General features: G+C 44.3%; 57 protein-coding genes and 1 pseudogene (2 of these 58 cut by a window edge). 11 read left to right on the plus strand and 47 right to left on the minus strand.

Going from position 1 to position 57671, the window contains the following annotated elements; all coding sequences use genetic code 11:
- Both BSR11_RS07860 and znuA read right to left on the minus strand, forming a co-directional pair.
- Positions 1 to 1664: the 5' portion of an AraC family transcriptional regulator gene (locus BSR11_RS07860; RefSeq protein ID WP_240004054.1), read on the minus strand. 1657 nt of this gene lie to the left of the window's left edge; the window shows 1664 of its 3321 coding nt (coding positions 1-1664); its start codon is at positions 1662 to 1664; its stop codon lies beyond the left edge, outside the window.
- 460 nt (positions 1665 to 2124) lie between these two features.
- The gene (znuA, locus tag BSR11_RS07865) at positions 2125 to 3012 is read right to left on the minus strand and encodes a zinc ABC transporter substrate-binding protein ZnuA (RefSeq protein ID WP_072669864.1); all 888 of its coding nucleotides are present in this window, start codon (positions 3010 to 3012) and stop codon (positions 2125 to 2127) included.
- Between the two features lie 78 nt (positions 3013 to 3090).
- Between znuA and znuC the strand changes: the two genes are divergently transcribed.
- Positions 3091 to 3876 (plus strand): zinc ABC transporter ATP-binding protein ZnuC, encoded by a 786-nt coding sequence (gene znuC / locus BSR11_RS07870; protein WP_072669865.1) that lies wholly within the window; start codon positions 3091 to 3093, stop codon positions 3874 to 3876.
- Complete coding sequence (znuB, locus tag BSR11_RS07875; protein WP_072669866.1) at positions 3869 to 4657, plus strand: zinc ABC transporter permease subunit ZnuB; 789 nt, start codon at positions 3869 to 3871, stop codon at positions 4655 to 4657. Before znuC ends, znuB begins: the two co-directional genes overlap by 8 nt.
- 55 nt (positions 4658 to 4712) lie before the next feature.
- Here the strand turns inward: znuB and BSR11_RS07880 are convergent, their stop codons facing one another.
- The 10 genes from BSR11_RS07880 to sdhC form a co-directional block, all read right to left on the minus strand.
- A complete protein-coding gene (locus BSR11_RS07880) occupies positions 4713 to 6131 on the minus strand; it encodes a Na+/H+ antiporter NhaC family protein (protein WP_072669867.1) in 1419 nt (472 codons plus the stop codon).
- On the minus strand, positions 6128 to 7288 hold the full coding sequence (locus tag BSR11_RS07885) for a trans-sulfuration enzyme family protein (protein WP_072669868.1): 1161 nt from the start codon (positions 7286 to 7288) through the stop codon (positions 6128 to 6130). The genes BSR11_RS07880 and BSR11_RS07885 overlap by 4 nt, the downstream gene beginning before the upstream one ends.
- A 335-nt stretch (positions 7289 to 7623) precedes the next feature.
- A complete protein-coding gene (gene sucD, locus BSR11_RS07890; RefSeq protein WP_004394800.1) occupies positions 7624 to 8496 on the minus strand; it encodes a succinate--CoA ligase subunit alpha in 873 nt (290 codons plus the stop codon).
- A complete protein-coding gene (gene sucC, locus BSR11_RS07895) occupies positions 8496 to 9662 on the minus strand; it encodes an ADP-forming succinate--CoA ligase subunit beta (protein ID WP_072669869.1) in 1167 nt (388 codons plus the stop codon). The genes sucD and sucC overlap by 1 nt, the downstream gene beginning before the upstream one ends.
- Before the next feature lie 172 nt (positions 9663 to 9834).
- Complete coding sequence (gene odhB / locus BSR11_RS07900; protein ID WP_072669870.1) at positions 9835 to 11043, minus strand: 2-oxoglutarate dehydrogenase complex dihydrolipoyllysine-residue succinyltransferase; 1209 nt, start codon at positions 11041 to 11043, stop codon at positions 9835 to 9837.
- A 28-nt stretch (positions 11044 to 11071) separates the two neighbouring features.
- Complete coding sequence (gene sucA / locus BSR11_RS07905) at positions 11072 to 13882, minus strand: 2-oxoglutarate dehydrogenase E1 component (protein WP_072669871.1); 2811 nt, start codon at positions 13880 to 13882, stop codon at positions 11072 to 11074.
- 87 nt (positions 13883 to 13969) lie between these two features.
- The gene (locus tag BSR11_RS07910) at positions 13970 to 14680 is read right to left on the minus strand and encodes a succinate dehydrogenase iron-sulfur subunit (protein WP_072669872.1); all 711 of its coding nucleotides are present in this window, start codon (positions 14678 to 14680) and stop codon (positions 13970 to 13972) included.
- Positions 14681 to 14694: 14 nt separating this feature from the next.
- Positions 14695 to 16461, minus strand: coding sequence for a succinate dehydrogenase flavoprotein subunit (gene sdhA / locus BSR11_RS07915; protein ID WP_072669873.1), 1767 nt, complete (start codon positions 16459 to 16461; stop codon positions 14695 to 14697).
- Positions 16462 to 16806, minus strand: a complete 345-nt coding sequence (sdhD, locus tag BSR11_RS07920) for a succinate dehydrogenase, hydrophobic membrane anchor protein (protein ID WP_072669874.1) — start codon at positions 16804 to 16806, stop codon at positions 16462 to 16464. It lies immediately after the preceding gene.
- Positions 16800 to 17192, minus strand: a complete 393-nt coding sequence (sdhC, locus tag BSR11_RS07925; protein WP_072669875.1) for a succinate dehydrogenase cytochrome b556 subunit — start codon at positions 17190 to 17192, stop codon at positions 16800 to 16802. The genes sdhD and sdhC overlap by 7 nt, the downstream gene beginning before the upstream one ends.
- Before the next feature lie 397 nt (positions 17193 to 17589).
- On the opposite strand from sdhC, the gene BSR11_RS07930 reads away from it, so the two are divergent.
- Positions 17590 to 18879: a citrate synthase gene (locus BSR11_RS07930; RefSeq protein WP_072669876.1), complete on the plus strand. Its 1290-nt coding sequence runs from the start codon at positions 17590 to 17592 to the stop codon at positions 18877 to 18879.
- 94 nt (positions 18880 to 18973) lie between these two features.
- On the opposite strand, the gene BSR11_RS07935 is transcribed toward BSR11_RS07930, so the two are convergent.
- Positions 18974 to 19732, minus strand: coding sequence for a Nif3-like dinuclear metal center hexameric protein (locus BSR11_RS07935; RefSeq protein ID WP_072669877.1), 759 nt, complete (start codon positions 19730 to 19732; stop codon positions 18974 to 18976).
- Between the two features lie 93 nt (positions 19733 to 19825).
- Between BSR11_RS07935 and BSR11_RS07940 the strand changes: the two genes are divergently transcribed.
- Positions 19826 to 20578 (plus strand): DUF1853 family protein, encoded by a 753-nt coding sequence (locus tag BSR11_RS07940; RefSeq protein ID WP_072669878.1) that lies wholly within the window; start codon positions 19826 to 19828, stop codon positions 20576 to 20578.
- A 68-nt stretch (positions 20579 to 20646) separates the two neighbouring features.
- Here the strand turns inward: BSR11_RS07940 and pgm are convergent, their stop codons facing one another.
- Together pgm and seqA are read right to left on the minus strand one after the other, a co-directional pair.
- A complete protein-coding gene (gene pgm / locus BSR11_RS07945; protein WP_072669879.1) occupies positions 20647 to 22293 on the minus strand; it encodes a phosphoglucomutase (alpha-D-glucose-1,6-bisphosphate-dependent) in 1647 nt (548 codons plus the stop codon).
- Between the two features lie 107 nt (positions 22294 to 22400).
- On the minus strand, positions 22401 to 22937 hold the full coding sequence (gene seqA / locus BSR11_RS07950; protein ID WP_072669880.1) for a replication initiation negative regulator SeqA: 537 nt from the start codon (positions 22935 to 22937) through the stop codon (positions 22401 to 22403).
- Positions 22938 to 23029: 92 nt separating this feature from the next.
- On the opposite strand from seqA, the gene BSR11_RS07955 reads away from it, so the two are divergent.
- Together BSR11_RS07955 and fldA are read left to right on the plus strand one after the other, a co-directional pair.
- Positions 23030 to 23794: an alpha/beta fold hydrolase gene (locus BSR11_RS07955; RefSeq protein ID WP_072669881.1), complete on the plus strand. Its 765-nt coding sequence runs from the start codon at positions 23030 to 23032 to the stop codon at positions 23792 to 23794.
- A gap of 114 nt (positions 23795 to 23908) precedes the next feature.
- Positions 23909 to 24436, plus strand: coding sequence for a flavodoxin FldA (gene fldA, locus BSR11_RS07960; protein ID WP_072669882.1), 528 nt, complete (start codon positions 23909 to 23911; stop codon positions 24434 to 24436).
- A 64-nt stretch (positions 24437 to 24500) separates the two neighbouring features.
- Here the strand turns inward: fldA and BSR11_RS07965 are convergent, their stop codons facing one another.
- A complete protein-coding gene (locus tag BSR11_RS07965) occupies positions 24501 to 25196 on the minus strand; it encodes an LrgB family protein (protein WP_072669883.1) in 696 nt (231 codons plus the stop codon).
- A gap of 2 nt (positions 25197 to 25198) precedes the next feature.
- Positions 25199 to 25606 carry a CidA/LrgA family protein gene (locus tag BSR11_RS07970; RefSeq protein WP_072669884.1) on the minus strand — a complete coding sequence of 136 codons (408 nt, stop codon included), beginning with the start codon at positions 25604 to 25606 and terminating at the stop codon, positions 25199 to 25201.
- A gap of 123 nt (positions 25607 to 25729) precedes the next feature.
- Here BSR11_RS07970 and BSR11_RS07975 point away from each other — a divergent pair, with 123 nt between their 5' ends.
- Positions 25730 to 26614, plus strand: coding sequence for a LysR family transcriptional regulator (locus BSR11_RS07975; RefSeq protein ID WP_072669885.1), 885 nt, complete (start codon positions 25730 to 25732; stop codon positions 26612 to 26614).
- Between the two features lie 6 nt (positions 26615 to 26620).
- Here BSR11_RS07975 and BSR11_RS07980 read toward each other — a convergent pair whose 3' ends face one another.
- On the minus strand, positions 26621 to 27130 hold the full coding sequence (locus BSR11_RS07980; protein WP_072669886.1) for a DUF4442 domain-containing protein: 510 nt from the start codon (positions 27128 to 27130) through the stop codon (positions 26621 to 26623).
- 256 nt (positions 27131 to 27386) lie between these two features.
- Between BSR11_RS07980 and fcrX the strand changes: the two genes are divergently transcribed.
- The gene (gene fcrX / locus BSR11_RS07985; RefSeq protein ID WP_004394784.1) at positions 27387 to 27833 is read left to right on the plus strand and encodes a ferric iron uptake transcriptional regulator FcrX; all 447 of its coding nucleotides are present in this window, start codon (positions 27387 to 27389) and stop codon (positions 27831 to 27833) included.
- 87 nt (positions 27834 to 27920) lie between these two features.
- Here the strand turns inward: fcrX and BSR11_RS07990 are convergent, their stop codons facing one another.
- From BSR11_RS07990 to fabB, 3 genes are all read right to left on the minus strand, one after another.
- Complete coding sequence (locus BSR11_RS07990; protein ID WP_072669887.1) at positions 27921 to 28934, minus strand: aspartate-semialdehyde dehydrogenase; 1014 nt, start codon at positions 28932 to 28934, stop codon at positions 27921 to 27923.
- Positions 28918 to 30063: a 4-phosphoerythronate dehydrogenase gene (locus tag BSR11_RS07995; RefSeq protein WP_072669888.1), complete on the minus strand. Its 1146-nt coding sequence runs from the start codon at positions 30061 to 30063 to the stop codon at positions 28918 to 28920. Before BSR11_RS07995 ends, BSR11_RS07990 begins: the two co-directional genes overlap by 17 nt.
- Positions 30064 to 30334: 271 nt before the next feature.
- Positions 30335 to 31546: a beta-ketoacyl-ACP synthase I gene (gene fabB / locus BSR11_RS08000; protein ID WP_072669889.1), complete on the minus strand. Its 1212-nt coding sequence runs from the start codon at positions 31544 to 31546 to the stop codon at positions 30335 to 30337.
- Positions 31547 to 31672: 126 nt separating this feature from the next.
- On the opposite strand from fabB, the gene mnmC reads away from it, so the two are divergent.
- Positions 31673 to 33697 (plus strand): bifunctional tRNA (5-methylaminomethyl-2-thiouridine)(34)-methyltransferase MnmC2/FAD-dependent 5-carboxymethylaminomethyl-2-thiouridine(34) oxidoreductase MnmC1, encoded by a 2025-nt coding sequence (mnmC, locus tag BSR11_RS08005; protein WP_072669890.1) that lies wholly within the window; start codon positions 31673 to 31675, stop codon positions 33695 to 33697.
- 128 nt (positions 33698 to 33825) lie between these two features.
- Here mnmC and BSR11_RS08010 read toward each other — a convergent pair whose 3' ends face one another.
- From BSR11_RS08010 to BSR11_RS08020, 3 genes are all read right to left on the minus strand, one after another.
- Positions 33826 to 34350 carry an NADPH-dependent FMN reductase gene (locus BSR11_RS08010; protein WP_072669891.1) on the minus strand — a complete coding sequence of 175 codons (525 nt, stop codon included), beginning with the start codon at positions 34348 to 34350 and terminating at the stop codon, positions 33826 to 33828.
- Positions 34351 to 34468: 118 nt separating this feature from the next.
- Entirely contained in the window at positions 34469 to 34726 is a 258-nt protein-coding gene (locus tag BSR11_RS08015; RefSeq protein ID WP_072669892.1) for a YfcL family protein, read from the minus strand.
- 10 nt (positions 34727 to 34736) lie between these two features.
- On the minus strand, positions 34737 to 35267 hold the full coding sequence (locus BSR11_RS08020; RefSeq protein ID WP_072669893.1) for an elongation factor P hydroxylase: 531 nt from the start codon (positions 35265 to 35267) through the stop codon (positions 34737 to 34739).
- A 200-nt stretch (positions 35268 to 35467) separates the two neighbouring features.
- On the opposite strand from BSR11_RS08020, the gene BSR11_RS08025 reads away from it, so the two are divergent.
- A complete protein-coding gene (locus BSR11_RS08025) occupies positions 35468 to 36094 on the plus strand; it encodes a trimeric intracellular cation channel family protein (RefSeq protein WP_072669894.1) in 627 nt (208 codons plus the stop codon).
- Between the two features lie 89 nt (positions 36095 to 36183).
- Here BSR11_RS08025 and aroC read toward each other — a convergent pair whose 3' ends face one another.
- Positions 36184 to 37269 (minus strand): chorismate synthase, encoded by a 1086-nt coding sequence (gene aroC, locus BSR11_RS08030; RefSeq protein ID WP_072669895.1) that lies wholly within the window; start codon positions 37267 to 37269, stop codon positions 36184 to 36186.
- A gap of 331 nt (positions 37270 to 37600) precedes the next feature.
- Positions 37601 to 38533: a 50S ribosomal protein L3 N(5)-glutamine methyltransferase gene (gene prmB, locus BSR11_RS08035; protein ID WP_072669896.1), complete on the minus strand. Its 933-nt coding sequence runs from the start codon at positions 38531 to 38533 to the stop codon at positions 37601 to 37603.
- Between the two features lie 62 nt (positions 38534 to 38595).
- Between prmB and smrB the strand changes: the two genes are divergently transcribed.
- The gene (gene smrB, locus BSR11_RS08040; protein ID WP_072669897.1) at positions 38596 to 39150 is read left to right on the plus strand and encodes an endonuclease SmrB; all 555 of its coding nucleotides are present in this window, start codon (positions 38596 to 38598) and stop codon (positions 39148 to 39150) included.
- A 42-nt stretch (positions 39151 to 39192) separates the two neighbouring features.
- Here the strand turns inward: smrB and flhB are convergent, their stop codons facing one another.
- From flhB to fliD, 21 genes and pseudogenes are all read right to left on the minus strand, one after another.
- Entirely contained in the window at positions 39193 to 40323 is a 1131-nt protein-coding gene (flhB, locus tag BSR11_RS08045) for a flagellar biosynthesis protein FlhB (RefSeq protein WP_072669898.1), read from the minus strand.
- A 9-nt stretch (positions 40324 to 40332) separates the two neighbouring features.
- Complete coding sequence (gene fliR / locus BSR11_RS08050) at positions 40333 to 41115, minus strand: flagellar biosynthetic protein FliR (protein ID WP_072669899.1); 783 nt, start codon at positions 41113 to 41115, stop codon at positions 40333 to 40335.
- A gap of 8 nt (positions 41116 to 41123) precedes the next feature.
- Complete coding sequence (gene fliQ, locus BSR11_RS08055) at positions 41124 to 41393, minus strand: flagellar biosynthesis protein FliQ (RefSeq protein WP_072669900.1); 270 nt, start codon at positions 41391 to 41393, stop codon at positions 41124 to 41126.
- A gap of 12 nt (positions 41394 to 41405) precedes the next feature.
- Positions 41406 to 42251 (minus strand): flagellar type III secretion system pore protein FliP, encoded by an 846-nt coding sequence (gene fliP, locus BSR11_RS08060; RefSeq protein WP_372447542.1) that lies wholly within the window; start codon positions 42249 to 42251, stop codon positions 41406 to 41408.
- A 43-nt stretch (positions 42252 to 42294) separates the two neighbouring features.
- Positions 42295 to 42672 carry a flagellar biosynthetic protein FliO gene (gene fliO / locus BSR11_RS08065; protein WP_072669902.1) on the minus strand — a complete coding sequence of 126 codons (378 nt, stop codon included), beginning with the start codon at positions 42670 to 42672 and terminating at the stop codon, positions 42295 to 42297.
- 3 nt (positions 42673 to 42675) lie between these two features.
- On the minus strand, positions 42676 to 43086 hold the full coding sequence (gene fliN, locus BSR11_RS08070; RefSeq protein WP_004394768.1) for a flagellar motor switch protein FliN: 411 nt from the start codon (positions 43084 to 43086) through the stop codon (positions 42676 to 42678).
- 21 nt (positions 43087 to 43107) lie between these two features.
- A complete protein-coding gene (fliM, locus tag BSR11_RS08075; protein WP_072669903.1) occupies positions 43108 to 44157 on the minus strand; it encodes a flagellar motor switch protein FliM in 1050 nt (349 codons plus the stop codon).
- A gap of 8 nt (positions 44158 to 44165) precedes the next feature.
- Positions 44166 to 44663 (minus strand): flagellar basal body-associated protein FliL, encoded by a 498-nt coding sequence (fliL, locus tag BSR11_RS08080; RefSeq protein ID WP_072669904.1) that lies wholly within the window; start codon positions 44661 to 44663, stop codon positions 44166 to 44168.
- Between the two features lie 36 nt (positions 44664 to 44699).
- Positions 44700 to 45131 (minus strand): annotated as a pseudogene (locus BSR11_RS17640) (flagellar hook-length control protein FliK); the annotation flags it as partial.
- Positions 45132 to 46629: 1498 nt separating this feature from the next.
- Positions 46630 to 47076 (minus strand): flagellar export protein FliJ, encoded by a 447-nt coding sequence (fliJ, locus tag BSR11_RS08090; protein WP_072669906.1) that lies wholly within the window; start codon positions 47074 to 47076, stop codon positions 46630 to 46632.
- 7 nt (positions 47077 to 47083) lie between these two features.
- Complete coding sequence (fliI, locus tag BSR11_RS08095) at positions 47084 to 48406, minus strand: flagellar protein export ATPase FliI (protein WP_072669907.1); 1323 nt, start codon at positions 48404 to 48406, stop codon at positions 47084 to 47086.
- Positions 48406 to 49209, minus strand: a complete 804-nt coding sequence (fliH, locus tag BSR11_RS08100; RefSeq protein ID WP_072669908.1) for a flagellar assembly protein FliH — start codon at positions 49207 to 49209, stop codon at positions 48406 to 48408. Before fliH ends, fliI begins: the two co-directional genes overlap by 1 nt.
- Before the next feature lie 85 nt (positions 49210 to 49294).
- Positions 49295 to 50338: a flagellar motor switch protein FliG gene (fliG, locus tag BSR11_RS08105; RefSeq protein ID WP_072669909.1), complete on the minus strand. Its 1044-nt coding sequence runs from the start codon at positions 50336 to 50338 to the stop codon at positions 49295 to 49297.
- Positions 50331 to 52073 carry a flagellar basal-body MS-ring/collar protein FliF gene (gene fliF / locus BSR11_RS08110; RefSeq protein ID WP_072669910.1) on the minus strand — a complete coding sequence of 581 codons (1743 nt, stop codon included), beginning with the start codon at positions 52071 to 52073 and terminating at the stop codon, positions 50331 to 50333. Before fliF ends, fliG begins: the two co-directional genes overlap by 8 nt.
- A 16-nt stretch (positions 52074 to 52089) precedes the next feature.
- The gene (gene fliE / locus BSR11_RS08115) at positions 52090 to 52401 is read right to left on the minus strand and encodes a flagellar hook-basal body complex protein FliE (RefSeq protein ID WP_072669911.1); all 312 of its coding nucleotides are present in this window, start codon (positions 52399 to 52401) and stop codon (positions 52090 to 52092) included.
- 75 nt (positions 52402 to 52476) lie between these two features.
- A complete protein-coding gene (locus BSR11_RS08120; protein WP_072669912.1) occupies positions 52477 to 53886 on the minus strand; it encodes a sigma-54-dependent transcriptional regulator in 1410 nt (469 codons plus the stop codon).
- Positions 53887 to 53888: 2 nt separating this feature from the next.
- Positions 53889 to 54941, minus strand: coding sequence for a sensor histidine kinase (locus BSR11_RS08125; RefSeq protein ID WP_072669913.1), 1053 nt, complete (start codon positions 54939 to 54941; stop codon positions 53889 to 53891).
- A 121-nt stretch (positions 54942 to 55062) separates the two neighbouring features.
- On the minus strand, positions 55063 to 56529 hold the full coding sequence (locus tag BSR11_RS08130) for a sigma-54 dependent transcriptional regulator (RefSeq protein ID WP_072669914.1): 1467 nt from the start codon (positions 56527 to 56529) through the stop codon (positions 55063 to 55065).
- A 231-nt stretch (positions 56530 to 56760) separates the two neighbouring features.
- A complete protein-coding gene (fliS, locus tag BSR11_RS08135; protein WP_072669915.1) occupies positions 56761 to 57171 on the minus strand; it encodes a flagellar export chaperone FliS in 411 nt (136 codons plus the stop codon).
- An 11-nt stretch (positions 57172 to 57182) separates the two neighbouring features.
- On the minus strand, positions 57183 to 57488 hold the full coding sequence (locus BSR11_RS08140) for a flagellar protein FliT (RefSeq protein WP_072670064.1): 306 nt from the start codon (positions 57486 to 57488) through the stop codon (positions 57183 to 57185).
- A gap of 4 nt (positions 57489 to 57492) precedes the next feature.
- Positions 57493 to 57671, minus strand: partial view of a flagellar filament capping protein FliD gene (gene fliD, locus BSR11_RS08145; RefSeq protein WP_072669916.1) — the final stretch only. Its footprint extends 1786 nt past the window's final position; only the last 179 of its 1965 coding nucleotides appear in the window; its start codon lies beyond the right edge, outside the window — the gene reads right to left on this strand; its stop codon occupies positions 57493 to 57495.

Below are 57671 nucleotides of genomic sequence, written 5' to 3' on the forward strand. Positions count from 1 at the left end.
ATTCCTTGCGGGCTACTGACTATACATTTAAGACGAATATTCTCTTCAATCAACGGCACAGTGAATAACGATAGCTGATCAGCCAAACGTCGAAATACCCCTCGTTCGCTGACAAACCATACTTCCCCCGTTGCCGTTTCCGTTATAGCTAAATTGGTACCATAATCAGCCGTTCGTTTGTCATAAGTAATTTGACTGTTTTTTAAGACATAAACACCATGCCGAGTACCGATTAATAAGCCATGTTCACGACTACTATACAAAGCTGTGACGGCTAAGTCTTGCTTATTATCCAATAACCAATTGTGACCAAAATCCGTGTAATGCTGCGAATCGGGATGATAAGACCAAAGCTGATTGTTTGAGACCCCCCATAATCGCCCCTCATTATCGATCGTTAAATGTTGAATCGATGAATGGCGTAAAATAAAGGGGAGCATATTTGACAAGTCACGATGTTGTTTGAATGAACGTAATCTCAAGCCTTGTTCAGTGGCAATCCACAGTCGATCATCCAACAATAGGGCATCGTTCACCACTCCTGAGTAAACCCGTGATTTTTTACCCTGCTGTTCCCCATCAAATAGATACAAACCATCCTGAGTTATCATTAAATATTGGTTACTACTTGGTATGGGACGTAAGCGTTTCAGTTTGCTATTGAGACGTTCATGAGTAATATCATCGGCTAAATAACGCGTAAAATTTTGACTAAAAAGAGAAAAGTAGCGCACACCTTGATCTGTGGCAATCCAAATTCCGCCATGTTGATCATTGGCGAGTGCGTAGATTCGACCTTCAGGTAAGCCATAAGGCCCCTGCTCGTTACTGATCAATTGGGTCGTTTTCTCCGTCGCTAAAGAATAGACAAATAATCCTTTATCACTACCAATCCAATACTCACCTTCGGCTTCAATGATCGCAAATACTTGACCATCACCTATTTTTTTTAATGGGTATTCAGAGTGAAAAATATCAATCAATAGAGCTCCTTCATGAGTACCTACTAATAGATGATTTTTTTTGGGAGAAAAATAGAGCGTCTGGACTGGATTTTTTCCAGACGGACGAATATGTGAAAAGGCTTGAGCCTCAGAGATATACGTACCGACATTGGTGGCTAACACCCACTTATAATGCACCAATTCAGCGTCATTAATGTGCACTTGGCTAGCTTGATTAAGCTGATACAGTTTCGCTAATGAGTAAATTTTGAGTTGCTTGGTTTGTAAATGATAAGTATAAAAATGCGCCCCATCACTGAGCCAAATGTAACCATTTGAAGCACCAATTTTTTCTATTAATATTCCTGGAGTTAAGCTCAGCACTAATTCTGACTCAGCACCGGGCCGTGTTTGGTACAGTTCATTATCGATAAAAGTCCAAAAACGCCCTTGTGCGTAGGTGAGTTGCTGCTGCTTATCACGAAACAGAGAGCCTTGCTTAGGTAGCATCGTTTGCCCATCAAAAAACATGACTTTTCCGTGCACATCATGAATCCATAGCCCACCTTCATCACCAAGAAATAAATTTTGTGCAATGAAAGTTTTCCCTTGAGCAAGTGTTGGTAATGGATAAAACACCGCTGGTGCGCTATCTCGCGCGTAAGCAGGTAAAATACTCCAACTAAAAATAGAGAATATAAGCAGAATTATGTGCTGCAAAATGCGTCCTTTACTGAATCATAGGCTAGCAACCCAATACAACACGGTCAGGTTATTTCTCAAAGAAAATTAATTAACCAAGACGGCTAAACCACCGTTCAATTAATCACAACTGAACCACGACCTTGTCATTGTGGGATTGGTACTTTGGTGTGTTGATTTCGGCATATGTCGCGACAAAAATCATCAATACCAAGAAAAGTAATCGGCATTTTATACCTAACACATGGTAATAAACAGATTTCGACTACTGATATGAAGCGTAATTAACGCCCAACTTCGAAAAGTGCGAGATCAGTAAGCCTCTCTGAGTAAAATGGGAGGATATAAGTGTAAAAAAGAAGGAAGGTAACGAGGAACCCCACTCACCAAGGCGATTGAGTCCCGAAGTTAAAAACACATACAATAATAAGCAGAAGCTGCGAGGTAAACCTCAGCAGCCCCTCACCACCAGCCATCGCTATTGAGACAAACAACTATAAAAACTATTGGATAACTGGTCTAAAAACTTAAAGTAACTCCCTGACTGTACTGGTATATTCGAGCCGAGGGGGTCAAGTACGCCAATATGAACGTGACTACCACGGACAACGGTTTCAATTACCGCAGGTTGAAATTGTGGCTCTGAGAAAACACATTTAACTTGATTATCGGTTAATGAACGACGGATGCTTATCAAGGTTTTAGCGCCCGGTTTACGCTCAGGGCTTACGGTAAAATGACCAATATTATTTAAACCATAGCGCTGCTCAAAATAAGCGTACGCATCATGAAAAACATAATATGATTCAGCTTTGACCGCCGCTAACTGAGTAGCGATCGCTTGATCAGTACTATCAAGTTGCTTCAAAAAGCGAGCTAAATTAGCTTCATATTGTGGACGATGATCAGGATCCATCTCGCCTAAACGCTGCGTGATTGCCTGAGCCACTTGTTTGACTTGCACAACTCCAAGCCAAAAATGAGGGTCATGAGTGCCATGATTATGCCCATCATGATCGTGATGATGATGTTCATCTTCTCCATAGGCACGAAGCTCTAAATTAGGGATCTGGCTGAGGGTCAACACATTAGGATGTTGACTTAAAGAACGCGCTAAGAAAGGTTCAAGATCAGGACCAAACCAAATCACTAATGAAGCTTCACGAATCCGCTTTACATCTGAAGGACGCAGGGCATAATCGTGCGGCGACGCATTCGCAGACAACAATACATCCGGTTGACTGACATTTTCAGTGAGCTCATGAGTAATCATTTGAATCGGTTTAATACTGGTCAAAATGCCACTCGCCCATCCCGATAAGGGAAAAGCAATGAGTAAAGTGCACAATGTAAATCGAGAGAGCATGGTAATTTCCTGCTGGTAGCGTTGATAACTGCGAAATGTTACATTATAACATCACCCAATTGCAAACGAGTTTCTTTCATGTCAACACTCATTGAAATGCATGACATCTGTGTTGAGTTCAATCAGCGCCGAGTTCTGGATAAGATTAGCCTGTCTCTGTCCAGAGGTAAAATAACCACTTTAATTGGCCCGAATGGCGCGGGAAAATCGACGTTAGTTCGTGTGCTACTTGGTTTACATCAACAAAACTCTGGAACCCTTTCGCGAGATAAACATCTTAAGATTGGTTATGTTCCACAAAAATTAAAGTTAAACGATACCTTACCACTTAGCGTAAGTCGCTTTCTTCGTTTAGCCGGAAAATACAGTCAACAAGAACAATTAGACGCATTGCGCTTAGTCGGTGCTGAGCATCTTCTTCATCACGATATGCATAAATTATCTGGTGGCGAGAATCAGCGAGTGCTACTAGCACGAGCTTTATTACAGCGTCCTGATTTGCTTGTACTTGATGAACCCGCTCAAGGTGTCGATGTTCAAGGACAAATTGACTTGTATGATCTTATCGACACCATTCGCTTACGTTTCAACTGCGCTGTTTTTATGGTGTCACACGATTTGCATTTGGTCATGGCCAAAACCGATGAAGTGATCTGTTTACATCACCATATTTGTTGTTCTGGTTCCCCAGCCGATATTTCTCAGCATCCGAGTTATCTGGCACTGTTTGGCCATCGTAGTAAAGAAACTCTCGCTTTTTATCAACACAAACATCAGCATCATCATGACTTAGCTGGGCAACCCGTTAAAGGTGATGCTCAAGCCTGTTCACATCATTCACACGGTCATCATCACTATGATTGAGTTTTTACTTCCTTCTATCGCTGCCGGAATTGGCATCGCGATTATTGCCGGGCCGCTTGGCTCTTTTGTCGTTTGGCGACGTATGGCGTATTTTGGTGATACTCTCGCCCACGCGTCATTGCTTGGTTTGGCGCTCGGTTTTCTCCTCGATATCAACCTCTATTTTGCCCTGCTCGTCTGTAGCCTAAGTCTAGCGGTGATCTTAGTGACCATGCAACGCCAGCAATTGATTGCGACCGATACCTTATTGGGAATTCTAGCCCATAGCTCTCTGTCATTAGGTCTGATTGCCGTGAGTTTTCTCGACAATGTCCGTATTGATTTGATGAGCTATTTGTTTGGTGATCTACTGGCCGTCAGTCCCGCAGATTTATGGTTTATCTGGAGTGGTGTTGCAGCGGTCAGTCTCGCCGTGTATCTCTTTTGGCGTCCACTACTTTCCAGTAGCGTGAATGAAGAGTTGGCCAGTGTTGAAGGGGTCAATATTGAATTAATGCGTCTGGTATTGATGCTACTGATTGGCTTAGTCATTGCTGTCGGCATGAAGTTTGTTGGTGCGTTAATTATGACTTCATTGATGATTATTCCAGCAGCCACAGCTAGACGTATCGCCAAGACACCAGAACAAATGGCGTTATTAGCTTCACTGATCGGCATCATTTCCGTCTTGATTGGCATCAGCTTGTCATGGCGATTCGATACTCCGGCAGGCCCTTCAGTGGTCATCAGTGCAACCATGATGTTTATACTCAGCCAAATGGTTAACCGCCGTTCTGTTTAAGCGCCTCTGCCTAACGTCAGTATAAAGGCCTGTTTAAACAGGCCTTTATTTTATCTTACCAACTACCTAAAATTGCAAATATGAGGCAGCTTATCAAGCCTACCACGAGGATATAAGGAAACTGTGTACGGATATGGTCAATATGATCATTGCCCGTTGCCATCGAAGATACAATGCCAGTATCACTGATCGGTGAGGTCATATCACCAAAAATAGCCCCTGATATTGCAGCACCAATCAATAAATGTGGATCGAGATCGGCTGCCACGCCGACTTGAATCCCTATCGGAATCATGATCGCAAATGTTCCCCATGAAGTCCCTGTCGCCAAAGACATCACCGCTGCAATCAGAAATACGAATGCTGCCGAAAGTCCAGCCGGTAACACGCCATCAATTAATTGGGTGATGTATTGTCCGGTTTGCAGATCGGCTGATAGGTCACCAACCAAAAAAGCTAAAGACATAATGGCACCCAATGGGATCATATCCGAATAGCCAGCGAGTAAATGACGGAAAAAAGCATCCAATGATAAAACTCGGGTTCCAACAAAATAAATCAGCGAAATAAAAGTGCCCGCCATGACCGCCCAAAAGACAGCCGTAGAACCAGAGCCAGAGGTAAGATTGCCATTTCCAGTAACCCATAATCCAAACGGCACCATAAGGATGATCGTTAACAACGGCACGATAAAATAGCTTGGTTTACCATTTGCAATAATGGGTTCAACCTGCTGATCACCGGCAATCGGCAAAGCACCTTCTCTTAATACTCGACCTTGTCGCGCCCTTTTATCAGCCTTAGCCATTGGCCCCCAGCCCACGCCCGAAAAAATATAAAACAGCACAGCAAGTAATGATAACCAAGCCATTAAGTTATAGGGCATTGAGGCAAGTAAGATAGAGAAAGACTCTCCCTCTAAATAACCTCGGCTTATTTGAACACCAATGATTGCCATCATTGCAGCGCCCCAGCCATTGATCATCACCGTGGAACAGGTAGCTACACATGAAGATTGAATCACATAAGCCATTTTCTCACGCGACACTCGATAATGATCGGCTAAATCTCTACTGACCGTTCCTGCCGACATGAGAGAAATTGAGCTTTCAATAAAAATGATCATGCTGGTTAACATCGCTAACAACTGTACCGCGATAGGACTTTTGACCAGTTGGGATCGCTCCGTTAAGCTATGAATGATCGCTTGCGTACCGCCGGTAATCTGAATCAAACGAATAATCCCCCCGACCATAAAACAAAATAAAATGGTGCGAGTATTACCTGCATTGGCAAATACCTTAATATAACTGTCTAGAGTATCAGCAATGCCCGTCAATGGATTGAAACCAGCAATCACCGTGTACCCAACAACAGCGCCAATCAATAGCGATAAAATTACTTGTCGAGTCAGCACCGCCAAGGCTATCGTCACTAGTGGAGTTAATAATGTCCAAACGCCATAATCACTCATATGGCTTCCGCCGAAAGTGCACTGAGTAAATCAGCAATCAAGTCATCGCTATCTTCAATTCCGACCGATAAACGAAATGTGGTATCAAAAATTCCCATCGCTTGGCGCTCTGCTTCACTCATTGAGCCGTGCGACATAGAGGCGGAATGATTGATCATGCTTTCCACCCCTCCTAATGATTCCGCTAAAATAAAGTAACGCAATCGGCTTAAGAAACGTTGGCTATCTGTGCGATTACCTTGGAGCTGAATGGTAACAACCGCCCCTCCAGAGCGCATTTGCGATTGGCATAATGCATAGTGAGGGTGTGTTGCTAAGCCAGGATAATACACCGCTGCAATCGCAGGATGATCACTCAGCGCTTGTGCGACTTTCAATGCATTATCACACTGACGCTGCATACGTAAATCGAGTGTTTTTAAACCACGTAAAGCAAGGTAAGCATCAAAAGGTGATGCGATGGCACCGACGGTTGTTTTAGCAAAATCAATCCGTTTCGCTAGCTCAGGATCAGCCGTAATCAACGCGCCGCCAATCATATCCGAGTGACCACCAATGTATTTACTGGTGGATAGCATCACCAGATCGGCACCGAGGGTTAATGGTGTCTGGTTCCAAGCAGTAGCAAAGGTGTTATCAACACAAGTCAAGATACTGTGGCGACGGGCAAATGCACAAACTTTCTGAATATCCACCAATTCTAGTAATGGATTGGTCGGCGTTTCTATCCAAATCATCGCGGTATTGTCTTGTATTACCGATTCAATAGCAGCCAGATCATTCAAATCCACATAATCAACCGTTAAGCCATTATTCTGTTTACGTAGCTTGTCAAATAAGCGGTGTGTACCACCATACACACCACGCATGGCAATAATGTGTGCATTTTGAGTTAACAGTTCAAGGGCTAAGGATGTCGCTGCCATACCAGACGCCGTCGCTGTCACATAAGTTCCTTGCTCTAATACTGCTAATGCACTTTCGTAAGCATAACGCGTGGGATTAGCGACTCGCGAATAGCCATAATCAGCAGACTGTTCGAGATCGGTTTGAATAAAGCTACTTGCGGTATAAATCGGTGGAAAGGCGGCATTATGACCAGCATCATGCTGATCGCCGCCATGGACTGCCAGAGTGGCAAAATTTGGTTTTTTCATGATTTCATCCACATAACATTTGATGAGTGTTCAAACATGCATTATTCAACAATGCAAAGAAGACGCTGAATTTGCCTTATCTGGAGATTTATTTTTGATAATGATAAGGCTTTTTTTCAAAATGAGACAAGAAGTAACATTGTATTACTTTATGATTGGATACCAAAAATAGAATTCGCTTCTATGTTATGCCCTTTCAACAAGAGCAGCAGTGGAATTGATTGACATTTCGATCTGGATTTGGGCTCTAGGAGTAACAAGGCCTAAACTTCATAACAAAAAAGCCTCCATAAATTGGAGGCTTTCGAGATAAGAAACTCATTTTTATCCGCGTATTACCAACCGGTAACTTCACGCAAAGCTTGCCCGATATCCGCCAGACTTTTCACGGTTTTCACGCCTGCCGATTCTAGTGCCGCAAATTTCTCTTCTGCGGTACCTTTACCACCAGAAATGATCGCACCAGCATGGCCCATACGCTTACCAGGAGGTGCCGTCACACCAGCAATATAGGAAACAACAGGCTTAGTCACATGCTGTTTAATAAACGCAGCCGCTTCTTCTTCCGCTGTACCACCGATTTCACCGATCATCACAATCGCTTCGGTTTCAGGATCGTCTTGGAACAGTTTTAGAATATCAATAAAGTTAGAGCCAGGAATTGGGTCACCACCGATACCAACACAAGTTGATTGACCAAAACCTTCATCGGTGGTCTGCTTAACCGCTTCATAAGTTAAAGTACCTGAGCGAGAGACAATGCCCACTTTGCCTTTCTTATGAATGTGTCCTGGCATGATACCAATCTTACATTCATCAGGGGTGATCACCCCAGGGCAGTTTGGACCGATCATCCGTACTCCGGTTTGCTCCAACTTGACCTTAACATCAATCATATCGATTGTCGGAATACCTTCGGTAATGGTCACGATCAGCTCAATACCAGCATCAATGGCTTCTAAAATCGCGTCTTTACAAAATGGCGCAGGTACATAAATCACTGTCGCTGTGGCACCGGTCGCTTCAACCGCTTCACGTACAGTATTAAACACAGGCAAACCAAGATGAGTTTGACCGCCTTTACCCGGAGAAACACCACCCACCATTTGGGTACCATAAGCTAATGCTTGTTCAGAATGGAAAGTACCTTGACCACCCGTAAATCCTTGGCAAATGACTTTGGTGTCTTTGTTAATTAATACCGACATTATTTGCCCTCCGCAGCAGCAACAACTTTACGCGCAGCGTCAGTCAACGACTCTGCTGCAATGATATCTAAACCCGATTTTGCCAACACATCACGACCAAGTTCAGCGTTAGTACCTTCAAGACGAACAACCACTGGCACTTCAACATCGACTTCTTTCACCGCGCCAATAATCCCTTCGGCAATCATGTCACAGCGTACAATACCACCGAAAATATTCACCAATACCGCTTTAACATTGTCATCTGACAAAATGATCTTAAACGCTTCAGCCACACGCTCTTTCGTTGCGCCACCACCAACGTCTAAGAAGTTCGCAGGTTTGCCGCCGTGTAAGTTAACAATATCCATGGTACCCATCGCTAGGCCAGCACCATTAACCATGCATCCCACATTGCCATCAAGAGCGACGTAGTTTAATTCCCACTGCGCAGCATGAGCTTCACGAGCATCTTCTTGGCTAGCATCGTGCATTTCACGCAGTTTAGGCTGACGGTATAAGGCATTCGAATCGATATTGATTTTACCATCGAGGCACAATAGATTACCGTCACCGGTAATCACTAATGGGTTTATCTCTAGTAGAGCAAGATCATACTGCGTAAACATCTCACTTAAACCCATGAAGATTTTAACAAACTGCTTAATTTGATCGCCTTGTAGACCAAGCTTAAACGCCAGTTCACGTCCTTGGTATGCTTGCGCACCGACTAATGGATCGATCGCCGCTTTATGGATAAGCTCTGGCGTTTCTTCTGCGACTTTCTCGATTTCTACTCCGCCTTCCGTTGAAGCCATAAACACAATTTTACGTGTTGCACGGTCAACAACAGCGCCCAAGTAAAGCTCATTCGCGATACTGGAAGCTTCTTCAACCAAAATTTTAGAGACAGGCTGACCGTTAGCGTCGGTTTGATAAGTAACAAGGTTTTTACCAAGCCACTTTTGGGCAAAAGCTTTCACTGCATCTTTACTTTCATGCAGCTCGACACCGCCCGCTTTACCACGCCCACCAGCGTGAACCTGACATTTTACGACTTTCTTTACTGTACTAATCCGTCCAGCAGCTTCAAACGCTTCTTGCGGAGTATCACAGGCATAACCTTCTGGGACTGGCAAACCGAATTCAGCAAATAGCTGTTTTGCTTGGTATTCATGCAAATTCATTGTGTTATTCCATTTATGTATTTTTATTCCATAGAGCCCAATACATGGTTGGACTTTACGTCTGTAGGAGTACTCTGAGCGAGTAGCCAAATGGCTTAAACAAGGCCGGGCGCTGAGCAAGCCCGGCTTTTTACCCGTTAACCGATGAGAGCAGAACTCTCTCCGATAAACATTACACGTCTAGAAGTAGACGCGCCGGATCTTCTAGTAACTCTTTCACTGTCACTAAGAAACCAACCGACTCACGACCATCAATCAAACGATGATCATAAGACAAGGCAAGATACATCATAGGTAAGATTTCTACTTTTCCATCCACCGCCATTGGGCGATCTTGGATTTTATGCATCCCCAAAATTGCCGCTTGTGGTGGGTTAATGATCGGTGTTGACATCAATGATCCAAATACACCGCCATTAGTAATGGTAAAGTTACCACCGGTAAGCTCTTCTACCGTTAACTTACCGTCACGACCTTTCAACGCCAGTTCTTTAATGCCCTTTTCAATTTCGGCAAGACTGAGCATATCGCAATCTTTTAGGACTGGAGTCACCAAGCCACGCGGCGTTGATACTGCCATGCTGATATCAAAATAATTATGATAAACAATATCTTGACCATCAATGGAAGCATTCACTTCAGGGTAGCGTTTTAAGGCTTCGGTTACCGCTTTAACGTAGAAAGACATAAAACCAAGACGAATGCCGTGTTTTTTCTCAAATAGATCTTGATACTGTTTACGCAGATCCATAATTGGCTTCATATTGACTTCATTAAATGTCGTCAGCATCGCAGTGCTATTTTTTGCTTCTAATAAGCGCTCAGCAACACGTTTACGTAAACGTGTCATTGGTACACGCTTTTCACTACGAGCGGCAGCGGCAAGTGGCGCACTAACTGGTGCTACTGCTGAAGTCGAAGCTTGGTTTTTCGCTAAATAAGCTTCAACATCTTCACGCGTAATGCGACCACCAACACCTGAACCTTTAACTTGAGCGGGTTCTAAATTATGCTCTGCCAGCAAACGGCGTACCGCTGGGCTTAACGCATCATTAGACTCTTCACTGAGTGCCGCTTTATGGCGTTTATCAGGAGATGGCTCGGTCGAAGCGGTCGAGTCTGCGGTTGGCTCACCAGCAACGGCACCCGGTTTAATCCGTGCCAATAGCTGCTTTGATAGCACGGTAGCGCCTTCTTGCTCTAAAATTGACTCAAGCACCCCAGCTTCAGGAGCTGGTACTTCCAACACCACTTTATCGGTTTCAATTTCAACCAGCACTTCATCACGAGCGACAGCATCACCAGGCTGTTTATGCCATGTCGCTACGGTGGCGTCTGCTACTGATTCGGGTAGATCTGGAACCAGAATTTCAACTGTCATATCGGTCTTTTCCTTTTACTTCTTGTTCTTAGGCTAGGGTCAAAGCGTCTTCAATTAACGCTTTCTGCTGTTTCAAGTGTACCGACATATAGCCCACCGCCGGTGATGCTGATGCTGGTCGACCCGCATATTTTAAATCCGCTCCGGCCGGGATAGCCGCGCGGAAATTGTGCTGGCTACTGTACCAAGCGCCTTGGTTTTGTGGCTCTTCTTGACACCAAACATAATCGACGACATTGGTATAAGGTGCGATTGCTGCTTGTACTTCTTCAATTGGGAATGGATACAATTGCTCAATACGAACAATAGCCACATCATCTTGCTGATTGTTTCGGCGTTGCTCAAGCAAATCGTAATAAACCTTGCCAGAACAGAAAACAACCCGCTTAACTTTCGCGGCATCCAACGAATCAATCTCACCGATTGCTGGTAAAAATGAGCCGTTAGCCAACTCCTCCATACTTGAGGTACAAAGTGGGTGACGCAACAAGGACTTCGGTGACATCACGATCAGTGGGCGACGCATTTTACGCACCACTTGACGGCGTAGCATGTGATAGACCTGTGCCGGAGTGGATGGAATCACCACTTGCATATTTTGCTCTGCACAAAGCTGTAAATAACGCTCTAAACGTGCAGAAGAGTGCTCTGGACCTTGGCCTTCATAACCATGAGGTAGCAGCATGGTCAAACCACATAAGCGTCCCCATTTTTGCTCACCAGAAGAAATAAACTGGTCGACCACTACCTGAGCACCGTTAGCAAAGTCACCAAACTGCGCTTCCCAAATGGTTAAGCCGCTTGGTTCGGCTGTTGCATAGCCATACTCAAAAGCCAATACCGCTTCTTCTGATAACACAGAATCGATGACTTCAAATGGACCTTGTTTGGTATGAATGTTCGCCAAAGGAACATAAGTACTGGCATCGGCTTGATTATGTAAAACCGAGTGACGATGGAAGAAAGTCCCACGTCCAGAGTCCTGACCAGAAATACGGATACGCTTACCATCGTCAACGAGCGTAGCGTAAGCCAAAGTTTCGGCCATTCCCCAGTCGAGCATTTTTTCACCAGAAACCATACTCATTCGGTCATGGTAAATTTTCTCAACTCGACTTTGCAGCTTATGACTTTCTGGATACTGACACACTTTTTCTCCCAACTCTTTTAGGCGTTGGAGAGGAAATTGATTATCCCAGTTTTCGTTCCATTCACGATTGATATAAGGTGACCAATCAACCGAGTGCATGGTCATCGGCCGCCACTCTTTCACCACCACTTCACCATGATCCAACGCATCACGATATTCATTCACTAACTGAGTCGCGGTTTCTAAGTCACACTCATTTTTGTCGGTGAGAATATCAGCGTAGATTTTGCGCGGTGTGGGATGTTTTTTGATTTTCTGATACATCAACGGCTGAGTCGCATTAGGCTCATCCGCTTCGTTGTGACCATGACGACGATAACAAACCAGTTCAATCACTACATCACGTTTAAACTCATTACGATAATCGAGAGCCAAACGAGTCACGAACGCCACCGCTTCTGGATCATCTGAGTTAACATGAAGAATTGGCGCCTGAACCATCTTCGCAATATCAGTACAGTACATGGTTGAACGTGTATCGCGAGGATTGGAAGTGGTAAAACCGACTTGGTTATTGATAACAATTCGAACCGTTCCACCCACACAGTAGCCGCGAGCTAAAGACATGTTAAATGTCTCAGCGACAACACCTTGTCCGGCAATAGCAGAGTCACCATGAATGGTGATCGGTAATACTCGGTTTCCTTCAGAATCACCTAAACGATCTTGACGAGCACGAACTGAACCGATAACCACTGGGTTGACGATTTCTAAATGCGAAGGGTTAAAGGCCAACGCTAAGTGCACATCACCGCCCGGGGTTGCGAAGTCTGCCGAGAAACCTTGGTGATATTTAACATCGCCAGTGCCCCATGTCTCATCATGCTTACCGGCAAACTCGTCAAACAAGTCCTGTGGCTTTTTACCCAATACGTTGACTAACATATTCAGGCGTCCACGGTGAGCCATACCGATCACCACTTCGCGCATACCATGAGTACCCGCGTGACGAATTAACTCTTTCATCATTGGAATTAACGCATCACCGCCTTCCAGTGAGAAACGTTTTGCGCCGGGGAATTTTGCACCAAGATAACGCTCCAAACCTTCTGCAGCCGTTAATTCCTCAAGAAACTTGCGCTTTTCTTCCAAAGTAAACTGAGGTTGGCCTAACACTGGCTCTAAACGTTGTTGAATCCATCGTTTTTGCTCAGTATCAATAATGTGCATGTATTCTGCACCCACTGAACCACAATAGATTTTGTTCAACGATTGATAGATATCTTTCAACTTCATGGTATCTGCGCCAACGGCAAAAGAGCCGACGTTGAACGTTTCTTCCATGTCATCTTCAGTTAAGTTATGGAATGAGGGGTCAAGTTCCGCCACCGGTGGGCGTTTCCATAAACCAAGAGGATCTAGTTGGGCAGCTTCATGACCGCGGAAACGGTAAGCGTTGATAAGCTGTAGAACTTTTACTTGTTTTGCATCGACTTCAGGATCACTAACTTGGACATTGTAATGCTTTGTCTCTTGAGCAAGCCGACGGAAGTAGTCACGGACACGCGAATGTGGTTGTTCAACCACATGATCAGGCTGCATAGGCAGACCATCAAAAACACGTTTCCACTCCTCACTCACCAGATCAGGATCACTTAGATACAGTTCGTAGAGATCTTCTACATAAGTTGCATTGGCGCCAGCCAAGTGTGAAGACTCGAGCCATGCCTTCATCACGCCGTTGTGCATTATTTTCCCTTAACCAGTAGTTTTCACGTTTGCTGCGGTCTATGCCGAGCTATAAAAGGCAGGCCCGAAGGCCTGCAATCTTTTCATCTAAACCGAGCGGTTGACCAGCATCGACTTGATATGGCCAATTGCTTTTGTCGGGTTTAATCCCTTAGGACAAACACTTACACAATTCATGATGCCATGGCAACGAAAAACGCTAAATGCATCATCAAGATTTGACAAGCGCTCATCTGTTGCCGTATCGCGGCTATCAATTAACCAACGATAAGCCGCTAGCAATCCTGCTGGACCGATAAATTTATCTGGGTTCCACCAGAACGACGGACAAGAAGTGGTACAACATGCACACATAATACATTCATACAGCCCATCCAAATGTGCGCGATCTTCAGGTAACTGGAGATGCTCACGAGAAGGCGGTATCTCACCGTCAGAAATCAAAAATGGTTTCACTTTGGCGTAGTTATCGTAGAACTGTGTCATATCGACGATTAAATCGCGCACGACGGGTAGACCCGGTAATGGGCGAATAACAATTTTACTGCCTTTCAAAGCAGAAAGAGGGGTAATACAGGCTAATCCGTTTTTACCATTCATGTTCAAACCATCAGAGCCACATACCCCCTCACGACAAGAACGACGAAAAGCGATCGATGGATCCTGCTCTTTCAATAAGATCAGAGCATCAAGCACCATCATGTCCGAACCTTCTGCAACGTCGAGCACATAATCTTTCATGTATGGCTTGCTATCAACATCCGGATTGTAACGATACAAAGAGAAGTTAAGTTTCATAGTTGAGTCCTCCCTTAGTATGTACGAGCTTTAGGTGGAAAAGCATCACGGTGAATCGGCGTCATATTGACATCACGCTTGTTCATCTGTTCGGTTTCTGGATCGTAGATGGAATGGCATAACCAATTAGCATCGTCACGTTCAGGATAATCGAAACGAGCATGAGCGCCTCGGCTTTCCGTACGATAATTCGCCGCCACGGCGGTAGAAAATGCCGTTTCCATAAGATTATCTAACTCTAAACATTCAATACGTTGAGTATTAAACTCTTTTGACTTATCGGCTAAATGCGCATTTTTCAAGCGATCACGAATAACTTTCAGCTCTTCAAGTCCGGTTGCCATGGCTTCTCCTTCTCTAAATACCGAGAAGTTATTTTGCATACAACGTTGCAAATCTTTACGAATTTGTACCGGATCTTCGCCACCAGTACTGTTTTCCCAACGCATCGTACGAGCAAGAGAAGCTTCGATATCTGATTGTGTTGCGGGGCGAGCTTCCGTTTGCGCGGCTAAAGTCTCACCAAGGTGTAATCCTGTCGCACGACCAAATACCACTAAATCTAATAATGAGTTACCACCGAGACGGTTTGCGCCATGAACTGAAACCGAGGCTATTTCGCCACAAGCGAACAAACCTTGCACTTCAATATCTTTGCCGTTTCTATCTTGTTTGATGGCTTGACCAGAGACCTGAGTCGGTACTCCTCCCATCATATAATGACAAGTAGGAATCACCGGAATCGGCTCTTTAACGGGATCAACATGGGCAAAAGTCCGAGACAGTTCGCAAATACCCGGTAGGCGTGATTCAAGAACATCTCGACCTAAATGGTCTAGTTTCAGCTTAATGTGTGGACCCCATGGGCCATCACAACCACGGCCTTCACGGATTTCAATCATCATTGAGCGAGCAACCACGTCACGGCCAGCTAAATCTTTCGCATTAGGCGCATAGCGCTCCATAAAGCGTTCACCATCTTTATTCAGTAGATAACCACCTTCACCACGACACCCTTCTGTCACTAGCACACCAGCGCCAGCAATCCCTGTTGGATGGAATTGCCACATTTCCATGTCCTGCATCGGAACACCGGCGCGCAATGCCATACCCACACCATCACCAGTATTAATGTGCGCATTGGTTGTTGACGCATAAATTCTTCCGGCACCGCCAGTAGCCAGTACAGTGGCCTTCGATTTAAAGTAGCAAATTTCACCCGTTTCCATGCACAACGCTGTACAACCCAAAACAGCGCCATCTTGGTTTTTAACGAGATCCAGTGCATACCATTCGGAGAAAATGGTCGTTTTGTATTTAATGTTCTGCTGATAAAGCGTGTGCAACAGCGCATGACCAGTCCGGTCAGCAGCGGCGGCAGTACGTGCCGCTTGCTCACCACCAAACTCTTTCGATTGGCCACCAAATGGGCGTTGATAAATCGAACCGTCTTCAAAACGAGAGAAAGGCAGCCCCATACGCTCAAGCTCAATCACCGATTGAGGGCCATTTTTACACATGTACTCAATTGCATTCTGATCACCAATGTAGTCTGAACCTTTAACGGTATCGTACATGTGCCACTGCCAATCATCTTTATGTGAGTTACCCAAGGCTACAGTAATGCCGCCCTGAGCTGAGACCGTGTGCGAACGAGTTGGAAATACTTTAGATAGCAAAGCACAGGTTAAACCTTGCTCTGAGATTTGTAGCGCGGCGCGCATGCCGGCACCGCCAGCACCGATAACAACAGCATCGAATTCACGAACAGGAATAGTCACTTACACACCCCACAATACGAATAGGCCAGAGAAAAAGTATCCAAATAACACCGCAATAACGACCAATTGCAAAACACTGCGCAACTTTGAGCACTTGACGTAATCGGTCAATACTTGCCAAAGCCCTATCCAGCCATGAATCAAAATACAAACTAAGGTCAACATGGTGAACACTTTAGTGAAAGTGCTAGAGAAAAACTGAGTCCATGTTAAATAGGTAATGTCAGTGAAAGCACAAAACAACACTACGTAAAGGGTATAAAGGGTCATAAGAATGGCCGTGGCACGAATCAAGAGATAATCGTGTACCCCATTACGACCAAACGAAGAAACATGCTTTACCATACTAATACCCCCGCTAACACTGATAACACTAGCGTGATAACCAATGATATTTTGGCACTCAGCGCACCACTTTCTAACTCTTCAAAATACCCCATATCCATAAGAAGATGACGTATACCACCGACAATATGATAGGCCAATGCCGTTAAGATGCCCCAAAGAACAAACTTGACAAAAAAGCCATTAACGATATGACTCGCCTCCATAAATCCTATTGGTGATGACAAAGAGAGGGACAGTAACCATAACAATATACCGACCGCCACAAACGTTATGATCCCCGCGATACGATGCAGGATAGAAACGATGGCTGTGATCGGAAAGCGTATAGTCTGCAGATCTAGATTAACCGGTCTTGACTTTCTTTCTTTCACGGGCTTGCTCACTCAGCTCTAATTGAAGCATTTATAGTTATCGATGAAATTTGGCAACAAACCGACAAAACCTAACATTTATTCAACAAATAAACGGCGATAACTGCGCTTACATTGTAAAAAAAATGTTAATTACAAGGTTAAGTGTTTTTACCTTGAATTGTTTTGAGCTTTGAATTTATAAGGTTTTTACCAAAATTTGCTACGCCTTTATACGGCTGGCAACATTATACAACAAATGATGTAACAATTTTTGCTACACAGAACAGATTTTTAACTTTATATGTATAAAAAATCAAAGTAAGTGCACACATCGGAGGAGAAAAATTGACTTTAATGGCGATCGGACGTACAAGAATGACACACAAACATCCTGGACGGATCAAATAATAAATAAAGGAGATTGTCTATGGCAGATAAAAAAGCGACCCTTCATATCGAAGGAAAAGCGCCCATTGAGCTGCCGATTATGGATGGAACAATAGGTCCTCAAGTAATCGACGTTCGTCAGTTAGGTTCAAATGGTTATTTTACTTTTGACCCGGGTTTTCTTGCCACTGCATCTTGTGAATCTCAAATCACTTATATCGATGGTGACAAAGGTATTTTGTTACATCGCGGCTTTTCTATCGAACAGTTAGCCAATAATGCTGATTATTTAGAAGTCTGTTATATCCTTCTTTATGGTGAAGCCCCTAACCGTGAACAATACGAAGAGTTTAAGAAGATAGTTACTCGCCACACCATGGTTCACGAGCAAATTGCTAGTTTCTTCCACGGTTTCCGCCGCGATGCTCACCCAATGGCGGTGATGTGTGGCGTAGTCGGTGCATTAGCGGCTTTCTATCACGATTCACTGGATATCAATAACGATACACACCGAGAAATTGCTGCTTATCGTTTATTATCAAAAATGCCGACCTTGGCTGCAATGTGTTATAAATACTCGATTGGTCAACCATTTATCTATCCACGTAACGATTTAACCTATGCAGAAAACTTCCTACACATGATGTTTGCTAATCCGTGTGAAGAATATGAAGTTAATCCTGTCGTCGCTCGTGCTATGGATAAAATATTCACTTTGCATGCCGATCATGAGCAAAATGCATCAACATCAACCGTTCGTTTAGCCGGTTCTTCAGGTGCCAATCCTTTTGCTTGTATTGCCGCAGGTATCGCATCACTGTGGGGACCTGCTCATGGTGGAGCGAACGAAGCTTGCTTACGCATGCTAGAAGAAATTGGTTCTGTCGATAAAATTCCTGAGTACGTGACCCGAGCAAAAGATAAAGATGACCCATTCCGCTTAATGGGCTTTGGTCATCGGGTGTACAAAAACTACGACCCACGTGCAACCGTTATGCGTGACGCTTGTCATGATGTACTTAAAGAACTCAACATTAACGATCCTCTCTTGGATGTCGCGATGGAACTTGAGCGTATTGCACTTTCTGACCCCTATTTTGTGGAGAAGAAACTCTATCCGAACGTTGATTTCTATTCAGGTATTATTCTCAAAGCCATCGGTATTCCAGTCTCCATGTTTACCGTTATCTTTGCTATGTCACGCACGATAGGTTGGATCGCGCACTGGAATGAAATGCATTCAGACGTCAACAACAAGATAGGCCGTCCTCGTCAGCTTTATACTGGGCAAAAACTTCGTGAGTTTGTGCCATTGCATGAGCGCCAATAGGTCGCCACTTCAAATCAACGAACAGAGCAGCCGATGAGGCTCCTCTGTTCAAGCCGATAAAAAATCAAGAGCGAGATTTCCTCGCTCTTTTAATTTATACCGGATTATCAATATCAATAAACTCCACCACAAAACCATGTTCGTGACTTAACCATTCACCCAATGCTTTAACACCATAACGCTCGGTAGCGTGATGACCCGCAGCAAAATAATGAATGTTTAGTTCTCGTGCCGCATAAGTGGTACGCTCAGATATTTCACCAGAAATAAACGCATCCATTCCTTGCTCTGCAGCCAGTTCAATATAATCTTGACCACCACCCGTGCACCAAGCGATATTTTTAATCGGTTTGTTATTTTGCTCAGGAGCAATATGCAATGGCTGACGGTGAAGTACCGTTTGTAGATGCTGGGCAAACTCATCACCAGAGTAATGACGGTTGAGGCAACCGTACATAGCGACAGATTGAGCATGCCCTTCTAGCCCGCCCTCCACTTGAATGCCAAGTAATTGAGCGAGCTGAGCGTTATTCCCCAATTGAGGATGAATATCCAGTGGTAAATGATAGGCAAACAAATTAATGTCATGTTTGATTAACTGTCGCAATCGTTGCCCTTTCATCCCGCGAATCGCCTCTGATTCTCCTTTCCAAAAATAGCCATGATGGACAAGTAGTGCATCAGCTTGACGTTCAATCGCTTGTTCAATTAACGCTTTCGAGGCCGTAACACCCGTGATGATTTTTTTTATTTCCGCTTTACCTTCGACTTGCAAGCCGTTAGGGCAGTAATCTTTCACTAATTGTGGAGACAAGGTCTCATTTAACAACGCTTCTAACTGTAAGTTGTTCATATTTTGTTCCATTAAACTATTGTTATGACGTGTTTATAACAATTTCAGGCTAGAATGTCGAAAACGGAATGGTAACCGTAGATGGTGCTCACGATGGATATAAAACAGCTTATGCAATGGGTGGTAACCACTCCTCCAATCTTTCAAGGGGCAGAGCCAATAGTCTCTAAAGTTCCTTTTATTCAACCGTCTTATCAGCAATGGCCAACTTATCAAGGTAATCAGCGACTAGGATTTATTTATCAATTTTTATGTCAACAATTATTCACCGCGACTCCTCGCTATAATGCCGTATCAGAAGAGATTCAGCTTAATCAACAAGGCACAACTCTAGGCTCGATAGATTTTATTGCCAAAAACCGCAAAACAGAACAATACGAACATTGGGAAGTGGCCATCAAGTTCTACCTACTTCATCAAGGGAAATGGTATGGCCCCAATGCTGAAGATAGGCTAGATCTCAAACTCAACCACATGCTCAACCATCAACTCCCTTTGTCCAGCAATGCTGTTTTTTGTCAGCAATATCCATTATGGGCCAATGCTCGCCCCCATTTGTTGATGCAAGGCCGCCTATATACCAACCCATTCCAGCCAGAACCCATTCCAACAGAATGCTTAGGGTATCCACTCAATCCTTCTCAAATTCAAGGTCATTGGTGTTATCAACATCAACAGTCATTGATTGACGAGCCTTTATATCGATTAGAGAAACCACAATGGTTAACCGGCCGAGATAAACAAAGCCCACGCTATCAAGGCGAAGAATTAGGTTTTGTGCACTGCCAAAGCCAGTCAGGAATATTTTGGTTTATTATGCCTGACGAATGGCCATCAATGACGTGATACAAAACAGGCCATGAACATCCATTCATGGCCTGTTTTTCACTCAACCAATCTCATCATCTGATTCGTTATAGTCCCGCATTTTTAAAGACTTGATTGACAATCTCTTGCGCTTCTTGCTCTATCTGTTTTAAATGTTCCTCGCCTTTAAAACTCTCACAATAAATTTTATAAATATCTTCTGTCCCTGATGGGCGTGCAGCAAACCAACCATGATCAGTCGTCACTTTTAACCCACCAATCGCTGCGCCGTTGCCAGGAGCATGGGTTAAACGAGCAGTAATCACATCTCCGGCTAAAGTTTGTGCCGTGACCATCTCAGCAGAAAGCTGGCTCAAGATAGCTTTTTGTGGTCCATTGGCTACGGCTTGAATGCGGCTGTAGTGCGATTCACCATGCTTCGCCGCCAATTGATCGTAATATTGCTGAGGATTTTTACCAGTTACCGCGGTTATCTCCGCAGCAAGTAAGCACAGAATAATACCATCTTTATCTGTTGACCAAGCGGTCCCATCTTGACGCAAGAACGACGCACCGGCGCTCTCTTCTCCACCAAAACCAAAATGGCCGCTGTATAGCCCATCCACGAACCACTTAAAACCAACAGGTACTTCACACAATTCACGTCCTAAATCAGCCACGACTTTATCGATCATGGCACTCGAAACCAGCGTTTTCCCCACCGCAACTTCTGATTTCCAGGCAGAGCGATGTCGATAGAGGTAATCGATACAAACGGCTAGGAAATGGTTAGGATTCATTAAACCCTGTGGGGTAACAATACCATGACGATCATAATCAGGGTCATTACCAAACGCTAAATCGTATTGGTCTTTCAGTGCTAATAAGCCAGCCATCGCATAGGGAGATGAGCAATCCATACGCACTACGCCGTCTTTATCCAGTGACATAAACTGGAACGTAGGATCAATCGCTTCACTAACTAACGTTAAATCTAAATCGTACGTTTGAGCAATTTGTCGCCAATAATCAATTCCGCTGCCACCTAATGGGTCGACCCCCATCTTCAGTTTGGCTTTCTGAATCGCGGCCATATCGACAACATTCACTAAGTCGTCAACATAAGGTTTCACTAAATCAATCTGCTTCAATAAAGGTGACTGTTTCGCTTCAACAATAGCCACGCGTTTCACCCCGCGCAAACCATCGGCAATTAGCTGATTAGCTCGATTTTCAATCGCTTTGGTAAGCTCACCTTCCGCGGGTCCACCATGGGTAGGATTGTATTTGATACCGCCATCTTGAGGTGGATTGTGTGATGGAGTAATAACAATACCATCCGCTTTATCAGCATGTTGTTGGTTATAGGTCAAGATGGCATGAGAGATACCCGGCGTTGGCGTATAACCATTATCCTGTTGAATAATGACTTCCACCTGATTGGCAATGAGCACTTCGAGCACACTACTTAAGGCAGGTTCAGATAAAGCATGCGTATCTTTACCAACAAAAATAGGCCCGGTTGTACCCAATTCTGTGCGTAGATCAACGATCGCTTGCGCGATAGCTAAAATATGATGTTCATTGAACGTGAATTTATCAGCCGACCCTCTATGGCCGGAAGTACCAAATTCAACCTTATGCTGCGGATTACTCGCATCGGGTTGAAACAGGTAGTAATGAGAAACTAAAGCCGGAATATTATGTAAATCTTGTTGTTGTGCTTTTTGTCCTGCACGAGGGTGCATAGCCATAATGACATCCTTTTAAAAATAATAATCAATAAAAAACCTCATAATACGCATTTTTATATGCCCAGTATGAGGTTCTAGTCAGACTTTTAACGGCTGATCGTGTCACTTCAGATAGATAGGGTGACTTTTTCAATGATATCTGCTGGAAAATTCATTTTCAGCATCACTTGCTCGACCATTTGCTGTTTACGGCTGGTGTTGTTATTGGTAATTACCCATAACGGCGTATTTGGAATCGCTTTTGGTTTTGTCGTTTGGCCGTTCGCCAGTAAGGTCGCTTCGTTATCAGCAAAGTAAACTCGCTTGCGTCCCTTAACGATCATGGCATCTGAGAAGCTCGCTGGATCGATACGATAGAGTGTGGATAGAACTAACATAAAACGATCAACGGCTTTTTTCAGTGCAGAAAATTCATCTGAAATCAGTAACTCGCGCATCGCCTTAACACTATCAACTTTTGTCTCTTGAGCCGCATCTTTACTGACCACTAACCCTTTAGGAGCAGTGATAGCCGGTGTAGCCGCAAGACTCTGACTATCAACCTTCAATAAGCGACGTAAAATATCGGAAGCGCTCTCACCAATGTGTAGGGTTTGACTGGCAATATAACGGTATAGATCTTCATCAACCTCAATTGTTTTCATTCGCTTTTCACAATCTCTATGTTTAAACTCTGGGGGATTATAGCGAGATCTTTACCGATACTCTACGTTAAACCCATTACTAATAAGATAAAATGTCAGCACTGCTTAATTACAAACTCGAAGGTGAGGGTCACACCGTCGTTCTGATCCATGGTTTATTTGGTAATTTAGACAATTTAGGGCTACTCGCAAGAGATCTGAAACACGATCATCAAGTGCTGAGTATTGACCTACGTAACCATGGACAATCGTTTCACTCTTCAGAACATAACTACGCCCTAATGGCGCGAGATGTCGATCAACTGCTTACCAAATTGTCGATAACTCAAGCCACCGTTATTGGTCATTCAATGGGTGGTAAAGTTGCGATGAAATTAGCCGATCTAGCACCAGAAACGGTTCAACAGTTGGTGATATTAGACATGGCCCCCGTCGCCTATACCGTACATCGTCACCAACAAGTACTTGATGGGCTCGATGCGGTGTTAGAACAAAAACCGTCCTCTCGTAGTGAAGTGATGACCTTGTTAGCTCAGCATATCGATGAGGAAGGCGTCCGCCAATTTTTAGGGAAATCACTGGTCAACCAAGATAGTGTTATGACTTGGCGATTTAACGTACCAGCCATTAAGGCTAACTATTGGAATATTCTTGGCTGGGAACCAATTGCCAGTAACTCAACCCCGACATTATTTATTAAAGGGGCCGATTCAAATTACTTAATGGCAGAACATCAACCCGCCATCCAGCAACAATTTAGCCGAGCAAAAGCACACGTTATCGCCAATACCGGCCACTGGTTACATGCTGAAAAACCAGCAGAAGTACTCCGTGCGATTCGTAAATTTATCCTCTAAATCGCTTAATCCATAACAAGTTAAGGGAAATTTGAAAGTCAATAGGTGGATTAACTTTAACAAATAACAGTGGTATAGTTCGCGCAAGCAGATTGATTTAAAGGTAAAGACTTTATGGCAAGTGTAGGTATCTTTTTTGGTAGCGATACAGGTAACACCGAAGCTATTGCAAAAATGATTCAAAAACAACTCGGTAAACAACTGGTTCACGTACAAGATATCGCGAAAAGTAGTAAAGAAGATATTGATAACTTTGATCTTTTATTGCTTGGTATTCCCACTTGGTACTATGGTGAAGCGCAGTGTGATTGGGATGACTTTTTCCCAGAACTAGAAGCGATTGATTTTTCAACTAAACTCGTGGCTATTTTTGGTTGTGGTGACCAAGAAGACTACGCTGAGTATTTCTGTGATGCTATGGGTACGGTTAGAGATATCATTCAAGCTAAAGGCGCAACGATTGTTGGCCATTGGCCGACGGAAGGTTATGAGTTTGAAGCCTCTAAAGCCCTAGTTGATGACAGCCACTTTGTCGGTTTATGTATTGACGAAGACCGTCAACCTGAACTTACTGAGCAGCGAGTGACCGCTTGGGTTCAACAAGTATATGAAGAAATGTGCTTAGCTGAGCTAGAAGACTAAAAAGAACCGCCCTAATTTGGGCGGTTCTTTTTAACACAAACTCTTTATGAATGATTGGATCTGCTTACCACAATAGCTGGCCTAAAAACGGCGCAATCAGTACCGTCACCATCCCAGCTATCATCATCACGACACTCGATACCACGCCTTCTGCATTACCCATTTGATACGCTTTCGCAGTCCCTGCACCATGGGCAGAAGCGCCTAAACTCGCACCACGCCCAAATCGAGAACGAATCGATAAGAAGGTTAATAGACTTTCACCCACGGCCATGCCAATAACTCCAGTGAGAACGACAAACAGTGCCGTTAAGTCACTTTCACCACCAATGGCGCGCGTTGCTTCCACAGCAAAAGGCGTCGTTATTGAGCGCATCGCCAAGCTACGCTGCAGTAACTCTGGTAATTCAAACCAGCGAGCCAGCAAGACCGTACTGCTTACAGCAACAATCACTGACACAACCACACCAACCGACAATGACAACCAATGACGACGAATTAAGACTCGATTATCGTACACAGGAATCGCAAAGGCGACGGTGGCCGGTCCAAGTAGCCATAATAACCAACGAGACTCTTCCATATAGGATGGATAAGGAATATCCATACCGATAACAATCAGCACCAAAAGGAGTGGAGCTAATAATAAAGGCATTAAAAAAATCGTTCGCTTACGCTGATAAAGCATTTTACAGACGTAATACAGAGCTAAAGTTAGTACCAAACACGTCATACCGAGTAATGAAATCGAGTGCAACATTATCAGGCTCCCGCTAACTTATTACTTTTTCGACGCGCTAATTTAAGTTCGAGACGGTACAATCTATCGACTACCCACGCGGTAATCGCAATCACTAAAACCGTACTCAGTACTAACACTAAAATAATTCTCCCCCCCTGCTCTCGAACCAGCGGCTGATAATTAACCACAGCAACTACTGCTGGAACAAAAAACAGTAACATTTCCGCTAAAAGCCAAGCAGCCCCTCGTCGTAGCCATTCAACGTTGACTATTTTACTGAAGACCAAAGCAAGCAATAACAGCATCCCCGTTAGATTGGCAGGGAGCGGTAAATGAAAATAATCAACCAAGCGATCTGCTATTAACCATATCAGGCCTAACGCGGCAATTTGCCCAACGGTCAGCAAAACGGTTCTGAGTTTTTTCATGGCATCATTCGCTCATAATGTGAAATTAATCACATTATAGAGAGCGTTAAAATTTTCATAAAATGAATTTTTATTATAAAAATTATGCCAATATAGAATAAACCTACCATCAGAGTCTCAGTTATGGATATCAAAGCCCTACGTTATTTTGTGGAACTCATCAATCAACAAAGTTTTACTCGTGCATCAGAGAAGCTTTTTGTTACCCAACCAACGATCAGTAAAATGATCCGTAGTCTTGAGCAAGAAATTGGTCAACCATTACTCCATCGCCAAGGTCATCGCTTTTGGTTAACCGATGCCGGACACATTGTATATTTACGAGCACAAGAAATTTTGGCTCACTTTACTCAACTAGAAGCCGAACTGATCGATCTAAATCAACTCCAAGGGGGGCAACTGCGTTTAGGTATTCCCCCGATGGTTGGCCATCTTTATGCAGGGTTGATCCGGCAATACAGGCAAATCTATCCAGCGGTGGAAATGACGATAGTCGAGTATGGCGGAAGGAAAATAGAACAAGCCGTACTTGATGGAGAGTTGGATGTCGCTATTACTATGTTATCGCGTCATGCAGAACAACATCTCAGCACCTTAGTACTAGACAGTTACCCAATTTACGCAGTATTACCGCAAACCATGCCTTGGTCTGCCATGGCAAAGATCGATTGGTCATCACTCAAAGAAGAACCTTTTTATCTTTATACAGAAGACTTTACCTTAAGCGATTATGTTGATCAGCAATGTCTAACACACGGATTTACACCACAAATTGCGGCGCGAAGTAGCCAATGGGATTTTCTCGTTGCGCTTGTAAAAAGTGGCATCGGAGTCGCCTTTTTACCCGAACCACTCTGTTTAAGAATCCAAAATGAAGGGGTACTGATTAAACCACTAACCCCAAGTATTGACTGGACATTGAGTGCTATCTGGCATAGTGAACGTTACCTTTCTCGCACCGCAGAAGCTTGGATACAACTTTGTCGCACTCATCCATCGTCTCGATGAACGCGATTACGCAGCATTATCTGTTTGATAATCTCCGTCTTGACGGTACTTAGGTTTTTTACGGACATACAGTTTGCGATGTACTTCAGACACAACTTCACCTTGTTTATCTTTGACATGAATAATAAACTCAGGAAAACATTTATCACCATTCGCCGTCGCAACCAATATCGCGTCCAGTTGAGCTTGAGAAATCAAAAACTCAGCGTATAAATCGCTGTGCCCAGGTTTAATAAAGTTAATGCTCGCCTCTTTATCCCAAACATAATATTGACGACCTAAAATTCCCATCAGCATCAATGAATATACAGGATCCGTTAAAGAGAAGATGCTGCCACCATATTGGGAACGATTGGCATTTTTGTTCCACCAACGAAGCTTTAAACGTAATCTAGCCTCGCGGAAGTCTTCACTGATTGACTCGATTTTTATCCCAGATCCCCAAAAAGGTGGCCAACTATTTAATGCCCACTTCACAATATTGGGTTTATACAACTTCTCAAGTGTTTTATTCATGCTATCCGTGCCTTAGACTCTATCTCATCTTCACTGATCGTGATGCTCGATGAGCATCTAACTCAATGAAGCTACACACAAGTTAATGTTGCATAATTGTAACTGGTCAGATCAGATTTCTCCGTGATGAAACTCGATTTTGTGGTAATTACAGTAACCCTTTGAAGTTCGTGGTTTATTGTTTTAATCGAGTGGCCTATAATGTGGAACAACATTGACCTCTGTTTACGACTGCAGATCATCAACGGGAAAGTATATGTCAGACAATAACCAAGCGCTAAAGGATGCCGGTCTTAAAGTAACCCTTCCACGGCTAAAGATTTTAGAAGTATTACAGCAGCCTGAGTGCCAACATATTAGTGCTGAGGAGCTGTACAAGAAGCTGATTGATCTCGGTGAAGAGATCGGCCTTGCCACCGTTTATCGCGTGTTAAATCAATTTGATGACGCTGGTATCGTGACTCGCCATCATTTTGAAGGTGGAAAATCAGTTTTCGAACTCTCAACCCAGCACCATCACGACCATCTTGTTTGTCTTGATTGTGGTGAAGTGATTGAGTTTTCTGACGAGGTTATCGAACAGCGTCAAAAAGAGATCGCTGCACGTTACAATGTTCAGCTGACTAATCATAGTTTATATCTTTATGGTAAATGCGCTGATGGGGGTTGTAAAAATAACCCTTCAGCCCATAAGGCCCGATAAGATAAATAAAAAAACCACCGCAAGGTGGTTTTTTTGTTCGCCAGTCATGGACGAAGATATTGATAGCGTACGAGGCTATTTTGTCAATTACAAATAATCTCGGATCAACACTTCCGCAATTTGTACCGCGTTGGTTGCAGCCCCTTTGCGAACATTATCTGCCACCACCCACAAATTGATTCCGCTATGATGACTAATATCATTACGGACGCGTCCAACTAATACCGTATCTTTGCCACCGGAATCACGGACTTGAGTTGGGAAATCTTGTCCTTGAAAAACCTCAATTCCTTCTGTTTGTTCCAAGAGGCTGATGACTTGCTCAGCATCAATTGGGCTACGAGTCTCAATATGCAACGCTTCTGCATGACCATAGAACACTGGAACTCGGACACACGTTGGGTTAACCATTATGGCAGGATCATTGAAGATTTTTTGTGTTTCCCACACCATCTTCATCTCTTCCTTGGTGTAACCATTATCCATAAATTGATCGATTTGTGGGATACAGTTAAAAGCAATTTGTTGACTAAACGTACCCGCATCAACAGGAAGCCCATTCAATAGCTTCGCCGTTTGCGCTGCTAGTTCATCGATTCCTGCCTTACCTGCTCCAGATACGGACTGATAAGTGGTCACATTAATTCGTTCAATGCCAACCGCATCATAAATCGGTTTTAAGGCGACCAACATTTGGATGGTGGAACAATTAGGGTTAGCAATAATATTGCGATTACGAAACTCGGCAATCGCCTGTGGATTCACCTCTGGAACCACTAACGGAACATCGTAGTCATAACGAAATTGAGAGGTATTATCAATGACAATCACCCCTGCGTCAGCGGCAATCGGCGCCCAATGAGCAGAAAGCTCGCCACCGGCTGAGAACAACGCAATATGAACCGATGACCAATCAAATTCTTCAACGTTTTGTACTCGTATGGTTTTCCCATTAAAGCGATAGGTCTTGCCTTCGCTGCGCTCGCTCGCGAGTAAAAACAGTTCACCGACAGGAAATTTGCGCTCTTGCAATACTTCCAGCATGGTTTCCCCAACCGCGCCCGTTGCACCGAAAATCGCAACATTAAATTCTTGGCTCATTTGTAACCTCTATTGTAAATCCGAGTTGCGCCAGTGGCTCTAATTGACATGAGTCATCACCCACTAGCTTAATTGCGCTATATTCACGCCGATCCCAATACTGTTTGCGCATCTGATCAAACGCATCGGGTTGATGTATCTGCCGACGAAACAGAGCATCATCTCGTCGCACATCATAAATAAGTTGCGTTAAGCTGAGCAAGGTTGCTTCATCCCAAGCACGATTCAACACTGCTTCAGGCACAGGGGCTATGGGTAATAAACTGGATGGATTCGCCCAGAGCGCCTTGCCTAAAAACTCACAGTATTGATTAAAAACCATGGTCGTACCACGAGCTTTACCTTCTAAACCATAACCCGCGATATGGGGCGTCGCAAATGCCAATAATGGCAGCAGTTCTAAATCCACCTGCGGTTCAAATTCAAAAACATCAAGAGCTGCGGTAAAGCCATCACCTTGTTGTAAACGTGCCTTCAATGCCGCATTGTCGACCACAGGACCTCGCGCCGCATTAATCAATATTTGATCGCCTCGTAAACCAGCCAATATCTGCTCATTAATTAAATGGTGAGTGGGCCACTCGCCCTGCTGAGTGATCGGCGTATGCAAGGTTATCACATCCGCTTCCGTCAACAGTTGCTCCAGAGGCGTAAATACTCGCGTATCCCCTTGCGCCTGTTTAGGTGGGTCATTAAGCAGCACGTTGATCCCTAATCCTGTCAAGCAATGGGCTAAGTAGCTGCCCACCTGTCCGGCACCAATGATGCCGATGGTTTTATCAAAAATAGAGAAACCTTGCTGCTGCGAAAGCACCATTAAGACACTAAACACATACTCTGCAACGCCGACTTTATTACAACCGGGCGCGGCGGTAAAAAATATACCTCGCTCAGCCAATAGCGCTTGATCAACGTGATCCATTCCCGCCGTTGCCGTACCGACAAAAGCCAGTCGATTCGCTTTACTCAATAGATCAGCATCCACTTTAGTGACCGAACGAATCATCAATGCATCAATATCAATTAAATCGCCAGCCGTTAACGTACGGCCTGGTTTAAGAATGACCTCACCAAGCTGACTAAACAGTTGCTCAGCGTAAGGCATATTTTCGTCGATCAAGATTTTCATAGCCGAATTCACACTATTAGATTGTCATTAGGATCATGATAGGCCTAAAACCCTGAGGGCTCATTTGCCAATACGTGATGAAGATTTTGTTGGGCATTGTGCAGAAAAGCACTCTGTGTGTCGAGCATAAAAATACCCGGTGCCAAAAGGCTACCGGGCAAATACCCAGAACAAAAGGATCTCGTCCCGCTCTCAAGGGACAGAGTCTGCGTCTGTGTGATCGGTGATCCCGATCAGCTCTGGAAATGGCTCACCTTGAACAAGAAGGTGATTAAGCTTGGTATTTTTTGATCACCAAAGTGGCGTTAGTACCACCAAAGCCAAAGCTGTTTGACATGACGGTATTGAGCTCTTGTTCACGTGGTTGAGTAACAATATCTAACCCCTCAGCAGCGGGATCAAGATTATCAATATTGATGCTAGGGGCGATAAAATTATGATGCAGCATCAAGGTAGAATAAATCGCCTCATGAACGCCTGCTGCGCCTAACGCGTGCCCCGTCATTGCTTTCGTTGCAGAAATCGCAGGGCTATGACCGCCAAAGATTTCTTGAATTGCACCCAGCTCTTTCACATCACCGACAGGTGTCGACGTACCATGGGTGTTGACATAATCAACGCTATCGACATTTTGCATCGCCATTCGCATACAACGAGCCGCACCCTCACCAGACGGTGCCACCATATCGTAGCCATCAGAGGTTGCGCCATAACCCACAAGTTCGCCGTAAATTTTTGCACCGCGTGCCAAAGCATGCTCTAACTCTTCAATTACCAGCATACCGCCGCCACCAGAAATAACGAAACCATCGCGATCAGCATCATAGGTACGAGAGGCTTTATCTGGCGTATCATTATACTTGGTCGATAATGCACCCATGGCATCAAACATCATCGTCAATGTCCAATCCAGTTCTTCACCGCCACCAGCAAACACAATATCTTGTTTACCAAGCTGAATCAGTTCCATCGCATTACCAATACAGTGTGCAGAAGTCGCACAGGCTGAACTGATCGAATAGTTAACACCACGAATTTTAAACGGTGTAGCCAAACAAGCCGATACTGTAGAAGACATCGTACGCGGCACCATATAAGGACCAATACGTTTAACGCCTTTTTCACGTAAAGTATCCACCGCAATAGCTTGGTTAAGTGAAGAAGCACCACCAGAACCCGCCACGATACCGGTACGGTCATTCGATACTTGTTCAGGAGTCAATCCAGCATCGGCAATGGCCTGCTCCATAGAAAGATAAGCATAAGCCGCTGCATCACCCATAAAGCGCATCTGCTTGCGATCAATATGATCCGCTGGGTTTATCTTTAAATCACCCCAAACTTGTGAACGTAACCCCTGTTCTTTGAATTGCTCAGAGGCTGTGATACCTGATTTGCCGGCTTTAAGAGACGCTAAAACTTCTTGGACGTTGTTACCGATACTGGAAATAATTCCCATCCCGGTGATGACGACTCGTTTCATGTGACATTCCTATAATTCAAAATTCCGCTAAATGATAACCAAGATAAGTAACAGAAGTGGTCAGCTTTCCTATAAATCCGTACAATCTTGCTCTATTAATGCCTTATTTGCTAGAAATCATCGCTTATGACTTCCATCACTCATGCACAATTGGCTTGGAATGACGCCGGAACCCCTGTCTCAGACCAATTTGACGACGTCTATTTTTCTAATGCCAATGGTTTAGAAGAGACACGCTATGTCTTTCTCAGTCAGAATCATCTCCCACAAAGATGGCGAGAATATGACCAACGGCACTTTGTGATTGCTGAAACGGGTTTTGGCACTGGATTAAACTTTCTCGCGACATGGCAATGTTTCGATCAATTTCGTCAGCAAAACCCTAATGCAGCGATTAAGACATTGCACTTTATCAGCTTTGAAAAATATCCGCTCAATAAAAACGATCTGATCAAGGCCCATCAAGCTTGGCCGGAACTCACCGACTACGCCGAACAATTGCATCAAGCCTATCCTTTGGCGCTGCCTGAATGCCATCGAATTACGTTGGCAGATGGTGCGGTTATTTTAGATTTGTGGTTTGGGGATATTAAAAACTGCTTACCTCAAGTGGCGGTTTCTGAACATGGTTTAGTTGATGCTTGGTTTTTAGATGGCTTTGCTCCGAGTAAAAACCCAGAAATGTGGAGCCAAGGTTTATTTGATGGTATGAGTCAGTTAGCCAAAGAACATTGCACCTGCGCTACCTTTACCGCCGCAGGATTCGTTCGCCGAGGGCTCAATCAAGCTGGATTTATGATGAACAAGGTGAAAGGGTTTGGCACCAAGCGAGAAATGCTCGCCGGTAGGATTGAGCATAAAAAGCCATACTGCAACATTAAGCCTTATTACCAGATTGAAGCGACAGAGTCTGTCCATGATGTAGCGATCATCGGCGGCGGCATTGCTAGCGCAACACTGGCCTACGCTCTAACCCAACGCGGCATCTCCGTTACCTTATATTGCGCGGATAAATCGCCAGCACAAGGTGCTTCTGGTAATCGACAGGGAGCCATCTATCCGCTACTCAATGGCCAACATAGCAATGTATCTCGTGTCTTTGCCCCTGCTTTTCTGTTTACTCGTCAATTTGTGCAACGTCTCGCGCAGCAGATAGACTTTGAATACGACTGGTGTGGAGTCACTCAATTAATGTGGGATGACAAGTCTACCAATAAATTAACGCGTCTTACCCAAGGGGAATTCCCCGATCAATTACTGCATTACCTAACCGCAGAGCAAACCAGTTTACAGATTGGCTTGCCTGTTGACGTACCGAGTATTCATTATCCACAAGGTGGTTGGTTATGCCCGGCAGAGTTCACTCAAGGACTATTCGAGCACTTAACCAACAAAGGGCTAATGACGGCCCATTACCAACAAGCGATTGAATCGTTAACGTGGCAAGCCGATAGCATGACATGGCAACTCACTGGTCAAGAGCAACAGTTTCAGCATCAGTGTGTTGTGATTGCCAATGGCCATCAATTTGATAGCTTTACGCAAAGCAAGCACTTACCGCTGGGCAAAGTTAAGGGACAAGTGAGTCACGCACCAACGAATTCGACGTTACAAGCACTACGTTCAGTAGTTTGCTATGACGGTTATCTAACCCCAAGCAGCCCTCGTCATGCTACTCATTGTATCGGTGCGAGTTACGATAGACAGCATATTGACCAAACCTTCGATGCAAAAGCACAGCAAGAAAATAGTGCGCGTTTAACCCGTTGCCTAGCGAATCAAACTTGGCCGATGGCGGTGGACACATCAGACAACCAATCTCGTCAAGGGGTTCGCTGTGTCAGCCGTGATCATTTACCTTTTGTCGGTAATGTCGGCTTACGTGATGCCATTATTGAGCAATACGTTGATCTACCACAAAAAAGAGAGCATCAAATTCAGACGATTGCCCAATATCCTCAGTTGTATGCCTTAGTGGGTTTAGGTTCCCGCGGTTTAAGCTCGGCACCACTGATGGCTGAAGTCTTGGCTGCACAGATCTGTGGTGAGCCATTGCCTTTACCTGTCGATGTATTGGCCTCATTACATCCAAGTCGTATGTGGGTAAGAAAATTAAAGAAAGGTAAAGCCATTACAGAAAAAGAGTCGTGATCTTGTTGACCACCTTATGCGCGGTTTTTTCAGCGCCTAAAACTGAATGTTAAATGCCTCACTATCAACACCCCAACATAGTGAAGCCTCGCTGAAAAGCGAGGCTTCACTAACACAAAACACTAAGCTTAGCTAAGCAGTGCTACTGTGGCTTTTATTTTTTCGGCAATCTCTGGGTTAGTTACTTCGCCCGTTGCTAAGTCAAAATTATCATAGAAACTAGGGACAGAGAGTGAACCTTTAACATTACCACCGAAAAATGGCGCTGACGCAACCGCTGCGGCCAATACTGACTGAGCGCCACCAGGGCCTGGTGACGTTGCAAAATACACCGCAGGCTTACCTTTAAACAACTCACGATCGATACGAGTCGTCCAGTCGAACAAATTTTTATAAGCGGCAGGGTAATGTCCATTATGCTCAGCAAAAGAAATCACAAAGGCATCGGCTTGCGCTAAATCACGTAAAAAGGCTTGTGCACCTTCAGCTTGACCTAATTCTTTTTCTCGGTCTTCGCTAAACATAGGTACAGAATAATCATTGATATTCAATACAGTCACTTGCGCACCCTCAATTTGCTTTGCCGCGTAGGTGGCTAGCGCTTGATTGATAGATTGAGAGCTGGTGCTCGCGCCAAATGCGATAACTTTCATAGGATAACCTCATTGTTTATATAATAAGCACAGAGTAAACACTCGCCAGTTATCGCGCAACTACAAAAATTTTACGGTGATGTTCAAAATTTCTGAATAAGAACGCTCTGCAAGAATATCAAGCGCTTAATTCACGCCATAAAGCATAAACAATCGCCTGATCAGCAGGGCTAAGCTCTGAACGCGCCTCTTGTAGACTTTGCTCGATGAGCGCTTTAAGCTGCTCAATATCATTGATACCTTGTTCTTCACAAGTCGCTGCAGATAATGAAATATGTCCGCGTAAATACCCGCCCGCAAACAGTTCATCATCGGATGCTGATTCAATACGTGCATCAATGCTATCTAGTAATTTTTCTTCAAATTCAATAATCATCGTCTTCTCATTATTTGACTATAAATTGTTCAGCACTCAATGGCGGTGTGCGATAAAAGCTTCGTAGTGCCTGTGACAATCGTGCTACTCGAGGAGGTAAGCCCGTGGTTAATATCTCCAGCACTTGCTGATGAACCTTGTGCATAAACGCCAGCCTATCTGGCTCATAATCACCATGTAGGTTGTCACAGCTTACCGTAAAGGGGAATCCTGCACTTTGCGCTAAAATCCACTCATAAGCTTGCGGCCTGATTTCTACTCGCTCAAATTCGGCTTGCATTTGTGCCGAGCGACCATCTGGTTCATACCAATAACCAAAATCTTCTAACAAGCGGCGCTCGGGGCCAGCAACGCACCAATGAGCTATCTCGTGTAATGCCGAGGCATAAAATCCACGGGCAAAGATAATTCGATGATAAGGCGTGTACACATCGGCAGGTAAATAAATCGGTTCGTCGCCACCCAATTCAAGTTTTGTCTGATAATCAGCAAAAAAGGTTTGATTAAAAATAGCGATCAAATCTTGATATTGATGGCTCATCAATAGTTACTCTCAATGGTTCAATGGGCAGCATTCTGGCGATTTTTACGCGAAGGGTAAAGAGTTCAAAGAAAATTATTAGATTAAGTAATCTGGCTTTCCTTTTCCCCCTATAAAAACTCATTCGTCAAAATGACCGATTCGCTCTACACTTGCGCCTTTTTCTGGCACAAGTAATCAACACATTATTAAGGTGAACTATGCTGCTTAGCGTTCTATACATTATTGGCATCACAGCAGAAGCAATGACCGGAGCTCTTAGCGCTGGTCGTCGGAAAATGGATTGGTTTGGCGTTATGCTAGTGGCAAGCGCAACAGCGATTGGTGGCGGAACCGTGCGTGATATTCTTCTCGGACACTATCCGCTTGGCTGGGTAAAAAATCCTGAGTACCTAGCGATTACTTGCCTAGCCGGTGTATTAACCACTGGGATTTATCGCTGGGTAATTAAACTCAAAGGCTTATTTATTCGCTTGGACGCGTTAGGATTGATCGTGTTTAGTATTATCGGTACTAAGGTCGCCTTAGCAATGGGTCATCATGTGATGATCTGTATGGTTGCAGCTCTAGTCACTGGGGTATTTGGTGGGCTATTACGCGATTTAATTTGCCGCCAACCGCCACTGGTATTACATGACGAGCTTTACGCTTCTGTAGCGTTGATTGCCTCAGGGCTTTATCTCACCTTATTAGAACTTGGCATCAATGAGACAACCAATACCATTGCAACGTTAGTGGTCGGTTATCTTCTGCGCATGGCTGCGGTGCGTTTTAAATGGCGCTTACCATCATTCCATTTAGTTGAAACCGATAAACCACTGCACTGATCGTAATACTCTAAAAATGTAGACGATCAAAAGCAATTAACAAGAGTATCAGCGCTTTATAGCGGGCGCTGATACTCTGTTGATAGGCATTATAATATAGGGGTTTGTGTCTGTACTGCTTGGTTTTGCCCACGATGGCGTAGTAAATGATCCATCAAAACAATCGCTAACATCGCTTCAGCAATCGGCACAGCACGGATGCCCACACAAGGGTCATGTCGCCCTTTAGTGATAAGCTCTGTTGGCTCACCTTGACGGGTAATCGTTTGTCCAGGGACAGTAATACTCGACGTCGGCTTTAAAGCGATATTGGCAACAATGTCTTGCCCTGAAGAGATTCCGCCTAAAATGCCGCCAGCATGGTTACTTGCAAAACCGTCAGGAGTAAGTAGATCTCGATGCTCACTGCCTTTCTGACGCACCACGTCAAAGCCATCGCCAATCTCTACCCCTTTAACCGCATTAATGCTCATCAGCGCATGAGCGATGTCAGCATCAAGTCGGTCGAATACCGGTTCACCTAACCCTACCGGTACTTTGGTCGCCACAACTTGAATTTTGGCACCAATCGAATCCCCCTGCTTTTTTAAATCACGGATCAGTTGATCAAACTTATCGACCTTGTCAGCGTCAGGACAAAAGAACGCATTGTTTTCGATTTCATTCCAATCCACTTTTTCAATAGCAATATCACCCATTTGGGCAAGATAAGCACGGATCTCAATACCAAATTCTTGTTGTAGGTATTTTTTCGCAATACCCCCAGCCGCCACACGCATCGCCGTCTCTCGTGCCGATGAACGACCACCACCACGATAGTCACGAACACCATACTTTTGATGATAGGTATAATCCGCATGTCCGGGACGAAACTTATCTTTGATATCTGAATAATCGGTCGAACGCTGATCGGTATTTTCAATCAATAAACCGATCGAGGTACCCGTCGTTTTACCTTCAAAAATACCAGAAAGGATTTTCACTTCATCCGCTTCACGGCGCTGAGTGGTATAGCGTGATGTACCCGGTCTGCGACGATCCAAATCCACTTGTAGATCAGCGGCGCTGATTTCTAAACCTGGAGGGCAACCATCGATAATACATCCTAATGCAACACCATGACTTTCACCAAAAGTCGTCACGCGAAAATGTTGTCCAATACTGTTTCCTGCCATGTATTCCTCAAACTTCCCATCAATGAGTAAATTACGATTTACTCGTTAGCATCCTTCATTCACACCTATCCCCTTGTAATTTAAAACTGCAGCGCGATTGGCGACCGACAACTCCAAATAATTTGGGGACATCTCATTGAGAAAGGAGCTTTCGTTAATCATGAAATCATACTCGCTTGATTAGCTAATGATGTAAAGTCCAGACTTCAGTTTCTCTAAAAATGCTCCATCACTCAGAGGAAGCAGCAAGGTGAATACGCATGAGATACCAATAAAAAACGCCAGCTTTACCAGCTGGCGCTTTATGATAACACATTGATATAATGAAGGTTTAGTCACGATAAAGTGCAAACTCTTCTGCACAATCGAGCAGCTGTTGCTTGGTTAACAAAAATACCCCGTGGCCTCCGTTTTCAAACTCTAACCAAGTGAATGGGATATCTGGATACTGTTCCATCAAATGAACCATAGAATTGCCCACTTCACAGATCAAAATGCCATTATCGGTTAAATAACGAGGCGCATTAGCCAAAATACGGCGTGCTAATTTTAGACCATCGCTACCCGCCGCTAACCCCAATTCAGGCTCAAATTTAAACTCTTCAGGTAAGCTACTCATGTCTTCTTGATCGACATAAGGTGGATTGGTAACGATAATATCGTATTGTTCTTGAGGTAAATCACGGAATAGATCTGAGCGTATCGGGAACACTTGCTGCTCTAAACCGTGATCTTGAATATTTTGCTCAGCCACTTGCAACGCATCAGCTGAAATATCAATAGCATCCACTTCAGCGTCGGGGAAAGCGTAAGCACAAGCAATCGCAATACAACCACTCCCGGTACATAAGTCCATAATCCGAGTCGGTTCATCAAGTAACCAAGGCGCAAACTGAGCTTGGATCAATTCGCCAATCGGCGAACGAGGCACTAACACTCGCTCATCAACAAAAAACTCCAGACCACAGAACCACGCTTTATTGGTTAAATAAGCAATAGGCGTACGCTCATTAATCCGTTTAATGACCCGCTCCACCACACGTAAACGCTCACTGCCCGTCAAACGCGAATTCAGTACATGGGGCGGTACATCAATCGGTAAGTAGAGAGTCGGTAAGATTAACTGAACAGCTTCATCCCACGCATTATCGGTTCCGTGACCATAAAATAACTGTGCCGCATTAAAACGGCTCACCGTCCAACGGATCATGTCCTGAAGGGTATGCAGTTCAGAAACCGCCTCATCTACAAAAATCTTATCCAAAATTGCCTCCGAAAAGCGCTACAATACTGCCAATACCGAAAATAACTGATTATTTAACCTTCATGAACAAAAAAAACACCGACATCAGTCACCCTGATGATCTCGATGCGAATGATGATTTTGCTCTGTTTCACGAGGCAGTAAAAGGCGTAAAAAAGTTGCCTCAGGATACCATAACCCAGCCACCAAACAGAAACCCCAAGCAAAAAGAAATTCGCCGACACTCACGGGAAGCCAGCGATACTCATTTTTATTTTTCCGATGAGTTTGTGCCTTTACTCAGTGATGAAGGGCCAACCCGTTATGCGCGTAGTGATATCTCTAAATATGAGGTCAAAAAGCTGCGCCGTGGTGTCTATTCACCCGAGGTGTTTCTCGATATGCATGGTATGACTCAACAGGAAGCCAAACGAGAATTGGGTGCAATGATTGCCTATTGCCTAAAAGACAATGTCCACTGTGCTTGCGTACAACATGGGATAGGTAAACATATCCTAAAACAGAAAGTGCCGCTTTGGCTTGCTCAACATCCTGATGTCCTTGCTTTTCATCAAGCGCCATTAGAATTTGGGGGTAATGGAGCCTTATTGCTCTTATTATCGATTCCGGACAAGTAATACGCGGCCTCAGGAGTAGAACCTAATCTGACGTGCTATGCACTAATAACGCATATCCGGTGGTATAGGAAGATCTTGCGTTTTCAGTACAGGCCGCTGTCCCCCTCTACGGCGGTACTGCTTAATTTGGAAGACGTAAGCCAATACCTGAGCAACTGCAATAAATAAACCATCAGGAATTTCTTGCTCTAACTCCGTGGTGTAGTAGATGGCTCGAGCTAAAGGGGGAGCGGCAACAATCATGATCTCATGTTCACGGGCGATTTCACGAATTTTAAGAGCCAGAAAATCCCCCCCTTTGGCCACAACAATCGGCGCTTTATCCGTTCCTTGTTTATAACGTAATGCCACTGAAAAGTGTTCGGGGTTGGTGATAATCACATCCGCTTGAGGAACATCGGCCATCATTCTGCGTTGTGCTGCTTCACGCTGCAACATACGAATCCGACCTTTAACTTCAGGCTTACCTTCCGTATCTTTGTATTCATCTTTAATTTCTTGCTTGGTCATTTTCAGTTTTTCAGCATGTTGCCAAATCTGAAAAGGCACATCAATCGCGACCACGACCAGTAGCGAGCAACTGATCAACAAAATAAAATTAAGCAGAATTTCCAAAGCATGAAAAATATTTTGTGGGTAAACATCCATACTGAGTTGGAAAAGATCATTTTTCGAGGCATCAATCAGATAGAAGGCTACTCCCGCGACTAAGAGCACTTTGAGTATCGATTTGAAAAGCTCAACTAAGCTCTGCATACCAAACATACGTTTAAAGCCACTCAACGGACTGATCTTAGACAGCTTAGGCCTTGCCGCTTCAGCAGAAAAACTTACCCCGCCAACACCAGCAGCCCCTATCAGCGCAGCAACAAATAAAGTAATAAGGATGAGGATCAGTGGCAAAATTAAGTGGGTAAGCGTACCAGCAATAATATCGAACAGTTTACTACTGTCGAAAATTTCTTCACGGCTTAGCGAAAACAATCGCCCCATGGTGGTATACAAACGACTGGCCAACATTTCGCCAAACCACATTAAGGCGACTGAACCAATGATTAATACCGATACCGAAGCTAACTCTTTCGACCTTGCAACTTGCCCTTTTTCTTTGGCTTGTTGCAAGCGCCTGGGGGTGGCCTCTTCGGTTCTTTCTTGTCCATCAGACTCTGCCATGAGCGTCTCCTAACAGTTCAAGCGGATCAAACGACACATCTGCTGCTCACCCTCTGCCCAAAACAGATCATAATGAGCAAATAGACCACTAACAATATAGCCACAGATCAGTAAGCCGACTAAAAGGGCAAAGGCAAAACCTAATGAAAAGATATTCAATTGTGGAGCAGCCCGAGTCATTACCCCAAAGGAGAGGTTAACGGTTAATAACGCAATGATCCCCGAAAGTGACATGCTCAACGCCATTTTAAACATAATACCCAGCCATTGAGACAGCTCATAATAATCAACATTAGTCAGCGATCCAGCGCCAATCGGTAAACTGGTGAAACTTAACACCACTAGCTGAATCATAGTTAAATGGCCATCGGTCGCCAAAAAAAACATGGTCGCCAAAAACATAAACAATTGACCTAACAGCGGCGTATTCTGTCCATTCGCAGGATCGACCATCGAAGCAAAACCTAAACTGGCTTGCATACCAAGTATTTGCCCTAGGATAACAAAGGTTTGAATTAAAAATTGCGTCACCATTCCCATGGCAACGCCAATAATGATTTGTTCTAAGGTGGTTAAAAAACCTTGAAAAGAAAGCAGTTGCAAATCATCGCTAATCACCGGGATGGCAGGCATGACGGCCAGTGTGATAGCCAAGCCAAGATAAAGGCGAATACGCGGCGACACAAATCGCGCACCAGTGACGGTCATGACCATCAACATTGCTGAAATGCGTGTAAAGGGCCAAAAGTAATGAGCAATAAAATCTAGGACGACACTGGTTGGGTATTCCATCACAGCTCCTAAAATAAGACTTGTGGCAAGCGCTCAACCATGGCGAAAAAGAATTCCATCAGCATTTGAGTCATCCAATGAGCAAACATCATTAATGCTAATAAAGTCACAATCAGACGCGGTAAAAAGCTTAATGTCTGTTCGTTGATTGAAGTTGCGGCTTGAAATACAGCCACAACTAAGCCAATCATTAGGCTTGGTACAATGATCGCGCAAACCATGATTAACACTAACCATAAGGCTTCACGAAATAACTCAACAAACAGCTCTGGTGTCATTTGTCTCTCCCGCTATAAAGCAAAACTGCCCGCCAAGGTGGATAAAATTAAGTTCCAACCATCCACCAAAACAAACAGCATCAGCTTAAAGGGTAAAGAAACGATCATCGGGGACAACATCATCATACCCATCGCCATCAATACCGAAGCAACCACTAAATCAATAATAAGAAAAGGCAAAAACAACATAAAACCAATTTGGAATGCCGTTTTCAATTCAGAAGTAATAAACGCAGGAATGAGGATCGCCATCGATACATCTTCCGGATTTTGCGCATTCGAACCAGCAATGTTCACGAACGTCTCTAAATCTTTAAGTCGCGTTTGTTTAAGCATAAAAGACTTCATGGGGTCTTGAGCTAAGTCGAATGCCTGCCGAGCACTGATCTGTTCATTAAGATAAGGCTGTACCGCTTGTTCATTAATCTGATTGAGCACTGGCGACATAATGAAAAATGTCAAAAAAATCGCGATACCAATAATGACTTGGTTCGAAGGGGTTTGCTGTAAGCCCATGGCCTGACGCAAAATCGACATTACCACAACAATTCGCGTAAATGATGTCATTAAAATAACCATCGCTGGCAAAAAGCCCAGCATGGTCATTAGAGCGAGAATTTGTAGATTAATCGAGTAGTCTTCACCGCCATCCGCGTTAGTTGTCATCGTGAATGCGGGAATCCCACCGCCGCCACTACGACTGGATAAGGCTAAACTCCTTGAACCCGCTTGCTCCCTCTCCATCGCTGAGACGGTAACACCTTGTGCACCAGCGGCAGTCGGGGGAATCGTGGTGGCGAGCTCTTGCTGAGCATAAAGTGGAGACGAAAAAGCCCAAATAAGTAAACTGAGCAGCATCATTGCTTTACAGAATACACGGGTGAGACGGTAATATTGGTGATTATTTCTCATGTTTTTTTAGCAGTTGCGTCAATTGATTGGCAAAAGGCGTTGCTTCCTGCGCCTCTTGAGTTAATGGCGAGTCTAACTTAGCAATCAATTGAATCGAATGACTGGTCACCCCAATCAAAAACTGCTCCTCCCCTGCTTGGACTATCATGATTCGTTCTTTGGTTCCAACCGGAAGTTGGCGAATGATCTGAAATCCCTTTTGCTGACCAAAAACTGGGACTTTCATCCGTTTAAGTAACCAAGCTAAAAATAGAATAAAGCCCAGTACGAATAAAAGCGACCCTAAAGTGGTCGCTATATCCAACGAATTGCTGGGAGCGGCAAAAGCTGGGCAACTGAGTAAAACGAGCCCTAAAGTTTTTTTCATCCGCTATCTCAGCTTCTTAATCCGTTCAGTTTGACTAATAACATCCGTCAGGCGGATCCCGAACTTATCATTGACCACAACGACTTCACCATGAGCGATTAACGTTCCATTGACCATGACATCGAGTGACTCTCCGGCAATTCTATCCAATTCAACGACGGAACCTTGGTTTAATTGCAATAAGTTACGAATGCTAATTTTAGATCGCCCTACTTCCATCGAAATGGTCACAGGAATATCCATGATGGTATCTAACTTTCTCCGCTCATCTTCGGTGATCGGCGGTGAAGTGTCTTTTAGTTCATCTAATGGAGCAGCCAGTATTTCATCGACATCAACATCGGGAGCATTCGGATCTTCGCCCAATGCCGCCGCCCATTCATCTGCTAGCTTTTGATCATCTGATTTTGACATCTTTGCTACCTATTTTTACGCTTAAGATTGTTCTTCATCGGCTAATTCGTCATTTTCTAGTTCAGCAATAATATCTTTACCTAAAAAGGCCAAATCGGTTTTCATTGCTTCAGGACGTTTGATTTTTTGTGAAATTTGCACCGCGAGCTTATCACCAGAGCGCCCCATCTTAACGCGATAAGTGGGTAGCTCTTCGACAAACATCGTCGCATGCTCTGGCATTTTTATTGGGATAATATCGCCAACCTGTAGGTCCATTAAATCACGCAGCGCAATGTCTTGTTCTAGTAAGTTAACTCGAAAGTTAATCGGTACATCCATAATTTCATCGCGCAGTGCTGAGCTCCAGCGAACATCGGTTTCCATTTTATCCGATTGAACCCCCGCATCGAGCAATTCTCGAATTGGCTCAACCATCGAATACGGCATAACCATGTGGAAATCACCACCTCCGCCATCCACTTCAATATGGAATGAACAGACAACGATCACTTCAGTTGGGCTGACAATATTTGCCATACTCGGGTTGACTTCCGAATCTAAGTATTCAAACTCAACGCCCATAACTGGTGACCATGCCTCTTTATAATCGGCAAAGACAATTTTCAACAATAGTTGGATAACCCGACGCTCGGTCGGTGTAAATTCCCGACCTTCAATACGTGCATGATAACGACCATCACCACCAAAAAAGTTTTCAACCAGAATAAAAACCAGTCGCGCTTCCATCGTTACTAACGCCGTTCCTTTTAACGGACGAAAACGAACCATGTTCAAGCTAGTCGGAACATACAACGTATTTTGGTATTCACCAAACTTCATCATTTGTACGCCGTTAATCGACACTTCGGCAGTCTTACGCAGCATATTGAACAAACTAATCCGCATATGCCGAGCAAAGCGTTCATTAATCAGCTCAAGCGTCGGCATTCGTCCACGGACGATGCGATCTTGTGATGAAAAATCAAATGAAGAGGCTGTCGACGAGTCTAAATTTTCTTCTTCGTCATCAACCCCATCAACGCCATGAAGGAGCGCATCAATTTCGTCTTGGCTTAGTAAATCGGTCACTGACTCACCTACTGCATTACAAAATCGGTAAACAGAACTCGTTCAATCACGGGTTCCCCCACCACTTGTGTCATGGCGGCTTTAATATCTTCCGTCGCTTTATCGCGCAGTTCAACGCGTCCCGATGGAGTACGTAATTGTTCAACCGTCGCTGAAGCAAAAGTCGCTAACAAGGTGCTTTCCACTAAAGGAGAGTGAAAACGCGCCAAGTTTTCATTATTGGTTCCACGAACCATCAATTGGACTTTGACTTGAACCATTCGCCCTCGCGTATCACCGCTGACATTAAATACAAACGGCTGAGCAATGTTAACGTAAGAAACCGGAGCAACGCTAGGAGCGGCTCGACGGTTCGCTGTATCAGAACTTTGCTGATCACTGCCGGAGCTCATTAAAAAGAACGCTGCACCGCCGCCACCTAATAGCAAGACAGCCGCCGCAATGATAATGATCAGCAGTTTCTTTTTACTTTTCGGTGCATCTTGTGAATTTTCATCAGCAGCCATAACATCCTCTACGTGGTTCTGTTTATTTTTATTAGTTTAAGCGTAATAACTGATTCCATCACGCTTTGTTGTTACATTCAAATCAAGTTTGACGTTAGCATCAATATTTTCATCATCGAATAGTGGGTCATCATCACCTAAATGCCCCGACGAACCACGCTCAGCCGCATAACCTTGCTGCTGACCAGAACTCTGCTGCTGTACTGACGTATCGGCTAATTGCACACCTTGCTGCGCTAACATTTCCCTTAAACGCGGCATCGCTCCTTCCAAAGCATCTCGCGCTTGAGCATTGGTGACCGTAAATTGAATGTTAGCACCATCGGCGTGCATATTCATACGGATATGCAAGCGGCCTAACTCTGGCGGGTCCAACCGGATATCAATATTTTTTAAATTCTTCGACATCATCATCTGGACTCGTTCGGCCATTTCGTCAGCAACCAACCCTTTGTTAAGCATCAAAGGAAGAGTTTGAGCTTGAATCGGTGTTGCTTCATGACGCAGCGGTGTTGAACCATTCACTCTTGACTGGGTTGCAGTCGCAGCAATTTGTTGAGCTAAAGAACGCTCATCGCCGTCACTCGCTGAACGTGCTTTTACTGTCGCTCCAGCAAGCAAGGTTGAACTCGCTAAAGCCGCGTTAACGCCTTGTCCCTCTAATAATGTAGGTTGAGTCAAAGTTTGAGCGGCCACACGATTCGTGGTAATAGCAGCATTTACTTCAGCTTCCCGAGCAGCCGCATTATTCATCGCTACATTTGCAGAAGAAGACGCTGGTTGAGAAGTGCCGAGAGAAGATGCTCCAGCTAATGCGGCAGAAACCCCAACAGCAACCGCTTTTTTGCTACGGGCCCCATCTTGCAAGTCAGTATTATCCTCCACTTTTGCCAGATCACTATCCATTGATCTTGGATAGGCGTGAACACCTTGATTCGCTGAAAGATAAGTCGCTTGAGCACTTAAACTAGGCTCGACATCAATATCATCTGTCGATAATACTAGTTCACCCGCCTCACCATCTATTATCTCACTATCTATGGAAGACTGGACAGGCGTTAGCGGAGTAGGCGCCATAGCGTGTTCTGGAGTCACCGTGAACGACGCCAAATAAGCATCAAGATCATCGGATTCATTAGATATCGCTGTGTTTTTCAGTTGCCCTTTCTCATCATATTGATAACGATGGTCTTGAGTTGTCGCGCCGTACATGGCCTGAGTTTCAACTGGCAATGTCCCATTATCGGAGTGAGAGTGGCGCTCAGCCGCTATCGGAATCGCGGTCTCAGTATCATCATACTCGGTGAACTGACGATGAGGCAAAGGCTTGCCGTTATGTCCAGTCAGCGTCTGATTCGCTTGCTGCAAACGTACCAATAGATCATCACCTTCATTCATCACTTGTACGCTTTTGTTTTCTGGAAACAATTCAGAATGAGGTTCAGTGCTTGCTCGTACAAGAGCAGCATCAACAGAAGCGTCTAATGAAGGGGACGGTTCAGATTCAGATAAACCATGTGGTGCGTCTGTGTATTCTGACGGCGTAAGTTCAACTTCAGAATGAGCTCCATCACTTGAGGCCACCATTAGCATTGAGGCTTCATCGTGCTTAGTTGCTTGAGTATCCCCTTTTGCGCTGAACAGCAGCGAAGTTAACTTATCAAGAAAGCTACTTGGCTCAGCATTAGCTGAATCTTGGCCACTCTGCCCAACGGAGCCTTTCGCCAGATTGGCGATGGAGGTATTATCGACGGAAGAAGTTGAATTAATATTCATAGGCACATCGCTCGCATTGATACTGAATCATAAAACTACGCGCGATAATTATCGTGTGTAGCATGAGATGATCGGACTCTGAGTCTAAATAAATGCAAAAACTACGCCATGATTAAATATATTCACTGCAACGATTGAGATGAGGGACTTCAACATCAAGGTCATGTAAGTACAGATAATAACTTGACGATTACTTAGGCATATTCCGTTGACGATTAAAACTGAGCGTCGAAAACTCATCCATTTGCTTTTGTTCTTTCCGTTCTTGAATACGTCGCTGCTCTGTGCGTTTTTTGTCAATTAACCATTCATATGAACGACGTTGCTGTCGAATATGCAACCAATGTTGCTGACTATTCTCAACTTGCTGCTTAAAATGGTTTTCCGCGCCGCGTTGTTTGGCTAACGTTTCATCGAGTTGAGTAAGAAATCGGTTTAAATGACCATATTGACTGGCGGACAATCCCGCTTGCCCACGCTCAACAAGCTGTTGACAGTATTCAAGTCGATACTGCTCAATTTGCTTCAATTGCTGATAGTAGCCTTCAAGCTCATTGCGAGCCTTGCTCAATACCATTACCGCTTGGTTTTCTTTCTCCTTGGCTTGCTCTAATAAAAATTCCAACGCATTGTCCATCGCAAGACTACTCCATGCTTAAGACATTTTTTAACATGCCAATACACATCTCATAAGGCACCGATTCTTTCATTTCTTGCTGAAGATATTGATCCAACCTTGGTTTAAGAGTAAATGCGCTATCAATCGCCTTATCGGTGCCAGGCTTATAAGCACCAATCGAGACTAGATCTTGATTTTTACGGCAAATCGATAAAATTTGTCTTACCGCTCGAGACATAAGCATATGCTCATCCGTCGTGATCTGTGGCATTACCCGACTGACGGATTTCTCAACGTCAATCGCTGGATAATGGCCAGCATCAGCCATTTCTCTTGAAAGAACAATATGACCATCCAAAATGGCGCGCGACGCGTCTGCAATCGGATCTTGTAAATCATCGCCTTCCGTTAATACGGTAAAAAAAGCGGTAATAGAGCCTTGGTTCGGACCGCCATTGCCCGCCCGTTCAACCAATGCCGGTAATTTAGCAAAGACCGAGGGTGGATAGCCTTTAGTCGCCGGAGGCTCGCCTACCGACAGTGCGATCTCCCGTTGTGCTTGAGCAAAGCGAGTTAAGGAGTCCATCAATAACAGAACATCCAATCCTTGATCGCGAAAATATTCAGCAATAGCCAGTGCGGTTTGACAGCCTTTTAGTCGCATCAATGGTGAGGAGTCTGCGGGTGCTGCGACCACAACCGCACGTTGACGACCGTCCACACCTAGTATTTCCTCAATAAATTCTTTTACTTCTCGACCACGTTCACCAATTAATCCCACGACGACCACTTGTGCAGTCGTACCACGAGTCATCATCCCTAAGGTGACGGATTTACCAACGCCTGAGCCAGCAAATAGACCGATACGCTGCCCTTTACCAACCGTTAATAGGCCGTTGATCGCTTTAATACCAACATCTAACGGCTCAGAAATTGGCTTACGTAATAACGGATTTATCGGTTGGGCATTGAACGTTGCTTGTTGATCCGTATAGATAGGCCCAAGTCCGTCCAAGGGGTTACCGATCCCGTCAATCACTCGACCTAGCAACTCCATGCCGACGGCCAAACCCGCCTCTTCCGTCAAAGGTGTTACTTTTGCGCCAGGCAAAATACCACTCACCTGCTCACTGGGCATCAAAAACAGACTGTCACCAGAAAACCCAACCACTTCCGCTTCCATTTGACCAGACATAGTATCAACTTTGCACAAGCTACCAATTGGTGCTCGGCACCCCGTCGCCTCTAGAGTAAGCCCAACCACACGGACAAGCTTACCTGATGCAACCGGTCTCGTTGTTAAACCTTGTGTTTTGTACTGCGCTAATCGCTCGGCCAATGACAGCATTACTCGTGTCCTACTTGATGACGATTAGTACCGCAAAAACGTTGTAATACGCTACGAATGCGTTCTTCCATACGGTAACTGACACTCGACTCACCAGCTTCAATTTGTACATCACCACGATTTAAGGCGGGTTCACTACTGAGTGTCCATTGGCGTGAACTTAACTCAGACTCACCATAGGCATTTTTAACTAATTCATGATCTTCAGGATGGAGTTTTAAGTGAATAGCATGCCCAGCAATAGGAAGCGCTTCGACCGATTCTTTGACTGTATCTAAAATGACTTGTGGGTTGGTTTGCACTTCTACATGTACCACTTCTTTGACTAAGGTCAATACCATGTCGACGAGCTGTTTTTCAACTTGTGCGTTCATTAATTGTAACGGTTGGGCAAACTGATCCGCCAATTCAATCAAAACATTCACTTGCTCTTGAATGGCCTGCTGACCAGCTTCGAGCCCTTCGAGCTTACCGGTTTGTAATCCTTCTTGATGACCAACCTCAAAACCACCCTGTTTACCCAGCTCAAATCCTTGTTGATAACCTTCCGCTTTGCCTTGCTCAATTCCTTCTTGATACGCGGAGCGCTTGATTAACTCAATTTCTTCATCGGTTAAAGTTTGAGGAACCTCTGGTTCAGGATCATCAAAACTTGGCATCCAAGCGGGATCATAATTCATTGCCGTTTCTTTGGCTTTCTTTCCCAGCTCCGCACCATAATCGGGTAATCCCCACTTTTTGGGTGACTCAGTATTACCATCCGAGCCTAAACGGATAAAACCGCGCTTTCTTTGTCCAGTCATGAAGCATCCTATCGCGAACTAAAAAGACCGCGAGTTCATTAAGAAAGACATTGAGGACAGAAGTCGTCAACAACCGTACAATTAATCACAAGAATTCGTCAGCGCCACCAGACAGCATTAACTCACCACTGTCTGCCATTTTACGAGCAATCGCCAAGATTTCTTTCTGTGCCGCTTCAACATCGGATACTTTGATCGGTGCCATCGCTTCCAAATCATCTTTCATCAGTTCAGCCGCACGCTTAGACATGTTCTTGAAGATTTTATCTCGCAATGTTTCATCTGCACCTTTGAGCGCTTTCAGCAATACATCCTGTGGCACATCTCTGAGTAGTTTTTGGATACCTTGATCATCCACTTCAACTAAGTTTTCAAACACGAACATCAAGTCTTCAATCTGCGTCGCAAGATCTTCATCGAGTTCACGCATTTGCTCCATAGCGATACTTTCAATGCTGTTATCCAAATAGTTCATAATATCGGCCGCCGCTTTCAAGCCACCAATTTTTGCCGCTTGTGCACCAGCCTGACCAGCAAACTGCTTCTCCATAATTTCATTCAGCTCAGCTAAAGCTGATGGTTGCACTTCTTCAAGATGAGCAATACGCATTAATAATTGGAGTCGATCTCGCTCAGAAAATTGAGCCAGAATTTCGGCTGATTGATCCGGTTCAAGGTAAGACAGGACGATAGTTTGAATTTGTGGGTGCTCATTGACAATAATCGTCGCTACTTGTCTTGGATCCATCCATTTAAGTGAATCTAATCCTTTCGAACCCGTGCCTAAGAGAATCTGATCGACCAAGTTATTCGCTTTATCTTCACCCAACGCTGCGATTAGCGCATTACGCATAAAGTCTTCACTGCCCATACCAATATTGGTGTATTTCTGAATGTCTTCCAGAAATGCACGATGCACAGCGCTAACTTTATCTTGACTAAGATCTTTCGCCTTGGCCATCGCACTACCCACTCGCTGAACTTGCTTAGGTTCTAAGTGACGAATAATTCCAGCCGCATCATCTTCATTGAGGCTCAGCAATAAAATAGCAGCGCGCTCTTCACCAGGAATGGTTGAAATATCAATTCCCTGTTCAGAACCGTCTTTTTTGACTATCTCGTTAGGCATTTTGCATCCAATTCTTCACTACTTGAGCCGCAAGTTCAGGCTCGTTAGCCACAAGAGCACGTACTGCTTTGAGCACATCCTCATCCTTATGCAGATTAGGCAAATCAATCCCCGAGCCAAACTCGAAGAGATCTCCCCCTTCAATATCACTGCCAATTAGGCTGGTTTCACCATCAGCCCCAATGGGTAAACCATCAGGTCCATACAATTGATCCTCATCATCAACCGCTGGATTAAGCAGTTTCTTCATCGCAGGGCGAACCAAGACCAAAACAATCACGATGATGACCAGTGCACTGGCTAACCAACGAACCCAATCATTAAAGTGTGGGTTTTCCCAAATAGGGATATCAATCAGCGCATCACTCTCTGGCTCGGCAAACTGCATGCTGAGCACTTTAAGCAAATCGCCACGACTTTCATTAAAGCCAACAGTGCCAATCAATAGAGTTCGAATCGCACTGATTTCATTTTCGCTTAATGGTTGATAAGTCACTTGCCCAGTATCTGGATTAACTACTGCACGATTTTTGATCGCTACCGCTACCGTCTGGCGATTAATCACACCCGTTTGACGCCGCTCATGGCTGATCGTCGTGTCGAGCTCAAAATTGCGTGTGGCTTCACGATGGACAGAGCCTCGTCCTAAAATAGAGCCATCTTTCATTTGGGCAATATCTTGTGGAATGGAGGCATCAGCAGGAGGTTGGTTACTCAACGCGCCAGGAATTCCCGCCACCACATTACCGTTATTATAGTCTTCTAAGGTGTATTCACTGCGCGTGGCTGGAGTATTGGGGTCAAATACTTTACGCGTTTGCTCAATCGCACTGAAATCCAACTCGATATCAACTTGGGCGGTGTAATTGCCTAAACCTAAAATAGGGATTAAGACTGAATCAATTTTATTACGTAAATTTTCTTCTTGGCGACGCTCAAGCTCTTGCTCTTTGCGGCGAGCCGTTGCGATTGGGTCTTGTGAACCTGAGCTGAGTAGCCGTCCGTGTTGGTCGGTCACCGTCACCCGAGTCGGGCGCATACCAGGAACTGCACTGGCAACCATATCAACAATCGAGTCAACCTCTTCTTGTTTTAAGTTCATCCCTGTGCGTAGAGTTAATGATACTGAGGCAGAAGCTTCTTGATTGTGACGTACAAAGACGCTTTGTTGCGGTAAAGCAAGTAAGACTCGAGCACGGTTGACTTGACGCATCTCTTCAATCGCTTTGGCTAATTGCCGCTCACGACTGAGTTTTAGTCTTTCTTGTTCAAGACGCTGCGATACGCCAAACCCCATGTCTTGTAATAAAATATCATCGCCTGCATGACGAGTTTGATTCAACCCTGAACGAACCATATTGAGTCGAATACTATTGAAATCTTTGCTGGGTACTAAAATCGTATTGCCATCTAATCGATAGTTCTGTTTTTGCTGATCGAGATAATCCAAGACGGGGATCAGCTCTTCAGTTTCAAAAGCACCCAACGGACGCATTTCCGGCTCTTTAACCCAGAAAAACAACATCACGATTAATGAGACACAAATAGAGATAGATAGAACAAGCACAATTTGGCGTAAGAGATCTAAATCGCCCATGGCAAAATCAAGCTTAGAAGTACTTTTTTCTTCTAAATCAGGATTCTGCAAGCCATCATCTAAGCTCATTGAGGTCGAAAGCGCCTGCTCTCCACCAGAAGATATTGCCAGATCGGTTGTTTGTTTGTCTTCAGCCACAGTTTACATCCTATGGTTATACTGGCATGTTCATCAGCTCTTTGTACGCATCAACGAGCTTATTACGTACCTGAATGGTCGCTTCAAACGCCACACTCGATTTATTACGAGCAATCATCACATCAGATAAAGACACACCTTCATCTCCGCGATCAAAGCGTGTCTGTAGGTGACTTGATGATTGCTGTAACCCATTAACCGTATTGATGGCTTGAGTCAGCATTTGGCTAAAATCAGCGCCAACTTTTTGTCCAGTTGCCGCCGGACGAGCATTAGCTGCTTCCGCCATCATTGCTTGCATCTCGTTGTTTAAGCCATCTAATCTCATCACAGCCTCTCAATGCCAATTCTTTGACTATTTCATTCATATTGAGTAAATGAGCAATTAATATGCCACGTCAATTTACCCAGGAATATCAATCCCTGCATCACGCATTTTCGCTAGTTTATAACGTAATGTTCGCGGGCTAATACCCAACTTCTCTGCCATCTCTTTACGTCGACCATGACATTCAACTAACGTTTCCATAATAATGGTAAACTCTTGGTCCCGTAACTCATCACCCAATCCGACAGGACTCGATGGAGTCGGATTACTCGGTAAACTTTGCGCAACAGGCTTAATTTGTGGGCTGGAAATCTCATCTTGCTCGACCAACTGTTGTAAACCTGACGCATCTTGCCAATCAAGTCCCTCGAGCAGAATATGCTGTTGAGTAATATCTGCCTGCTCACTTAAAATTAACGCTCGCTGAATCACATTATCCAGTTCACGGACATTACCTGGCCATGTGTATTGATGAAGCTTTTCCATTGCAGCAGAGGAAATCGTCGGCACTGGTAAACCGAGTTTTTTACAATGGCGCTCGACAAGATGAGTCGCCAACGGTGCAATATCGCCTTTTCGCTCACATAATGCTGGCCAAGTGATTGGAAACACATTCAAACGATAATATAAGTCTTCGCGAAATTTATTTTCTTTCACGTAGTTTTTTAAATCTCGGTTACTGGTCGCAAGAACTCGTACATCGAGTTGAATACTTTTCCGACTGCCCAGCCTCTCAACTTCTCGCTCTTGGAGGACCCTAAGCAATTTAGCCTGTAGATTCAAATCCATCTCACTGATTTCATCCAATAAGATGGTGCCACCTTGAGCTTGTTCAAATTTACCGGGGCAGGCTTGCACTGCTCCAGTAAACGCCCCTTTTTCATAACCAAATAACGTTGCTTCCAACATATTATCAGGAATAGCAGCGCAGTTAATGGCAATAAACGGCCCATCTTTACGCGGAGAAGCATTATGGATATAACGCGACATCACTTCTTTGCCTGAACCACTTGGGCCAAGGACCATCACGTTAGCGTCGGTTCTCGCTACTTTTTCTGCGAGTGCCAGTAATTTTATGCTTTTTTCATCCGCCACCACGGCATCACCGTCATCATCGGACTTTACTGGTGCATAGCGACTGACCATATTAAGCAGCACTTCGGGAGCAAAGGGCTTCGCCATGTAGTCGATTGCCCCTTCTTTCATCGCTGCTACCGCATCTTCAATATTGGCGTAGGCCGTCATTAATAGCACCGGAACATTTGGCCAGTGCTGTTTAATATTGCGCAGCAGTGCTAATCCACCCATTCCGGCCATCTGCACATCAGAGACGACGATATCAACCGGATGTGTTTTCAGTTTAATGAGAGCATCCTCAGCACAATCAGCTTCTAACCATTCATATCCGGCTAAGGCCAAAGTGTCCACTAAGGCTTCACGGAGTCCCTCATCATCTTCAACGATTAAGACTTTACTTTGCGCCATGATCATTCTCCATTATCTGGTTGAGGTGAGGGGGATTGACGTTCAATCGGAAGACACAGAGTGAAACAAGCGCCTTCACCGAGCTGCGACAGCAATTCTAGTCGTCCATCATGAGCACGGCAGACCATTTGCACCACGGCCAGTCCAAGCCCTGTACCTTGTGAACGAGTTGTAAAAAAAGGCTCCATAATTTTATGGTGCAGCTCAGGCGCGATACCGGGCCCGTTATCTTGTACTGATATTTTCAACTCATCATTAACGACACGAAAGAAAACATCAATTTGCGCCCCTTTACCAATAATCTGAATGGCATTCATGACTAAATTACTGATAGCAGAAGCCAATGCGTTGGCATTACCTAATAGTACGGTATCTTCTTGCTCAACCTGTAAATCATAATCGATTTGATTATTTTTTAACGCCGTTTCAATCATAGGTGAGAACTCTGCCACCAATTCAGCCACAGAAAAGGGTTGGATGACTCGATTATCGCCCCCCTTGGCAAACAGCAACATGTCGTTTACTTGCTTTTCTAAATCGTGTAATCGATCAATCAGTTTAGATTGGAATCGTTCGCGAGTAGCACTCGGTAAATTCGCTGCAGCTAAATTAGAAGCATAGAGCATGGCACTCGATAATGGCGTTCTCACTTGATGGGCTAACGATGCGACCATCCGTCCCAAAGACGATAAACGCTGTAAATCACCAATTCGAGATTGTAATAAGCGAGTTTCAGTTAAATCGGTGATCAGGATAAGTTGACCAGTGGTTGACGCAGAAATGGCTAAACGAACTTTTCGACCATTACGTAACGAGATTTCATGACCGTCATCCTCACGGGGAGCAAAAGCTACTTGAATCACGCTGTACCATTTTTCGCCAAGTAACGGAACTTGTAATAAGCGTTGTGCCTCAGGGTTCGCTTCACGCACAATCCCTTGAGTATCCAATAAAATCACCCCCGCAGGCATCACATCGAGCACTTGTTTATAACGCTCAACCTGATCTTCTAAAGAGTCTAAATGTGACTGTTGTTTGTGTACGGGATCATTCATCGTCGAAATCTTGCCTTAATATACAACAATAGTCTGAAATGCAAAATGCAAGCCAGACTATTATTCAATAATTTCAATGCATTAACGATAGTCAATTTATTGACCACGCCAAAAACTCGCTTTAGCGCTGCATATTATACTTACGCATTTTCTCAACCAATGTCGTACGACGCATGCCTAACATATCTGCTGCACGAGCAACAATTCCACTGTGGGCATCAAGCGCTTGATTAATTAGACTTACTTCAAGATCAGCAAGCAGCTCTTTCAAATTCACCCCCTCCGGTGGTAATGACTTTGCGGCATCAAAATGACCATTGAGATCATTATGAGATTCGAAGGTAAAGTTTTCTGAAAAAATATCTTCTAATACGTCACGCTCTTGCTCTTCAACGGAGCTAAAACGACACGGTTCAGGCTGAAACTCTGGTATATCACTGTAGCGGTATTTCGTTGGTAAATGATTCACATCGACCAAACTATTAGGGTACAAAATCACCATTCGTTCAACCAAATTCGCTAATTCACGAACATTACCTGGCCAATCATGCTCCATCAATGAATTGATCGCTCGAGGGGTAAAACAAATTGGTGAGCCGCCTTCGGCTTCCATACGAGTCATCAGCTCTTGCAGTAACAAAGGAATATCTTCTTTACGATCCTTTAAGGCTGGCATCTCAATAGGAAAAACGTTTAAACGGTAATACAGATCTTCTCGAAAACGTTGTTCAGTGATCATGCTGTCCAAATCGCGATGAGTCGCTGCAATAATTCTCACATCTGCTTTAATAGTTGAATTGCCTCCTACTCGCTCAAAGCATCGCTCTTGCAATACTCGCAATAACTTAACCTGCATATTCGTTGGCATATCACCTATTTCATCGAGGAATAAGGTTCCGCCTTCAGCGAGCTCAAAACGTCCTTTACGTGAGGTGATCGCCCCAGTAAACGATCCCTTTTCATGACCAAACAGTTCGCTCTCTAATAATTCAGCAGGAATGGCTCCGCAGTTAATCGGCACAAAAGGACCTTTACGGCGCGAGGAATGGTAATGAATATTGCGCGCAACCACCTCTTTACCGGTACCGGATTCACCTAAGATCAACACATTCGCTTCCGTATTTGCCACTGGCTCAATCAAGTGACGGACATCTTGAATACCAAGACTCTGCCCGACTAAACTACGAAATAAAGCATTATTTCGTGAAGGTGCTGATAGTGCTATGCCTTTACGGCCTAAGAATTCTTTACAATGACGCAACGCATCGCTGAGTTGTGGGTAGTTAAGTGGAAACTCTAATTCACCAATAAATTGGGGGAAATATTCAACAGAAAAATGGTGTTGGTTTGCCACAAGTAACGGTATATGGTTAGCTTGACTCAACGCTTGTGTCAGCTCATCTGATAACAAAGGAGCGCTAATCGAGCCTAAAATACATCCCGCCCATGAAGTTGACCAATCAATCAACCGAGCTTGAGAAGAGTCAATAACCTCACATTGCTCCCCGACAAATTCTAATATTGTACGAAAACTTTGACGAATTTCAGGATCGTCTTCGATGACAAGTAGTTTTGCTAAACCTTGCATAGGTGAGAATATTTGCCTTAATTTAGGGACGTTGTGGTTGCACCATTACCAATCATTTACTCCTTTTGACTAAATTGTACAGTCAACAGTAGTAAACAATAGACAACGTGTGAAATTCAGCAACAAAAAAAGCCACTTGGCTAGTTAGTGGCTTCTATTCTATTTAATTAAAAAAATAAGGCAACCAAGCATTTAGTTGGTGTGATATCGGTTAAAAGTTTAAGATAAAACTTATATCCCTACATCACTTGCGGTCAAGTTATGATATTCAGTAGGGATTTGATCCCATGCAGACTTGATTTCACGCAGAATATCTATCACATCATCGAGTGGTTGCGGCTCGTTTTTGTGGTTCGCAGTAGTGATTTGCGTGATCATAAATTCATACAATTGATCAAGGTTTTTTGCAATATCCCCGCCATCGTCCATCGACAAACAGCCACGCAAACTAATAATGATGTCCAGAGCCTTGCCTAAACGCTCACCTTTAACAGGGATGTTGCCTTGCTGCATTGCCGCTTTTCCTTGAATCAAACGCTCTATGGCTCCGGCCATCAGCATCTGGACGATTTTATGCGGTGAGGCCGCACTGAGCTGGCTATCCACTGATACTTTTTTGTACGCCTGTAAAGAACCACGCATAGTCTTCCTCTTTATAAAAACTTTTTGTATTGTTGAAGCGATTTATTACCGTATCGATATTGACGTAATGAGTTACCAATCGATAGGGTTTTAGACTGCATCATTTCAACAAGATGTTGTGTCTCTTGGATCGCGCTCTGCCATTCATCGGACTGCGCAAACTGCGGATTATCTACGATATAACTCAGTAATACCGCTAACAGTTGTTCCCTATTATCGACCAAGCGATGAATTTCTTCAGTGTTAATGTCGTCAATAGTTAACTTTTCTTTTATTTGTTGATTAATATCAAATAACGCTTGTAGATCGGCCTGCATGCCATTAACCCAGTGCATTCATCATACCTGCAAGTTGAGACTGCATCTTACCTGTCGCATCCTGCATGGCTGCAAATTTCGCATGAGTTCGTTTTTCTAACCCATCCATACGGCGATCCAATGCATCTTGATCATTGACTAATCGACGATTCTGCTCAGTAATACTGTTCTCACGAGTTCTAA

This window comes from Vibrio injensis, from assembly GCF_001895205.1.
In the GTDB taxonomy this organism is placed as follows: Bacteria; Pseudomonadota; Gammaproteobacteria; order Enterobacterales; family Vibrionaceae; genus Vibrio; species Vibrio injensis.

Bases quoted from the DNA above. Each gene is read 5' to 3' on its own strand.
- znuA (WP_072669864.1), bottom strand. From the start codon at position 3,012: ATGCTCTCTCGATTTACATTGTGCACTTTACTCATTGCTTTTCCCTTA.
- znuC (WP_072669865.1), top strand. From the start codon at position 3,091: ATGTCAACACTCATTGAAATGCATGACATCTGTGTTGAGTTCAATCAG.
- znuB (WP_072669866.1), top strand. From the start codon at position 3,869: ATGATTGAGTTTTTACTTCCTTCTATCGCTGCCGGAATTGGCATCGCG.
- BSR11_RS07880 (WP_072669867.1), bottom strand. From the start codon at position 6,131: ATGAGTGATTATGGCGTTTGGACATTATTAACTCCACTAGTGACGATA.
- BSR11_RS07885 (WP_072669868.1), bottom strand. From the start codon at position 7,288: ATGAAAAAACCAAATTTTGCCACTCTGGCAGTCCATGGCGGCGATCAG.
- sucD (WP_004394800.1), bottom strand. From the start codon at position 8,496: ATGTCGGTATTAATTAACAAAGACACCAAAGTCATTTGCCAAGGATTT.
- sucC (WP_072669869.1), bottom strand. From the start codon at position 9,662: ATGAATTTGCATGAATACCAAGCAAAACAGCTATTTGCTGAATTCGGT.
- odhB (WP_072669870.1), bottom strand. From the start codon at position 11,043: ATGACAGTTGAAATTCTGGTTCCAGATCTACCCGAATCAGTAGCAGAC.
- sucA (WP_072669871.1), bottom strand. From the start codon at position 13,882: ATGCACAACGGCGTGATGAAGGCATGGCTCGAGTCTTCACACTTGGCT.
- BSR11_RS07910 (WP_072669872.1), bottom strand. From the start codon at position 14,680: ATGAAACTTAACTTCTCTTTGTATCGTTACAATCCGGATGTTGATAGC.
- sdhD (WP_072669874.1), bottom strand. From the start codon at position 16,806: ATGGTAAAGCATGTTTCTTCGTTTGGTCGTAATGGGGTACACGATTAT.
- BSR11_RS07930 (WP_072669876.1), top strand. From the start codon at position 17,590: ATGGCAGATAAAAAAGCGACCCTTCATATCGAAGGAAAAGCGCCCATT.
- BSR11_RS07935 (WP_072669877.1), bottom strand. From the start codon at position 19,732: ATGAACAACTTACAGTTAGAAGCGTTGTTAAATGAGACCTTGTCTCCA.
- BSR11_RS07940 (WP_072669878.1), top strand. From the start codon at position 19,826: ATGGATATAAAACAGCTTATGCAATGGGTGGTAACCACTCCTCCAATC.
- pgm (WP_072669879.1), bottom strand. From the start codon at position 22,293: ATGGCTATGCACCCTCGTGCAGGACAAAAAGCACAACAACAAGATTTA.
- seqA (WP_072669880.1), bottom strand. From the start codon at position 22,937: ATGAAAACAATTGAGGTTGATGAAGATCTATACCGTTATATTGCCAGT.
- BSR11_RS07955 (WP_072669881.1), top strand. From the start codon at position 23,030: ATGTCAGCACTGCTTAATTACAAACTCGAAGGTGAGGGTCACACCGTC.
- fldA (WP_072669882.1), top strand. From the start codon at position 23,909: ATGGCAAGTGTAGGTATCTTTTTTGGTAGCGATACAGGTAACACCGAA.
- BSR11_RS07965 (WP_072669883.1), bottom strand. From the start codon at position 25,196: ATGTTGCACTCGATTTCATTACTCGGTATGACGTGTTTGGTACTAACT.
- BSR11_RS07970 (WP_072669884.1), bottom strand. From the start codon at position 25,606: ATGAAAAAACTCAGAACCGTTTTGCTGACCGTTGGGCAAATTGCCGCG.
- BSR11_RS07975 (WP_072669885.1), top strand. From the start codon at position 25,730: ATGGATATCAAAGCCCTACGTTATTTTGTGGAACTCATCAATCAACAA.
- BSR11_RS07980 (WP_072669886.1), bottom strand. From the start codon at position 27,130: ATGAATAAAACACTTGAGAAGTTGTATAAACCCAATATTGTGAAGTGG.
- fcrX (WP_004394784.1), top strand. From the start codon at position 27,387: ATGTCAGACAATAACCAAGCGCTAAAGGATGCCGGTCTTAAAGTAACC.
- BSR11_RS07990 (WP_072669887.1), bottom strand. From the start codon at position 28,934: ATGAGCCAAGAATTTAATGTTGCGATTTTCGGTGCAACGGGCGCGGTT.
- BSR11_RS07995 (WP_072669888.1), bottom strand. From the start codon at position 30,063: ATGAAAATCTTGATCGACGAAAATATGCCTTACGCTGAGCAACTGTTT.
- fabB (WP_072669889.1), bottom strand. From the start codon at position 31,546: ATGAAACGAGTCGTCATCACCGGGATGGGAATTATTTCCAGTATCGGT.
- mnmC (WP_072669890.1), top strand. From the start codon at position 31,673: ATGACTTCCATCACTCATGCACAATTGGCTTGGAATGACGCCGGAACC.
- BSR11_RS08010 (WP_072669891.1), bottom strand. From the start codon at position 34,350: ATGAAAGTTATCGCATTTGGCGCGAGCACCAGCTCTCAATCTATCAAT.
- BSR11_RS08015 (WP_072669892.1), bottom strand. From the start codon at position 34,726: ATGATTATTGAATTTGAAGAAAAATTACTAGATAGCATTGATGCACGT.
- BSR11_RS08020 (WP_072669893.1), bottom strand. From the start codon at position 35,267: ATGAGCCATCAATATCAAGATTTGATCGCTATTTTTAATCAAACCTTT.
- BSR11_RS08025 (WP_072669894.1), top strand. From the start codon at position 35,468: ATGCTGCTTAGCGTTCTATACATTATTGGCATCACAGCAGAAGCAATG.
- aroC (WP_072669895.1), bottom strand. From the start codon at position 37,269: ATGGCAGGAAACAGTATTGGACAACATTTTCGCGTGACGACTTTTGGT.
- smrB (WP_072669897.1), top strand. From the start codon at position 38,596: ATGAACAAAAAAAACACCGACATCAGTCACCCTGATGATCTCGATGCG.
- flhB (WP_072669898.1), bottom strand. From the start codon at position 40,323: ATGGCAGAGTCTGATGGACAAGAAAGAACCGAAGAGGCCACCCCCAGG.
- fliR (WP_072669899.1), bottom strand. From the start codon at position 41,115: ATGGAATACCCAACCAGTGTCGTCCTAGATTTTATTGCTCATTACTTT.
- fliQ (WP_072669900.1), bottom strand. From the start codon at position 41,393: ATGACACCAGAGCTGTTTGTTGAGTTATTTCGTGAAGCCTTATGGTTA.
- fliP (WP_372447542.1), bottom strand. From the start codon at position 42,251: ATGCTGCTCAGTTTACTTATTTGGGCTTTTTCGTCTCCACTTTATGCT.
- fliO (WP_072669902.1), bottom strand. From the start codon at position 42,672: ATGAAAAAAACTTTAGGGCTCGTTTTACTCAGTTGCCCAGCTTTTGCC.
- fliN (WP_004394768.1), bottom strand. From the start codon at position 43,086: ATGTCAAAATCAGATGATCAAAAGCTAGCAGATGAATGGGCGGCGGCA.
- fliL (WP_072669904.1), bottom strand. From the start codon at position 44,663: ATGGCTGCTGATGAAAATTCACAAGATGCACCGAAAAGTAAAAAGAAA.
- fliJ (WP_072669906.1), bottom strand. From the start codon at position 47,076: ATGGACAATGCGTTGGAATTTTTATTAGAGCAAGCCAAGGAGAAAGAA.
- fliI (WP_072669907.1), bottom strand. From the start codon at position 48,406: ATGCTGTCATTGGCCGAGCGATTAGCGCAGTACAAAACACAAGGTTTA.
- fliH (WP_072669908.1), bottom strand. From the start codon at position 49,209: ATGACTGGACAAAGAAAGCGCGGTTTTATCCGTTTAGGCTCGGATGGT.
- fliG (WP_072669909.1), bottom strand. From the start codon at position 50,338: ATGCCTAACGAGATAGTCAAAAAAGACGGTTCTGAACAGGGAATTGAT.
- fliE (WP_072669911.1), bottom strand. From the start codon at position 52,401: ATGAGATTAGATGGCTTAAACAACGAGATGCAAGCAATGATGGCGGAA.
- BSR11_RS08120 (WP_072669912.1), bottom strand. From the start codon at position 53,886: ATGGCGCAAAGTAAAGTCTTAATCGTTGAAGATGATGAGGGACTCCGT.
- BSR11_RS08125 (WP_072669913.1), bottom strand. From the start codon at position 54,941: ATGAATGATCCCGTACACAAACAACAGTCACATTTAGACTCTTTAGAA.
- BSR11_RS08130 (WP_072669914.1), bottom strand. From the start codon at position 56,529: ATGCAAGGTTTAGCAAAACTACTTGTCATCGAAGACGATCCTGAAATT.
- fliS (WP_072669915.1), bottom strand. From the start codon at position 57,171: ATGCGTGGTTCTTTACAGGCGTACAAAAAAGTATCAGTGGATAGCCAG.
- BSR11_RS08140 (WP_072670064.1), bottom strand. From the start codon at position 57,488: ATGCAGGCCGATCTACAAGCGTTATTTGATATTAATCAACAAATAAAA.